This is a genomic window from Acinetobacter sp. RIT698 (assembly GCF_009668065.1).
Taxonomy (GTDB): Bacteria; Pseudomonadota; Gammaproteobacteria; order Pseudomonadales; family Moraxellaceae; genus Acinetobacter; species Acinetobacter guillouiae.
On sequence record NZ_WJYH01000015.1, the window covers coordinates 1 to 57,671 of the forward strand.

General features: G+C 37.6%; 51 protein-coding genes (1 of these 51 running past the window's edge). 23 read left to right on the forward strand and 28 right to left on the reverse strand.

Annotated features, from left to right (window positions below; all coding sequences use genetic code 11):
* Positions 1-844: 844 nt before the first annotated feature.
* The 4 genes from mutS to GJV03_RS08720 all read left to right on the forward strand — a co-directional run bounded on the left by mutS (position 845) and on the right by GJV03_RS08720 (position 5,748).
* Positions 845-3,499: a DNA mismatch repair protein MutS gene (gene mutS, locus GJV03_RS08705; RefSeq protein WP_154129897.1), complete on the forward strand. Its 2,655-nt coding sequence runs from the start codon at positions 845-847 to the stop codon at positions 3,497-3,499.
* A 169-nt stretch (positions 3,500-3,668) separates the two neighbouring features.
* Positions 3,669-4,205 carry a GNAT family N-acetyltransferase gene (locus tag GJV03_RS08710; RefSeq protein ID WP_354666844.1) on the forward strand — a complete coding sequence of 179 codons (537 nt, stop codon included), beginning with the start codon at positions 3,669-3,671 and terminating at the stop codon, positions 4,203-4,205.
* Positions 4,206-4,564: 359 nt separating this feature from the next.
* Positions 4,565-4,888, forward strand: coding sequence for a ferredoxin FdxA (fdxA, locus tag GJV03_RS08715; RefSeq protein WP_004721686.1), 324 nt, complete (start codon positions 4,565-4,567; stop codon positions 4,886-4,888).
* 140 nt (positions 4,889-5,028) lie between these two features.
* Positions 5,029-5,748, forward strand: coding sequence for a D-Ala-D-Ala carboxypeptidase family metallohydrolase (locus GJV03_RS08720; RefSeq protein ID WP_004721687.1), 720 nt, complete (start codon positions 5,029-5,031; stop codon positions 5,746-5,748).
* A 179-nt stretch (positions 5,749-5,927) separates the two neighbouring features.
* Here the strand turns inward: GJV03_RS08720 and GJV03_RS08725 are convergent, their stop codons facing one another.
* Positions 5,928-7,460, reverse strand: coding sequence for an aspartate aminotransferase family protein (locus GJV03_RS08725; protein ID WP_154129899.1), 1,533 nt, complete (start codon positions 7,458-7,460; stop codon positions 5,928-5,930).
* A 3-nt stretch (positions 7,461-7,463) separates the two neighbouring features.
* The gene (locus GJV03_RS08730; RefSeq protein WP_004721690.1) at positions 7,464-8,837 is read right to left on the reverse strand and encodes a diaminobutyrate--2-oxoglutarate transaminase; all 1,374 of its coding nucleotides are present in this window, start codon (positions 8,835-8,837) and stop codon (positions 7,464-7,466) included.
* Positions 8,838-9,337: 500 nt separating this feature from the next.
* On the opposite strand from GJV03_RS08730, the gene GJV03_RS08735 reads away from it, so the two are divergent.
* The 3 genes from GJV03_RS08735 (at position 9,338) to GJV03_RS08745 (ending at position 13,368) form a co-directional block, all read left to right on the forward strand.
* Entirely contained in the window at positions 9,338-10,045 is a 708-nt protein-coding gene (locus GJV03_RS08735) for an SIMPL domain-containing protein (protein WP_004721692.1), read from the forward strand.
* Between the two features lie 206 nt (positions 10,046-10,251).
* Positions 10,252-12,456, forward strand: coding sequence for a TonB-dependent siderophore receptor (locus GJV03_RS08740; RefSeq protein ID WP_154129900.1), 2,205 nt, complete (start codon positions 10,252-10,254; stop codon positions 12,454-12,456).
* A 141-nt stretch (positions 12,457-12,597) separates the two neighbouring features.
* Positions 12,598-13,368, forward strand: coding sequence for a TSUP family transporter (locus tag GJV03_RS08745; protein ID WP_004721696.1), 771 nt, complete (start codon positions 12,598-12,600; stop codon positions 13,366-13,368).
* A 506-nt stretch (positions 13,369-13,874) separates the two neighbouring features.
* Here GJV03_RS08745 and GJV03_RS08750 read toward each other — a convergent pair.
* From GJV03_RS08750 to GJV03_RS08765, 4 genes are all read right to left on the reverse strand, one after another.
* Positions 13,875-14,195 (reverse strand): MazG-like protein, encoded by a 321-nt coding sequence (locus tag GJV03_RS08750; protein WP_154129901.1) that lies wholly within the window; start codon positions 14,193-14,195, stop codon positions 13,875-13,877.
* Between the two features lie 164 nt (positions 14,196-14,359).
* Positions 14,360-14,995: an SMI1/KNR4 family protein gene (locus GJV03_RS08755; RefSeq protein WP_154129902.1), complete on the reverse strand. Its 636-nt coding sequence runs from the start codon at positions 14,993-14,995 to the stop codon at positions 14,360-14,362.
* Between the two features lie 105 nt (positions 14,996-15,100).
* On the reverse strand, positions 15,101-16,195 hold the full coding sequence (locus GJV03_RS08760; RefSeq protein WP_004721703.1) for a fatty acid desaturase: 1,095 nt from the start codon (positions 16,193-16,195) through the stop codon (positions 15,101-15,103).
* 12 nt (positions 16,196-16,207) lie between these two features.
* Positions 16,208-17,275 (reverse strand): ferredoxin reductase, encoded by a 1,068-nt coding sequence (locus tag GJV03_RS08765; protein WP_154129903.1) that lies wholly within the window; start codon positions 17,273-17,275, stop codon positions 16,208-16,210.
* A 142-nt stretch (positions 17,276-17,417) separates the two neighbouring features.
* On the opposite strand from GJV03_RS08765, the gene fabR reads away from it, so the two are divergent.
* From fabR to GJV03_RS08780, 3 genes are all read left to right on the forward strand, one after another.
* On the forward strand, positions 17,418-18,113 hold the full coding sequence (gene fabR / locus GJV03_RS08770) for an HTH-type transcriptional repressor FabR (protein WP_004721706.1): 696 nt from the start codon (positions 17,418-17,420) through the stop codon (positions 18,111-18,113).
* A 44-nt stretch (positions 18,114-18,157) separates the two neighbouring features.
* The gene (dapB, locus tag GJV03_RS08775) at positions 18,158-18,988 is read left to right on the forward strand and encodes a 4-hydroxy-tetrahydrodipicolinate reductase (RefSeq protein WP_004721708.1); all 831 of its coding nucleotides are present in this window, start codon (positions 18,158-18,160) and stop codon (positions 18,986-18,988) included.
* A 249-nt stretch (positions 18,989-19,237) separates the two neighbouring features.
* Positions 19,238-20,254, forward strand: a complete 1,017-nt coding sequence (locus GJV03_RS08780; RefSeq protein ID WP_105714264.1) for an AI-2E family transporter — start codon at positions 19,238-19,240, stop codon at positions 20,252-20,254.
* Positions 20,255-20,417: 163 nt separating this feature from the next.
* Here the strand turns inward: GJV03_RS08780 and GJV03_RS08785 are convergent, their stop codons facing one another.
* From GJV03_RS08785 to GJV03_RS08805, 5 genes are all read right to left on the reverse strand, one after another.
* Positions 20,418-22,112 (reverse strand): AMP-binding protein, encoded by a 1,695-nt coding sequence (locus tag GJV03_RS08785; RefSeq protein WP_154129904.1) that lies wholly within the window; start codon positions 22,110-22,112, stop codon positions 20,418-20,420.
* A gap of 852 nt (positions 22,113-22,964) precedes the next feature.
* Positions 22,965-23,507 carry an RNA polymerase sigma factor gene (locus tag GJV03_RS08790; protein ID WP_154129905.1) on the reverse strand — a complete coding sequence of 181 codons (543 nt, stop codon included), beginning with the start codon at positions 23,505-23,507 and terminating at the stop codon, positions 22,965-22,967.
* Positions 23,508-23,511: 4 nt separating this feature from the next.
* Positions 23,512-23,721: a DUF2892 domain-containing protein gene (locus GJV03_RS08795; RefSeq protein WP_151801963.1), complete on the reverse strand. Its 210-nt coding sequence runs from the start codon at positions 23,719-23,721 to the stop codon at positions 23,512-23,514.
* A 334-nt stretch (positions 23,722-24,055) separates the two neighbouring features.
* Positions 24,056-26,893 (reverse strand): RNA polymerase-associated protein RapA, encoded by a 2,838-nt coding sequence (gene rapA, locus GJV03_RS08800; RefSeq protein ID WP_105714262.1) that lies wholly within the window; start codon positions 26,891-26,893, stop codon positions 24,056-24,058.
* 139 nt (positions 26,894-27,032) lie between these two features.
* Positions 27,033-27,677, reverse strand: a complete 645-nt coding sequence (locus tag GJV03_RS08805; RefSeq protein ID WP_004721716.1) for an RluA family pseudouridine synthase — start codon at positions 27,675-27,677, stop codon at positions 27,033-27,035.
* A gap of 307 nt (positions 27,678-27,984) precedes the next feature.
* On the opposite strand from GJV03_RS08805, the gene GJV03_RS08810 reads away from it, so the two are divergent.
* The gene (locus GJV03_RS08810) at positions 27,985-28,686 is read left to right on the forward strand and encodes a hypothetical protein (RefSeq protein WP_004721717.1); all 702 of its coding nucleotides are present in this window, start codon (positions 27,985-27,987) and stop codon (positions 28,684-28,686) included.
* 357 nt (positions 28,687-29,043) lie between these two features.
* Positions 29,044-29,772 (forward strand): hypothetical protein, encoded by a 729-nt coding sequence (locus GJV03_RS08815; protein WP_227548137.1) that lies wholly within the window; start codon positions 29,044-29,046, stop codon positions 29,770-29,772.
* A gap of 615 nt (positions 29,773-30,387) precedes the next feature.
* Here the strand turns inward: GJV03_RS08815 and GJV03_RS08820 are convergent.
* On the reverse strand, positions 30,388-30,969 hold the full coding sequence (locus GJV03_RS08820; protein ID WP_004721722.1) for a TetR/AcrR family transcriptional regulator: 582 nt from the start codon (positions 30,967-30,969) through the stop codon (positions 30,388-30,390).
* A 261-nt stretch (positions 30,970-31,230) separates the two neighbouring features.
* Here GJV03_RS08820 and GJV03_RS08825 point away from each other — a divergent pair, with 261 nt between their 5' ends.
* Positions 31,231-32,079, forward strand: coding sequence for a hypothetical protein (locus tag GJV03_RS08825; RefSeq protein ID WP_154129906.1), 849 nt, complete (start codon positions 31,231-31,233; stop codon positions 32,077-32,079).
* A gap of 72 nt (positions 32,080-32,151) precedes the next feature.
* Here the strand turns inward: GJV03_RS08825 and GJV03_RS08830 are convergent, their stop codons facing one another.
* Complete coding sequence (locus GJV03_RS08830; RefSeq protein ID WP_154129907.1) at positions 32,152-32,787, reverse strand: cation transporter; 636 nt, start codon at positions 32,785-32,787, stop codon at positions 32,152-32,154.
* Between the two features lie 168 nt (positions 32,788-32,955).
* Between GJV03_RS08830 and GJV03_RS08835 the strand changes: the two genes are divergently transcribed.
* Positions 32,956-33,360 carry a Cd(II)/Pb(II)-responsive transcriptional regulator gene (locus GJV03_RS08835; RefSeq protein ID WP_004721728.1) on the forward strand — a complete coding sequence of 135 codons (405 nt, stop codon included), beginning with the start codon at positions 32,956-32,958 and terminating at the stop codon, positions 33,358-33,360.
* A 28-nt stretch (positions 33,361-33,388) separates the two neighbouring features.
* Here the strand turns inward: GJV03_RS08835 and arsB are convergent, their stop codons facing one another.
* Both arsB and GJV03_RS08845 read right to left on the reverse strand, forming a co-directional pair.
* Positions 33,389-34,465, reverse strand: coding sequence for an ACR3 family arsenite efflux transporter (gene arsB / locus GJV03_RS08840; RefSeq protein WP_154129908.1), 1,077 nt, complete (start codon positions 34,463-34,465; stop codon positions 33,389-33,391).
* Between the two features lie 6 nt (positions 34,466-34,471).
* Positions 34,472-34,795 carry a metalloregulator ArsR/SmtB family transcription factor gene (locus tag GJV03_RS08845; RefSeq protein WP_151956871.1) on the reverse strand — a complete coding sequence of 108 codons (324 nt, stop codon included), beginning with the start codon at positions 34,793-34,795 and terminating at the stop codon, positions 34,472-34,474.
* 98 nt (positions 34,796-34,893) lie between these two features.
* Between GJV03_RS08845 and arsC the strand changes: the two genes are divergently transcribed.
* The 4 genes from arsC to GJV03_RS08865 all read left to right on the forward strand — a co-directional run bounded on the left by arsC (position 34,894) and on the right by GJV03_RS08865 (position 37,340).
* A complete protein-coding gene (gene arsC, locus GJV03_RS08850) occupies positions 34,894-35,322 on the forward strand; it encodes an arsenate reductase (glutaredoxin) (protein ID WP_154129909.1) in 429 nt (142 codons plus the stop codon).
* Between the two features lie 165 nt (positions 35,323-35,487).
* Positions 35,488-36,888, forward strand: a complete 1,401-nt coding sequence (yegQ, locus tag GJV03_RS08855; RefSeq protein WP_035371560.1) for a tRNA 5-hydroxyuridine modification protein YegQ — start codon at positions 35,488-35,490, stop codon at positions 36,886-36,888.
* Positions 36,889-36,897: 9 nt separating this feature from the next.
* Positions 36,898-37,149 (forward strand): YfhL family 4Fe-4S dicluster ferredoxin, encoded by a 252-nt coding sequence (locus tag GJV03_RS08860; RefSeq protein WP_004721738.1) that lies wholly within the window; start codon positions 36,898-36,900, stop codon positions 37,147-37,149.
* Between the two features lie 38 nt (positions 37,150-37,187).
* Positions 37,188-37,340, forward strand: a complete 153-nt coding sequence (locus tag GJV03_RS08865) for a hypothetical protein (protein WP_154129910.1) — start codon at positions 37,188-37,190, stop codon at positions 37,338-37,340.
* Positions 37,341-37,421: 81 nt separating this feature from the next.
* Here GJV03_RS08865 and GJV03_RS08870 read toward each other — a convergent pair whose 3' ends face one another.
* Positions 37,422-38,279: a LysR substrate-binding domain-containing protein gene (locus tag GJV03_RS08870; RefSeq protein ID WP_081409373.1), complete on the reverse strand. Its 858-nt coding sequence runs from the start codon at positions 38,277-38,279 to the stop codon at positions 37,422-37,424.
* Positions 38,280-38,432: 153 nt separating this feature from the next.
* Here GJV03_RS08870 and GJV03_RS08875 point away from each other — a divergent pair, with 153 nt between their 5' ends.
* Entirely contained in the window at positions 38,433-39,089 is a 657-nt protein-coding gene (locus tag GJV03_RS08875) for an NAD(P)H-dependent oxidoreductase (protein WP_056515873.1), read from the forward strand.
* Positions 39,090-39,264: 175 nt separating this feature from the next.
* On the opposite strand, the gene ahpF is transcribed toward GJV03_RS08875, so the two are convergent.
* A complete protein-coding gene (gene ahpF, locus GJV03_RS08880; protein ID WP_154129911.1) occupies positions 39,265-40,830 on the reverse strand; it encodes an alkyl hydroperoxide reductase subunit F in 1,566 nt (521 codons plus the stop codon).
* A 408-nt stretch (positions 40,831-41,238) separates the two neighbouring features.
* Here ahpF and GJV03_RS08885 point away from each other — a divergent pair, with 408 nt between their 5' ends.
* A complete protein-coding gene (locus tag GJV03_RS08885) occupies positions 41,239-41,859 on the forward strand; it encodes a DsbA family protein (protein ID WP_004721747.1) in 621 nt (206 codons plus the stop codon).
* Positions 41,860-41,961: 102 nt separating this feature from the next.
* Here GJV03_RS08885 and GJV03_RS08890 read toward each other — a convergent pair whose 3' ends face one another.
* The 7 genes from GJV03_RS08890 to cxpE form a co-directional block, all read right to left on the reverse strand.
* Positions 41,962-42,879: a hypothetical protein gene (locus GJV03_RS08890; RefSeq protein ID WP_171501846.1), complete on the reverse strand. Its 918-nt coding sequence runs from the start codon at positions 42,877-42,879 to the stop codon at positions 41,962-41,964.
* Positions 42,880-42,924: 45 nt separating this feature from the next.
* Complete coding sequence (locus tag GJV03_RS08895) at positions 42,925-44,049, reverse strand: toxic anion resistance protein (protein ID WP_154129912.1); 1,125 nt, start codon at positions 44,047-44,049, stop codon at positions 42,925-42,927.
* A gap of 9 nt (positions 44,050-44,058) precedes the next feature.
* On the reverse strand, positions 44,059-44,841 hold the full coding sequence (locus GJV03_RS08900) for a tellurium resistance protein (protein ID WP_154129913.1): 783 nt from the start codon (positions 44,839-44,841) through the stop codon (positions 44,059-44,061).
* 208 nt (positions 44,842-45,049) lie between these two features.
* On the reverse strand, positions 45,050-47,512 hold the full coding sequence (locus tag GJV03_RS08905; RefSeq protein ID WP_105714255.1) for a CSLREA domain-containing protein: 2,463 nt from the start codon (positions 47,510-47,512) through the stop codon (positions 45,050-45,052).
* 10 nt (positions 47,513-47,522) lie between these two features.
* Complete coding sequence (rbtA, locus tag GJV03_RS08910; protein WP_105714254.1) at positions 47,523-49,337, reverse strand: rhombotarget A; 1,815 nt, start codon at positions 49,335-49,337, stop codon at positions 47,523-47,525.
* Between the two features lie 171 nt (positions 49,338-49,508).
* Entirely contained in the window at positions 49,509-50,216 is a 708-nt protein-coding gene (gene hda / locus GJV03_RS08915; protein ID WP_004721759.1) for a DnaA regulatory inactivator Hda, read from the reverse strand.
* Positions 50,217-50,231: 15 nt separating this feature from the next.
* Complete coding sequence (cxpE, locus tag GJV03_RS08920; protein ID WP_004721760.1) at positions 50,232-51,434, reverse strand: chloramphenicol efflux transporter CxpE; 1,203 nt, start codon at positions 51,432-51,434, stop codon at positions 50,232-50,234.
* 135 nt (positions 51,435-51,569) lie between these two features.
* Here cxpE and purM point away from each other — a divergent pair, with 135 nt between their 5' ends.
* Positions 51,570-52,640, forward strand: coding sequence for a phosphoribosylformylglycinamidine cyclo-ligase (purM, locus tag GJV03_RS08925; RefSeq protein ID WP_105714253.1), 1,071 nt, complete (start codon positions 51,570-51,572; stop codon positions 52,638-52,640).
* 9 nt (positions 52,641-52,649) lie between these two features.
* Positions 52,650-53,282 (forward strand): phosphoribosylglycinamide formyltransferase, encoded by a 633-nt coding sequence (gene purN / locus GJV03_RS08930; protein WP_004721762.1) that lies wholly within the window; start codon positions 52,650-52,652, stop codon positions 53,280-53,282.
* A gap of 107 nt (positions 53,283-53,389) precedes the next feature.
* Here the strand turns inward: purN and GJV03_RS08935 are convergent, their stop codons facing one another.
* The 3 genes from GJV03_RS08935 to sppA all read right to left on the reverse strand — a co-directional run bounded on the left by GJV03_RS08935 (position 53,390) and on the right by sppA (position 56,258).
* Positions 53,390-53,824: a hypothetical protein gene (locus GJV03_RS08935; protein WP_154129914.1), complete on the reverse strand. Its 435-nt coding sequence runs from the start codon at positions 53,822-53,824 to the stop codon at positions 53,390-53,392.
* A gap of 281 nt (positions 53,825-54,105) precedes the next feature.
* Positions 54,106-54,906, reverse strand: a complete 801-nt coding sequence (locus GJV03_RS08940; protein ID WP_171501847.1) for an alpha/beta hydrolase — start codon at positions 54,904-54,906, stop codon at positions 54,106-54,108.
* A gap of 320 nt (positions 54,907-55,226) precedes the next feature.
* Positions 55,227-56,258: a signal peptide peptidase SppA gene (sppA, locus tag GJV03_RS08945; RefSeq protein WP_105714250.1), complete on the reverse strand. Its 1,032-nt coding sequence runs from the start codon at positions 56,256-56,258 to the stop codon at positions 55,227-55,229.
* Between the two features lie 137 nt (positions 56,259-56,395).
* On the opposite strand from sppA, the gene GJV03_RS08950 reads away from it, so the two are divergent.
* The gene (locus GJV03_RS08950; RefSeq protein WP_004721768.1) at positions 56,396-57,352 is read left to right on the forward strand and encodes a lysophospholipid acyltransferase family protein; all 957 of its coding nucleotides are present in this window, start codon (positions 56,396-56,398) and stop codon (positions 57,350-57,352) included.
* Here GJV03_RS08950 and GJV03_RS08955 read toward each other — a convergent pair.
* Positions 57,311-57,671, reverse strand: the 3' end of a protein-coding gene (locus GJV03_RS08955) for a DNA internalization-related competence protein ComEC/Rec2 (RefSeq protein ID WP_154129916.1). 2,114 nt of this gene lie beyond the right edge of the window; only the last 361 of its 2,475 coding nucleotides appear in the window; its start codon lies beyond the right edge, outside the window — the gene reads right to left on this strand; the stop codon is at positions 57,311-57,313. The two genes, GJV03_RS08950 and GJV03_RS08955, sit on opposite strands and share 42 nt — an antisense overlap.

A 57,671-nucleotide genomic window follows, 5' to 3' on the forward strand; every position in this document is an offset into this window, starting at 1 on the left:
TTAACTTCCAAACATAAATAAATATAGATGCTTCAATTTAGCGTAATTAATTGTTTTTAAAAAATATTGATCATCTAATAATAAAAACGGAGTCCTACTAGATGAGCTTTAAATTCCAGTCCATGATCTCAAAATTCTCAATAGTGGTTTTGGACTTCCGTAGTAAATCTTGCCCCCCTTTCCTTCAAAAATAAGGGAAATAATCTTTTTCGGTATATTATTATTTTCATACTAACCTTTGATTTTAATTCCAATAATTTTCGATTCCATAAAAATGATTTTGACCATTTGCAAAGTGCGTAGAATGATAAATTTTATGATGGCAGAACCCGCTATATCTAGAGAATTTTAACTACGCCATTAATCAGTATAGACGATGCTATCAGGTGTTATTTTATCTGTAATTACATAAGCATATAGTTCGTCTTGCTTCAAGTTGTCCTTTTAAATTTCGCACACCTTGTATATTTTTCTTAACTTCAGAGCGTAAAACAATAATCACTTTAGTTAAATAGAGATAACCCACCTCTTTTACGACATCCCCTATCTTCATCTTATCAATAGCACGAGCAGATCATGCCATTTTCTTTTTGTTGCTAATTTCCGCACTCATCTTCGGATTCCTTTTTGTGAATCAGCCTCAATTTGTTAAGATGGCGACCGAGAGAAACCAATTTGTTTCCTCACACATTGTTGACTCAATTTTGGCACTAATAAAAGTACACTAAAGCGATGCTTTTTCCTTTGCTTAGGTCAGATTTGCGCAGAAGTTGTTAGAATTGGTTAGATAGCCAAACTTTCAAAATAAACTTATTTATTATTTAAATTTAGAGATTTAACATACATGAATAGCATGGAAACAATGGCTGACTTATCCTCCCACACCCCAATGATGCAGCAATATCTAAAAGTAAAAATGCAGCATCCACACTCTTTAATGTTCTATCGCATGGGCGATTTTTACGAACTGTTCTTTGACGATGCTAAAAAAGCCGCAAAACTTTTGGGTATTACCCTCACTCATCGTGGTAAAGCCAATGGTGAACCTATTCCAATGGCAGGTGTTCCATACCATGCTGCGGAAGGCTATTTGGCGCGTTTGGTTAAAAAAGGCGAAGCAGTTGTCATCTGTGAGCAAATTGGTGAAGTCACAGGTAAGGGACCTGTTGAACGCGGTGTAGTGCGAATTATTACCCCTGGAACATTGACCGATGATGCCCTGTTAACCGCAACACAAGCATCGAATCTTGTTGCAATCTGCTTTCAACAAAACCAAATTGGTATGGCACTACTGGATTTAAGTGCGGGTATTTTTAAAGTTCAACAACAAGAATTTAAATCTGAAAGCTTGGCGATTGAATTGGCTCGCTTAATGCCAAGTGAGATATTGGTCGATGAAGACATAGTCGACCCAAATATTATTGAAGATATTAAACGACAAATTGAATGTCCAATTACCAAACGACCTAATGTCGATTTTAATTTAAATAACGCACAAAAAACCTTATGTGACCAATTCGCAGTTTCCACACTTTCTGGTTTTGGTATTGACCATCTACCCTTGGCTAAAGCGGCTGCCGCTGCACTGATTCATTATGCCAAAGAAACTCAAAAAACTGCGTTACCACATATTCGTTCAATTAAATTAGAACAAAGCTCAGATTTTATTGCACTTGATCCTGTTACACGCCGTAATTTAGAAATTATTGATCCATTATTTGAGCACGGTACTTCGCTATTTAGCTTAATCAATGATTGCCAAACTGCAATGGGCGGACGATTACTGGCACGTACCTTGATGCAGCCCATTCGTGATACTCAAATCTTAGATGCACGTTTAGATGCAACGGATACTTTACTCAAAGGCTACCATGAAAGTCCTGTTCGCTTAGTCTTAAAAGAAATTGGCGATATTGAACGGGTTTTAAGTCGTGTTGCACTTGGCAGTGCACGTCCTCGTGATTTGGTGCAGCTTCGTCAAGCATGTGCACAAATCCCATTTTTAAGACATGCAATCCAACCGATTCTTGAGACTCAGCAATCTAAATTGATTGTACAATTGAATGAAGAATTGGGCGATTTTAATGGATTACATCAACGTTTACTGTCTGCGATTGTTGAACATCCTCCTGTACTATTGCGTGATGGCAATGTAATTGCAGAAGGTTTTGATGATGAGCTCGATGAACTGCGTAAAATTCGTGATCACGCAGGCCAATTCCTGATTGATTTAGAAATCAAAGAGCGAGAAAACACGGGCATCAATACCCTGAAGATTGGTTATAACCGTGTCAGTGGTTACTATATCGAACTCACCCGTGCCCAAGCTGAACAAGCGCCTGATCATTACATCCGTCGTCAGACGCTGAAAAATGCCGAGCGTTATATCACCCCAGAATTAAAATCTTTTGAAGATAAAGTACTTTCCAGTGAATCACGTGCACTTGCGCGAGAAAAACTACTCTTTGAAATGTTACTGGAAGAATTAAGAGCGGATATTGCCAATTTACAAATGATGAGTGCATCGATTGCCCATATCGATTTATTGGCAAACTTTGCCCATCAAGCCCGTTTGAATAATTGGAACCGACCTGAATACAGCCCAGAAATCGGGATTAAAATTACCGCTGGTCGACACCCTGTAGTTGAGTCACTCAGTAAAACGCCATTTACCCCCAATGATACCCTACTCGATTTCAATCATCGTATGGCGATCATTACAGGGCCAAACATGGGCGGAAAATCGACCTTTATGCGTCAAACTGCACTGATTAGTTTGCTGGCGTATTGTGGTAGCTTCGTCCCTGCTAAATCTGCGAAGTTAGGACCAATTGACCGCATATTTACTCGAATAGGCTCTGCTGATGATTTATCTACGGGTAAATCTACCTTTATGGTGGAAATGACCGAGACATCTCAGATTTTGCACCATGCAACCAATCAGTCTTTGGTGCTTATGGATGAAGTTGGTCGTGGTACAAGTACTTATGATGGGCTATCCCTAGCTTGGGCATGTGTGCTTGATCTGACCAAACGAATCAAATGTTTATGTCTCTTTGCCACACATTATTTTGAATTAACTGAACTTTCAAAAGAAGTGGCAATTGATAACTACCATGTGACTGCCAAAGAGTTAAATGGTAATTTGATTCTATTGCATAAAGTGCAACAAGGTCCTGCCAGTCAAAGCCATGGCTTACAAGTTGCAAAACTTGCGGGGATCCCTGCGGGGGTGATTAAAGAAGCGCAAAAGCGTTTAAAAATTTTAGAGAAACAACAACAGCAACAATTGCAATCCGTTGTGCAAAATGACTTATTTGCAGAAGTTGAGACCGTTGAACCTGAAAAGCTTGAACACATCATTGAGATTGAAAAAGTTGTTGAAGTTGAAAAATCATCACCTGTACTCGATGCTTTAGCAAATATTGATGTCGATGATTTAACGCCTCGCCAAGCGCTAGATCACCTCTATGCATTAAAAGCAGCACTAAATGCATAAGCAGTAACAGCTATCCAGTCTAAGTAAGTTTGAAACTCTCTACTTAGGCTGGAAATAACTTGCGTCTATTGATCTTTAAATAGCAATCTAGACGATAACTTAAGCCAGTCTAAAGCGTAAAATAGCACTCCATAATGAGTAATTGAATGCTAAGTTTTAGGAGAATAATATCAATATTTTACTCAAGTTCCTGCAGCTTTCCGATATAGATCTCATTTGGCAACATATTGATCGACGTGAATTAATCACCCAAATGTATCTACAACAAAAGCAAAATTTACATTTAGTAGATTGTTTTTATGATGTGCAAAGCTGGGATGAATATCATTTAGAAAATGACCCCCCGCTGTTAAAGCAGCATCTTATTCAAGGTGGACGATGTGTGGGTGCATTTAATCAATTAAATCGATTAATTGGTGTACAACTGGTATCTAATCAAGTCATCACTGATTATCCAGATGCGAAGCTATTACAATATTTTTATGTCGATGCAAATCATCAAGGCCTTGGTCTTGGTACACAACTCATGCACTCAGCGATAAAATCAGCTGAGCAACTTGGTGCTAAACAACTGTATATTTCAGCAACACCAACCCAGCGTACTGTCGACTTTTATCTTAAACAAGGCGCGCTGGTCTTAGAAAAACCTGATCAGCAATTATTGGAATTAGAACCTGAAGATATTCATCTTATCTATACATTGTGATGATCTGACTGATACTGAAAATACAGGTCTAAAGAATTCTAAATAGTTCTGAATATAGCAATTGGCTAAAAAACCAGCACGCGAAGGTAATAACCCCATTTCGCTTCTGTGATTTAGTCTCATATTTATGTTCTTTTTTGAATATGTTTAGCATTTTTTCACCTATGGCAACATCAAAATAACGGCGCATATTTTAAAAAATGCATAATTCATCACAAGTTAGAAGAATTTTCTATAAAAAAAATTGATTTAGCAGGTTCTTCTATATTAAATATCAATAAAAGCAATTGTTAGTTTGCGGCGTTTTCCCTAAAATACAGCATTATTAATTAGAACCATATTTTTAGGTAGCTGACGCCATGACCTTTGTTGTCACTGAAAATTGTATTAAGTGTAAATATCAAGACTGCGTAGAAGTATGTCCAGTAGACTGTTTTTATGAAGGTCCAAATTTCCTAGTCATTAGTCCAGACGAATGTATTGACTGTGCGCTATGTGAACCTGAGTGTCCTGCAAATGCAATTTTCTCTGAAGATGAACTCCCTGAAGGTCAAGAAGTATTTATTGAACTAAATGCTGAACTTGCTCAAAAATGGCCAAACATTACTCAAATCGGTGATCAACCTGAAGATCGTGAAGAGTGGAATGGTAAAGCCGATAAATTACAATACTTAGAAAAATAAGTATTGTATAAAAAAGATCAGCTTAGGCTGATCTTTTTGCATTTTAATATGTAAATTGTACATTTATTTGCAATTTATCCATAATATACGCGCCAAACTAGACTAAAATAGCCCGTTACTTGCTTTAGCTAATATTGAGAATGAAATTTATTTTGAAAGGTTTACTTGCTGTCGGTGTTACTACAATGATTCTGGCTGGATGTACATCTTCCCCTCAAAAGAATCCAACAATTAGCACGTCGCATGGTCAGCGTATTTACATCCCCGAAGAAAAAATTACGATTGAGCGCCCCATTCCTCCTAAAACGATGCCTTCATCTTATCGCCAATGGTTGATCTATGGCGACAATCAGTCACGTGCACGTGATTATGAACGTTTTCTTGAACAAAATAATGCTGGAAATATTATTCCTAGTTTTGAGTTATTTAAAACTGCGCGTGATTGGGACAAGTGTGGTAAGTCTGAATATATGATTCCAAGCCGTGAGCTTTGGAGTAATCAATTACCGACATTAAAAGTATTTAAATACTTGGTTGCCTCTAAAGTTCTGACTGATTTTACCGTAACCTCGGTATATCGAGACTTACCTTTAAACCAATGTGCGGGTGGTGCTGGATCTTCACGTCACTTATTCAATTCAGCCATTGATTTCCGTATTGGGCCAGAAAATCCGCAACCTCAAGACTATGCGTATATTGAACATACCAAATTCAAATTATGCCAGTTCTGGTCGCAGTATGGCCAAAGCTTAAACATGGGCTTAGGATTGTATGCTTCAGGGCAAATCCATATTGATACTCAAGGATATCGTACTTGGGGACCTGATCTCACCCGTAATAGCTCAATGTGTAATTTTTAATACCCAATATTCAATTTAAAAGAGATCAATAAGATCTCTTTTTTTATGAACAAGCATTTGATCACTGATCATATTTTAGATCGAAACGCCCTTAAATAAAAAACGCCCAATGAAATTCATCGGGCGTTTTTTTGAAATAAAATTAATCTATTTCGAACGTCAATCAACTGGATATCAATCTAGTCAATTGCAGGCGTATAGGTACCATCAGCAATTGCATCTTTAATACGGTCAGCTTCTTCTAACACCAAAGCAAGAAGATTCTTGACGTTTTCTAAAGTTGCAACTGGACTTAAAGTGGTCATTTTCAAAGATTGAACCTGTCCAACTTTAGTTACACCAATATTAGCTTCACCACGCGCAAATAATTCATCTGCAACGTTTTGGTTCAAAGTATCAAGCAATTCAACTGGATAATTATCAGGTATTACACGGAATAATACCGATGCAAATTGTGGATCAACCAGCATTTCCAAACCAGCAGTAGCATTGATGTAATCTGCCACTTCACGAGTTAGCTTAACGCCATGGTCAATCATTGAACCATAAAGCTCTTCACCTAGGTTTTCAATCGTCATCCACAATTTCAACGCATCAAAACGGCGTGTAGTTTGTAGAGATTTAGACACTAGGTTCGGTACACCATGTTCTTCATCATAAGCAGAATTTAAATATTCAGCTTCATAATGCATAAAACGATAGTTCGCTTCATCTTTCAACAAGAACGCACCACATGAAATACTTTGGAAATAATGCTTATGGAAATCCAATGTAATCGAATCAGACAATTCAATACCATCAAGCATTGAACGGTAGTCATTCGATAAGATCAGTGCACCACCCCATGCTGCGTCGATATGCATCCACGCACCATATTTATTGGTGATTTCACGCACTTTCTTCAATGGATCAATCGCACCTGCATCGGTTGTCCCTGCAGTCGCAACGACACAAGCAACAATTTTACCTTCAGCCTGTAAATGCGTCATGGTTTTTTCTAACGCATCAACATCCATCTGCGCATTTTCATTGACTGGAACAGTCACCACAGATTGGAAGCCCATGCCCATCATCGCCATGTTCTTTTGCACAGAAAAATGTGCATTTTCAGAACAGATCACTTTGACATTACGCATGGCATCACTTGGAACGCCATCACGTTGCACAGACCAAGGCAGACCATTTTCGTCTTTCCAGTTCTTGGCAATACACCAGTCACGCGCTAACAATACGCCCATCAAGTTAGATTGAGTGCCGCCAGAGGTGAACACACCTGCCTGACCTGCACCATAACCTACTTTTTGACGCAGCCAGTCGATCAATTGAACTTCCATCAAAGAACCTGCTGGGCTTTGATCCCATGAGTCCATTGATTGGTTGGTCGCATTAATCAAGACTTCAGCAATTTGACTTGTCACCATAGTTGGGCAATGCAAATGTGCTAAAGAGTGTGGATGATGTACTTTCAAACTTTTGTTCAGGAAAAGCTCAACCATACGCTCAAGCGATTGGTGTAAACCTAGACCTTGTTTAGACGGTGCAAAAGAAATCGCTTCACGAAGTTCTTTAATGCTCCCACCTGTATACATTTTGTCATTTTGCAACCATGCTGCGACCGCTTTAGTCGCCTCACCCATTGCTGACTCATAGTCAGCAATAGATTGAGCATCATTGCAGAGTAACGCTTTACGATGTTCTGCAAAATCTACCATGAATTAAGCGCCTCGAACTGCAATAAGAGCCTCTGCAACCGCTTTCTTAAAGCGCGCAATAGCTTCTTCACATTCTTCTTGAGTAATGATCAATGGGCAAAGTAAACGAATCACTGTACCGCTACGGCCGCCTTTTTCTAACAATAATTTATTGTTAAAACATGCCGTTTGAATTGCAGCAGCCAACTGTGAATCCGCAGGAAGAGAACCCATATGATCCGCTTGCTTACGCTCATCCACAATTTCGATACCGATCATTAAACCGCGACCACGAACATTACCAATACATGGGAATTCTTGCGCTAATTTTTTCAATTCAGCTTGTAAGAAATCACCACGTTGTTGCGCATTTTGTGCAAGGTTTTGCTCTTTAATGGTATTGATCGTTGCAAGACCAGTACCCATTGCAAGTTGGTTACCACGGAAAGTACCTGTGTGACCTGCAGGTTGCCAAGCATCAAACTTACGTTTAATACCCAAAACAGCCAATGGTAAGCTACCACCCACTGCTTTTGACATCACCACAACATCAGGTTCAATACCAGCATGTTCAAAAGCAAACATTTTGCCTGAACGTGCAAAGCCCGCTTGAACTTCGTCCAAAATCAACACAATGTTATGACGCTCAGTCACTTCACGGATTTTTTGCAACCATTTCGCAGGTGCTGTAACCACACCGCCTTCACCTTGAATTGCTTCAAGAATCACAGCTGCAGGCTTAGTTACACCGCTTTCGACATCTTCAATGAAGTTTTCGAAATAATAAGTTAAGGCATCAACACCTGCTTCACCGCCAACACCCAACGGGCAACGGTATTCATGCGGGTATGGCATAAATTGTACGCCTGGCATTAAGCCATTTACCGCATTTTTAGCAGATAAGTTACCTGTCATCGCTAACGCGCCATGAGTCATCCCATGGTAACCGCCAGAGAAACTGATAACTGTATTGCGACCTGTATAGGTTTTCGCCAATTTAATCGCTGCTTCTGTACCATCTGCACCAGATGGGCCACAGAACTGTAAGCAATACTCTTCTTGCCCACCCGGAAGTTGTGCAAGCAGTGCTTCAGTGAAAGCATCTTTTAAAGGCGTTGTTAAATCTAAAGTATGTAAAGGGAGACCACTCGCTAAAGTGTCTTGAATACTTTTAATCACCGCAGGATGGTTATGGCCTAATGCCAATGTTCCTGCCCCAGCTAAACAATCGAGGTACTTTGTACCTTCAACATCGGTAACCCAACAACCATGTGCTTCCGCTATCGCTAACGGTAATTTACGTGGATAACTACGAACATTCGATTCCATCTGACTTTGGCGAGTCAAGTAGTATTCGTTTGTGGAAGTGGCAGCAGGATTTACAGAAGTAACGCTCATATCGAATTACCATCTCTGATATGGGTTGAAAGAAATAAGTCGGGTGACTTGTGGTCCTTTGACTCGGTGCTTTATAGAAATCTAGTTAGAGTGCTTTTAATCTTCATAACTAGGAGCGCGATAATACAGTTTTTTACAAGAAAATAAATATCTTTTATGTACTTATCCACACTCCATTTATCGAAAAAAACATTTAGCTAAATCTAATTGGTTATTATCATCATACTATGTGACAAAGCAAAGAAAAGCCGATAATTAAAATCACTTTATAAATCTCAACCACTCTGATCATTTTTTACCACAATCAAACTTGATAAGCTTTTAATTTTTAAAAAAATTTTACTAAAAATAAAATTGCAATTCATATGCAAATTATTACAAATGCACCACAAAATCTGCCATAGTTTTCCGCAAACCAGATTTATGATTAAAAACAGATTCAATTTATACAATATATCTTTCGGTCATAAAATTTAGTCAAACAATTTTAAGGATTCATTATGCGTTATTTAGCTTTAACTACTTTACTCTTGGGAACCACACTGAGCACAATGACGATGGCAGCAGAAAATGACCCGTTAAACTACAATATTGTCAACGTTCAAGCAGATGCGACACGTCAGGTGTCTAATGATGAAATGCATGCTGTACTTTTTATTGAGAAAAACAACAAGCAACCTGCTGAGTTATCTTCTCAAATCACCCAGTTAATGAATCAAGCCATTAGCATTTCCAAAAAGTATCCACAAGTTAAAGTCGAAACAGGCTCACAAACCACTTACCCTGTTTATGACAATGACAACCAAAAATTGAAAGAATGGCGTGGTCGTGCAGAAATTCAAATTGAAAGTAAAGATTTTAAAGCGGCAAGCCAATTAATCAACGAATTGCAAACTAGCTTCCAAACACAATCGATTAATTTCACAGTGTCTGATGAACAACGTAAAAAAGTTGAAAATGAGTTGATGGTTGAAGCTTCAAAGAACTTTCAGCAACGTGCGCAAATTTTAACGCAAGCGTGGAATAAATCGTCTTATAACTTGGTCAATATCAACATCAACACCAGTAACTCTTATCCGCAACCAGTATATGCAGCGCGTGCATCTATGGCTAAGTTCGAAGCTGCCGATGCCGTTGGTGGTCAAAATATGGCAGCGGGAGAATCAAAAATCACAGTCAATGCCAATGGTTCGATCCAGTTTAAATAAGTTTTTGATTATTATATAAACCGTGCTTATGCACGGTTTTTTGCTATTGCGCTATATAAATTTGCGATTGCAATATAAAAAAGTGAATCTTTGATTAAAAAATCTATTAATTTGAATTAAACAATAGTTTTAAATGATAATCATCCTGATTTAAAAATATGCTTGAAGAGATTAAGATACGCACAATTTCAAATGCCTATCTCTTTATGAAAATTTTAAGCCATAGAACACCTGACTTCGCCCTGTTTAAACCCTCACATCTCAGCCTTGCAATTGCTGTTTCACTTAGCTTTATATCCAATGCTGCTTTTGCCGAGGACAATCAAGAAACTTCAACGCAAACACTTAAAACAATCACCGTACAAGCTGAAGGAAACTGGCTTGAAGCAGCCAATGCTGAAAAAGTTCATAAACATGCAGGCGCACGTACCATTATCGATCGTAAAAAAATGGACGAATCTGCGGTGACCTCTATCCGTGATGCGTTAAAACAAGTGCCAGGGGTTCAGGTTCAGGACAGCAATGGAACAGGTGGTAGTGATGTTTCACTCAATCTGGGTGTACGTGGCTTAACCTCTCGCCTCTCACCTCGCTCCACGGTCTTGATGGATGGTGTTCCATTATCCTTCGCGCCTTATGGTCAACCACAATTGTCTATGGCACCTGTTTCAATGGGCAATATTGAATCTGTGGACGTTGTTCGTGGCGCAGGTTCAGTCCGCTTTGGGCCTCAAAACGTGGGGGGAATCATCAACTTTAATACCCGTGCAATCCCTGAAAAACTATCAGGCTCTGTTGGTTTAACCACTGAATTCGCCACAGGTACCGACCAACTCAAGTACAGTCCAAACCTCTTTATCGGCGGTACGATGGATAATGGTTTAGGTCTTGCGCTACTTTATTCAGGAACCAAAGGAAATGGCTATCGCGAAGCCAATAACGACATAGATATCGATGACATCATGTTAAAGTCGTCATATCAGTTTACAAATGCAGATTCGATTGCACTTAATCTGCATCATTATGAAGGCCGTGGCGAAATGCCAGAGGGCTTAACGACTGCAGATTATGCCAAAAACCCATACCAGTCGAACCAATACCGTAACTATTTTGCAGGTCGTCGTTCAGATGTTTCTGTGAAATATAGCCATAAAGATGAACTCAATAACTTTGAAATCTTAGGCTATTATGTCGATTCATTCCGTACCAGTGATCTAGAGTCAGCTGTAGAAGGTACTGCAAATAGTCGAATTAGTAACTCTCCACGTGATTATAAATATTTTGGCATTGAACCACGTTATTCACGCGCCTACTCTTTGGGCAATATGAATAATGAAGTCACTGTCGGTTATCGCTATTTACAAGAAGACAGTTCAGAGTTTTCGGGTCGTACAGCACCATATAATACTGCAACAGGTACACCGGGTGAACGTCTTGCCAACACCACTAGTGAAGGTGGAACCAAAGCGCATGCCGTGTATATTGATAACCGTTTTGGTCTAGGTGCACTAACCATCACTCCGGGTGTACGTTTTGAGTCTATTAAAACCCATAATGATTATACCGCTTATCAAAATGGTAAATTTATCAATACGGTGCATCCAAAAATTAATTCTGATGAGTTTTTACCAAGCCTTGCAGTGCAATACAATTTCAATGAACAATGGAATGTTTTTGCCAATGCAGCGGTTTCTTTTGGCCCTCAACAATATAACCAGTTGGCTAAAGTCGAAAGCAATAAAGCTGTAACCACTTTAGATGGTCTCCATCCTGAAAAATCCAACAACTATGAAATCGGCACAAAATACCTCGGCAATGGTTTAAATGCTGAATTTACAGTGTTCTATTTAGACTTTGATAAAGAATTATTACTTGAACGCCCTGATAATATTGGTACAGGTATTTGGACCAATCTAGGTGCAACCAGTCATAAAGGTGTAGAGCTTGGCCTAAGTTATGACTTTGGTAATCTTTATGACACACTTGAAGGTCTTAAAGTCTATAGTAATTATACCTTTACCAAAGCAATGTCTGAAGCAGGTAAATTTGCTGGTAAGGACTTACCTTATTATTCACGACATGTTGGAAATTTAGGGCTTGGTTATAGCTTTGACCAATGGTCTGTCAATGCAGATATGTTTGCTCAATCTAAACAACATGCGCCGGGTTCAGGCAATGTTTACCAAACTGTTGAAACGGCAGATGGTCGTACTGGTGATATCCCAGGTTACTCAACTTTTGCTGTGCGTACAGCTTATGATTTTGGGCAAGATTTTTACGGCTTAAAAGTTGCAGGTGGGATTAAAAACCTATTTGATCAAGAATATTTTACTCGTTCATCTGACTCTACAGGTGGTAAATACGTAGGACAGCCACGTACTTTCTATCTACAAACTTCTGTTGATTTCTAATTTTTTGAAAAACTTGTAGATTTACAAAGCATTTAAAACTAAAGCGCTAATCTCATGGATTGAGATTAGCACTTTTTAATTACTTTTATTTGAATATATTCTATGATTATTCTCTTAAAATAGCAGTTAGAACAATCTGTAATGGAATACGAGACAATACTTCTGAGTTTAGGCTTCTTCGCTTTTTGTGCGGGTTTAATTGATGCTGCGGTCGGTGGAGGTGGATTAGTTCTACTCCCAGCACTAATGCATGCCTTTCCCAATCAAAGTCTCGCCACAGTTTTTGGAACCAATAAAATCATTGCCATGGCAGGGACTGTATCTTCTGCATTTGCTTACTTTAAGAAAGTTACAATCAATTGGAAACTTATACTACCCACAATGTTGGCAGCATTTATATTTTCTTTTTTAGGTGCAATGTCAGTTTCATTGATACCTAAAGAGTTGATGCGTTATATTGTATTCTTTTTACTGATCTTGATTGCGATCTACACCTTTGCCAAAAAAGACTTAGGTAAAATCCATACTGTGTTACAGACGGGTAAAAAAGAAATTGCGTTAGGTTTATTTTTTGGCGCCTTAATTGGATTTTATGATGGAATTTTTGGCCCAGGGACAGGTAGTTTTTTACTCTTTCTGTTTGTGAAAGTATTTGCTTTTGATTTTTTAAATGCTTCTGCATCTGCCAAATTGGTCAATGTCGCTACCAATATTGCTGCCATGTTTTTCTTTATCCCTTCTGGGCATATTTTATGGATGGCTGGCATCATTTTAGCAGTTTGCAATGTTTTAGGCTCACTTGCGGGTACCGCTTTAGCATTTAAATATGGAAGTGGTTTTATTCGTATTTTCTTTTTAATTTTACTGGTATTTTTAATTGGCCGAATGGGCTATGACTTATTTATCGGTTAGTCATTCATACTAAATATACAAATTGAAACAAGCCCGTCAAAATTCTATAGTTAAACCACCTAATTATTCATAGAATTAATTTTCATCAAGTCATTGATCACAAATTGAGCTTATGTTTTTATATGAACTTTTAGAAACTGTTGGTTATTAATTCATTTTTTGTAATTTTAAGTCCTAGATGGTGATCCTACTGTGGGGCGACAGGGATGTCGCCGTTGGGCGGGGGTACAGGACGTACCCCTCGCCCAGCAAAAGATTTTTGTCATCTTTTCATCTCTGAAAAGTGAGGCATCGCCTACGCAATGGTATTTAAACTTTGAATGTAAGGTGTGGCATTGCAAGCTTTTTATAATCAAACAATTTATTTTTCCATGCAATTGATTTAATTTAAGATATTAATTAAGAAGAATTATATTCTTGTGTCTGAGTTTTTGACAGGTTGACTATATAATTAATGATCAAATGCTTGGTCATAAAAAATGTTCAATAAACATTTTTCCAAAAATTTAAATCTTTTCAGCTTTATCTAAAAAGTATTGTGTGGCTGCAGTTAAATCCATATCTAATTCATTGGCAATAATGGCTAACCACCAGACACATTCACCTAACTTATGCTGCAACTCTTGTTGAGCATCGCCTTTGTGTAACCACTTCCCTGTCTGCGCCATGACTAATCTCCCAACCAATCCAGCATCAGATAAAAATGCCAACGCATCCTCTTGCACTGTCCATTCAGCATGATGATTTATTCGCTCTAGCTCATGATAACGTTCTCTGATTTTTACTGAACGTGCTACAACCTCATCAACCGTTATTTTATGATCCATCATTTTGCTCGTTTAAAAATTAGAGCTTACTTGATTTTGTAAAATTGATTCGATTAGAAATGTAATACGTTCAAAATTGAGTGTGTAGCAATAATCGCTATTGATACACTTTTATGAGTGAAGCGTTCAAACATAATTTTATAAAATGATTTTTCTAAAAAAATCTAAGTAAAATCAGGACGCGCCCAGCGTTCACTCATATGCCAATTGACCAGATCAATAGCTGTATCACTTTCTAAAAATTCATTTTCATCTTCTAAAGCATCTTCATTCAGCTGATATAAGTCATTGTCTAAATCATCTGAAAATTGTTGAAGTAAATCGGTAATCGAGTTAGCGACCAAAATCCCAACATCATATTCATGATCAATAAAGATCACTTGCCCAATTTGACCTACGGCGGTGGGTGCTAAATCCACATACAAACCTGTTCGCCCACCATCGTGCGCAAACTGAACCCAATCTCGATGGTGGGCATTGGTTGGATTGATTTGTGGGTCAGCATGTTGAAGTACAAACAACTCATCAACGAGATCTGCAAGATCGGCACGTTTATTTTCAATATTGGTCAGCGATAAAAATTCCATACCATAAAATAAACTGCCTAAATTTTCCTCTTCATTCATCCCATTATGCCAACAGTACAACTGTTTAAAATCATCAGGTAAATGCTTAGAAAGCCTTTGTTCAAATTGTTCTATATCAGCAATACTTGCCGCAGGATTGAGTGATTGATTTGCGATCTTTGCAGCATGTTGCACTAACCAATTTTGTATATTTTCTAATTGTTTTTGAATCATATTCTTCTCATTAACCCTAATAACAGTCAAATAAACTTTACTGAAAAACCCAATCATTGACAATAAAAAAGCCACTTAAAAGTGGCTTTGGCTTTAGAAAATCAACTACTTTTTAAATGGAAATGCATATTTCACAATACGTCCAAGGACTTGACCATACTGTTTAAACAAACTTGCATTGTTGTAGTTTAAACCATACTTTTTACATACCGCTTCAACTTTGGGCGCCATTTTACGATAGCGACGAGCAGGTACTTCAGGGAATAAATGATGCTCGATTTGATGGCTCAAATGACCTGTCAAAATATGAAATGCTTCTGAACCAGTTAAATTCGAAGAACCACGAATCTGGCGCATATACCAATGTCCACGACTTTCATCCTGTAAAACAGTTTTAGGGAACACTTCGACATCTTTGGTAAAGTGACCACAGAAAATGATACTAAATGTCCAAATATTACGAATACCATTGGCGACTAAATTACCTGTAAATACAGGTAAAGCTGCTGGACCAGCAATCACGGGGAAGAAAAGATAATCTTTAAAAAACTGTTTACCAATTTTCTTCTGGGTCGGCTTCCACTCTTCTTTAAACTGCGCCCAAGTTTTACGTTTATAAACCAATTTACCAATTTCAAGGTTTTGGATTGCAACGCCCCATTGGAACAATAGACAGAACGGAATTGCATATAAAGGCTGCAATAAAAAACCCGGTTTCCAACGTTGCTCAGGAAATAAACGCAATAAACCATAGCCGATATCATCATCCATACCTTTGATATTGGTATAGGTATGATGCTTATAATTATGGGTCTGGCGCCAATTGTCAGAGGTTCCAACAATATCCCATTCGTAAGTTGTACCTTTAAAGCGTGGATCATTCATCCAGTCATATTGTCCGTGCATGACATTATGACCGAGTTCCATGTTTTCCATGATCTTAGCAAAGCTCAGTAAACCTGTACCCAGTAACCATGCTGGTGGAAACCAACCCGCAAATAAGCATGCTCGGCCTAAAATACTGCTATAACGAATAGCGGCATATACTTTTTTGATATATTTGGCATCTTTTTCGCCAATATCATCTAAGACTTCTTGCTTAATCGCATCTAGCTCGCGCGCTAAAGCATCTAGCTCAGTCTGGGTCAGTTCACGGTTTTTGGTGTTTTTAAAATATTGAATTTTAACTGGCATATTCATGATAAAACTCGCTTAAAGATCAATAACTAAATCAGTTTTGGCAGTATTTACACAAATTCTCAGCAAATTATTTGGTTCAAAATTTTCTTGACCATTGACTAAGTTTTTTGTGGCACCCTGTGCTTTATTACACGCGCATTTATTGCAAATACCCATTCTGCAACCATGTTCTGGTTTGATATTTTGTTGTTCTAAACCAACTAAAATGGCTTGACCTTTGGGGATTGCAACCACTTTATTGGATTTGGTTAATGTGACATTGATAAATCCGGTGTCATCAGAAATCACTGGGCTTAGGCTAAATGCTTCGCTTTTGAGTACTTTGGCCTGTTCAAATAATTGCCCAGCTGTTGCGACAAAACCTGAAGGACCACATACATACACCGTACTTTGCTCAAGATTTTTAATGATATGTAAGTATTCATTATTTAAACGTGCGTCTGCGGGTACTTCTTGGGTATAGAACACATCAAATTTAAAATCAGGATACTGTTGGGCTAATTGCTCAAACTGTTGTTTAAAGGCAACGTCTGCATTTTTTTTAACCCAATACATTAAATGTACTGGCTGACGATCAAGCTGCTGGTTCGCTGCCAATGCCTGAATCAAGCTATACATCGGCGTAATACCACTGCCTGCAGCGACCAGAATCAATGGACTGGCAACTTGAGGCAATAACATATCACCATAAGGTCGACCAAATTCAATCACCTCACCCACTTGGGCATATTCAAACAACCAGTTACTCACAATGCCTTTTTCTACTTTTTTTGCCGTGAGTAATACATGTTGCGTATCTAATTGAGTCAGACTATAGGTACGTTCATAACGACGACCATTGATTTCGACAGTGATCGGATGATGCTGCCCTGCTAACCCCATTTTAAACAAACGGTTAATTTTGATGGTTAAGCTGATCGTATCTGCGGCGGATTGTTCTTTTTCAACAATTTTCCCCAAAGCTTGTTGAACTGACCACAATGGATTAATTTTCTGTAGCCAAAAATTAGTCGTATGAGTACCTAACACCATATCAAATATAGCGTTTACGGGAGATTTTTGCTTTTCAATAGCGTGCATACTAGGCTCACCATCTGAGTGATTTTTAATTATTATACACATGTATATATATTTGTATATACGCGTGTATTGTATCTAGACATTTCATTTATGTAATGACAAAGGCTATAATGAAAAAAATATTTTAACTATTTGATACTTTATGAATCCAACGTCCGTATTACCTCAGAACCCAGCTACCCTTCAAGATCAAATTCATGAGCTTGAAAAAGTTTCTGTACGTACTGTTGGACGCAAAGCGACAATTACCAAAGAAGAATTATTCCAAGCCGCCTTAAATTTGATTGGACCGCAAAAAAGTATTTCATCTTTAAGTTTAAGAGAAGTTGCTCGTGAAGCTGGGATTGCGCCAAATAGTTTTTATCGTCACTTTAAAGATATTGATGAGTTGGCGATTGAACTGATTGATCGTTCAGGCGTGGTGCTCCGTCAAATTTTGCATGAAGCTCGAATCAAGGCAATTAGACAAAGCAGTATTATTCGCAGTTCAGTTGAAGTATTTATTGAACAACTAGATGCCGATGAAGGTAATCTAAGTTTACTACTGCGTGAAGGTTATACAGGATCAAAGCAATATAAACTTGCTGTAGACAAACAACTTAATTATTTCCAACAAGAACTCCAAGAGGATTTGATTCGAATAGAACGCATCAATCACAGTAAATTAACCCATCCTGATTTAGTCGCCAAAGCCATTACTCAGCTGGTATTTAATATGGGTGCCAAGGTGATTGATTTGCCGATTGCTGAACGTAAAGAAGTCGCTGAACAAACCATGGTGATGATTCGCATGTTACTCGAAGGTTCGCGTCATTTAGACGAAGCGCAAATTAAATAATACCTATTCTTTCATAGCCTATTAAATATAAGTATCAAGACCCAATGATCAGTCACAATCAACAAAATATTCGTGTAGGCATACTTGGTGTGACTGGCCGCATGGGACAAATGCTAGTTCAGGCCTGTCTCAATGTGGGACTAAACATTACTGTTGCTACAGCAAGAGTTGCAAGTGCAGCGATTGGTCATGAACTAGGACAGTATCTCAATCTAGCACCGTTAAATGTGCTTATTTCAGATCGTTTGGAAGACGTCATTCAGCATTGTGATGTGGTAATTGATTTCACTACAGCAGAAGCATTATCGCAACATTTAAAAATTTGTCAGCACGCTAAAAAGCCAATGATTATTGGTATCACTGGTTTATCTGAGCAATTAAATCAACACATTGCTCAAGCCACGCAAGATATTGCTATCGTGCATTCAGGCAATTACTCCATTGGTGTCAATCTTAGTGTTGATTTGGTTCGAGTTGCTGCCCAATTATTAGGTACAGGATTTGAAGCTGAAATCATCGAAGCACACCACCGACAAAAAATAGACGCACCATCAGGTACTGCATTGATGTATGCAGAAGCAATTGCTCAAGTCAGAACGAAATTGCTCAGTGATTTAGCGGTCTATCAACGCCATGCTCAGGTTGCTGAGCGAGCACCCCAACAGATCAGCTTACAAGCCATACGTGGTGGAGACATTGTTGGTGAACATAACACAATATTTTATGGTCATGGGGAACAGGTCGAAATCAAACATATTGCAAGCAATCGGATGAACTTTGCGACTGGTGCAATTCGTGCCGCAATGTGGTGTATTTCTCAACCCGCTGGCTTATATAACATGCATGACGTAATTCATTTGAATCACTCGCTTTAATAGCGCTCTATGTACTATTAAATGTACGCAGCATTAAAGTTTTTCTGATCAATCCCACGATAGTGATCTTTTATCTTTCTATAACGTTTTTTAAAGACTTTTCACCCAGTATTGAGGTCAAATATTTTCACATTGAATTAAGCTTTGTATTTAAAAATAGCTATCTCGCCGCGAGTTAGAGTGATATAAATCTAACTTGGTATTTTTATATTCCCCTATACATCAATTGTATAATTGAGCTCTATTCACATGAAACTGTTAAATGATCGTCAAAGTATTATTGCAAGTTACGTACTCATGCTGATCTTTTTGTCTTTACTGATTCCCTTGCATCTTTTAGCATCATTTTTTGCAGGTTTTGTTGTTTTTGAAATCATCAATAGTTTAGGTAGCATTACGGAGAGATATATTGATGGTCAAAGAGCTCGCCTGACCATTAGCATTATTCTAGCCATCTTTATTATTTCTTTGATTGTGCTCAGCATCACAGGGTTAATCAGCTTTGTTCAACATGATTTGCAAGGTGCGGGAATCAATGCCATCAGTGACCAAGTCGATAAAACCTTACAAAAGCTACAACTTGAAGTGGCACAATATATTCCCGGATTTATTCCTTATTCACTCACTGAATTAAAAGATCAAACCTTTGATTTAATCAAAGATAATTTATCAACCTTAAAAAGTACGGGAACAGGCTTTTTACATAATTTAGCCACCATGCTGATTGGTATGATTGTGGGGATCCTTGTCTCATTAAACCAACTGCGTCCACAGCCGGATCAGCCAGAATTTAAGCGTGCCATGATCACACGTATTGAGAATCTTTCGTCATCTTTTAAAAATGTGGTGTTTGCGCAGTTTAAAATTTCGTTAATCAATACCTTTTTATTTTTGATTTTCTCTCACCTGATCCTCCCAGTTTTTGATATACATTTACCTTTTGCCAACACCTTAGTGATCCTGACTTTTATTTTTGGATTAATTCCAATTGTCGGAAACTTACTCTCCAATACCATTATTGTGATGGCAGGTTTAACCATTTCAGTATCTACCGCAGGTATCGCATTACTTTATCTGATTTTTATCCATAAGCTGGAATACTTTATTAACGCCAAAATTATTGGCACAAAAATCCATGCAGCGTCATGGGAAGTGTTATTGGCAATGTTAGTCTTTGAGTCGTTCTTTGGCTTAGCGGGTCTAATTGTTGCCCCCATCTTCTATGCCTATATCAAGTTAGAACTTAAACAAGCCGAAATGATTTAAAGCTGAAATGATCTAAAACATAAATCATTTGAGTCATCAAGAAACCCTTCTTTTTAAAGGTAAGAAGTATTACTTTGTAAAAGAAGATAATTAAAAAAGCCTGAACTGAACAATATTACAATTCAGGCTTTTTTCCTAATAATGCGAATGTAGTTAAAAACTTTTATTCCCAGACCACTTCTTTTTTCTGTTGTGCCCAAGCGTCTAAAAATGGCTCATAGTGACTTTCAATTTTATTACGCTTAATTTTCATCGTTGGAGTGAGTAAATCATTTTCCATGGTCCATGGTTCATTGACTACAACAAAGAAGCTGATTTTTGCATGGGTCTCCAGTTCTTCATTGATCTTCAGCCTTAATGCTTTTAAGGTGTTTTCAATTTCATCTCGCTTAGGGTTCTGCTTCAGACTGTTACGGATATCTTCAGCCAACATAATAAAGGCAACTGGTTGTGGTTGGCTTGAACCACCAATACATACAGATTCTATTAAGGCCTGATTTCCGATTTTTTGCTCAGTCGGAACTGGCATGATGTATTTGCCTTTACTTGTTTTAAAAATATCTTTAATTCGACCAGTAATTTTTAACCGCCCTTCTGCATCGATCTCGCCCAAATCCCCAGTACGTAAAAATCCATCTTCGGTCATATCTTCTGCAGTTTTTTCAGGATTTTTATAATAGCCCAACATAGTTCCAGGGCTTTTTACCAGAATTTCACCATTTTCATCAATTTTACACTCCACTTTAGGTTGGGCATGCCCCACATAACCACTGGCAAACTGCCCCACACGTGTCACATGCGAATAACCACAATTTTCAGTCATACCATAGACTTCAAGTAACTCTAAACCTAAATTTCGATACCATAAAATAATATCTGTAGGTAATGGTGCAGCAGCAGTAAATGCATAACGGACATGATTTAGCCCGAGCTTGGTGAGTAATTTCTTTTTAACCAATTTACCCAACACAGGTATTTTGAATAAAATCTTTTGTATATGGAGCGGTATTTTTTCATTAACCCCCAAATAAAACTTGGTCCATAAGCGTGGTACCGAAAAGAATAGTGTGGGTTTGGCACGATTCAAATCTTCGACAAAGGTTTCAATTGAATTTGCAAAATACACGGTAAAACCGCAAACCATCAATGAAGATTGAATAAAAATACGCTCAGCAACATGTGCAAGTGGTAAATAAGATAAGGCCCGATCAGATGTTGTCACTTGATAAGTCAATCTGAGTTCACGAGCGCCAGATAAAAGCGTCGCAAAACTTTGCATAACCCCTTTAGGCACACCCGTACTGCCAGACGTATAAACGATGGTCGCTAAATCATTTTTATTGGGTAATACCGGGTTTTCTAGTGGCGCAACAGATTGCACAATATCATTCCATTGCGGTGCGTCGAATTCAGGTGATAATGCCAAACGCACACAAGCTAAATCTTGTGGAATGATTGTTTTTACCTCATTCCAGCTATCCGCTTTACCGTCCAATTTTCCAATAAATAAGAGTTTTGCTTCACTGTGGTTGAGTACATAAGCTGCACCTTCCGCATTGAGTGTTGGATAGAGTGGGACTGAGATATGACCTGACATCCAGATCGCTAAATCTGCCATAAGCCAATGCGCACTATTTTTACCATAAATTGCGATCGCACTCTTTTCAGGCAAGTTTAAAGACTGTAAATAACTCGCCATACTGCGAACTTGTTGTGCAACTTCCGACCATGTGTAATGCACCACATTGCCATTGGCCAATGGTTGTACAAACACATCTTTTTGCGGTAATTGCTTTTCCCAATGAAGTAGATAGTGCACATGGGTATCATGAAACTCAACAAAATCCTTGTTTTCCATATCATTTCTTCCATTATTTTAAGTTTTTATCTTGGCTATAGACGGTTGCTTTAGAACTTGTCTATTTGGATACACAATACTGAATGATCAAATTACATGGGTGAGTAAACTTTATCTCTAAGGAACAAATCGAGATCAAAGTACACTATTTTAATAGCATAAAAATATAAGAGCTGTATATAAGAATTCTATGTTTTAAAAATTTGTAAATTGGCTTTTTAAATACTTTCTATATTTTTAATAAAATTAAATTTTTATAAAAAACAATTTTTTAAATATCCAATAAAATCAGATAAAAACATAAAATTCAATCTAATCAATATATTCACGTCATTTGTTTTCGCTTTTACTCAAAATGTATAATAAAGATTATAATAAAAAATTTAGTACTGCTTAAACTAGACCCTACCATTCTATTTTTAAATATTTATATCATTCTAAAATATTGATTTGTGAACACAATAAGCTGTTATTTTCAATATACGGTAAAAAACAAGGAATAACGAATCCATAGAACTCGCTATTTGCCATGTTTTATTCTAGCAAGGTTCCTATAGACATCAATGCAATATACATACTCTTGGGTGTAAGCCATAACTAGTATAATAATTACTCTAATTTTTAATTCAACTTCATGGTTTTTTGGAATATTTATAGCTAAGTTTATCTGTGAGACTAACAAACCAACATACTGGGCAACCACGCAATAATAGCATTGCACCTATCAATAAGATTATACCAATCACAGGATGCGGCTGAATAAAGAATAGAATTACAATCAATAGTATAGCGCCGATTCCTCTGGCTAAATGTAAGATTACTGAAGTACTGTCAAACATATTTCTCACCTTCTTAATGGGATTTGTTATCTCTGTGGCTTTGAGTATTCAACTCTTCCCTAACCATTGCTCTTGCTCGATGAAGTCTACTCTTCACAGCCTCTATCGTTATACCTAACCTTTCAGCGACTTCTGGTGCTGTAAACTCTTCAACATCACGCATGATGAAAACCTCACGATATGTAAGGGGAAGTGAAATAATCAAATTTGTTAAATCAATACGAAGGTCAAGATCAGTGGATGAAGCTACAGTATGCTCAAGATTGGACTCATCATATGACTGCACAGGCTGATTTTTTCTAAACAATCGATAACATTCACGCTCTACAATACGAAACAACCAACTTGAAAAAGTGGCGATTGTTTTTAATGTGCCAATTTTACTGTGTAGCTGCCACAGTGCAATCTGTACAGCATCTTCAACATCTTCACTGGTTGAGCATGTTCGTCTTGCAAACCGCTTAATATCTGGTTGGCATACTGTTAATAACTTTGATAATGCCTCTTTATCACCAGCACAGGCGGCTTGGATGAGTTGTTCTGTTTCTTGCCTCATATGCTTATTCACCTATAGATTTTCGTCCAAACATGGCACATGCAGGGCAAAAGCCAAAAAAAGCTGTGATAGCAAGTATCGCCGCAGTGCTAAATCCTAAAATTTGCAAAATTCTTATATCAAGAAAATAACTTGTAGCACCTCCAACAAAAACAGCTAAACATAAGCGAACTATACGCTCCCAGACAGGTAAGTTTCTTTTAAGATAAAGCATAAATATCACCTCTTTTGAATGAATTGATGTTGATATTTATAAAGAGGGATGAAAATCGCAAAAGGATTCACTTATTTTATCTAATCAAATCACATCATTTGGAGGATTATTTATAAAGTAGGATGATCAAATTTAACTGTTCTATCAATTCTTAATGGAAACAACTTTTTATTAAAAAATTGATGTACTTAAAAATAATGAGTCAAGTACAATCACTGTAGAACATCATGAAGAATCTATCCTAAATAAATAGAAACTTTAAAATCCAATTTATATATATCAATGTAAAAAGCTCCCGAAGGAGCTTTTAGAATCTAGATAAAATTACACTAAATTAAGGTTTAACCACAACCAATACCTGAATCGCTTCTGGCGTCACAGAAATACCTTCCAATAGACTTAAACCTTCTTTCTGGAATTTCTGTAAACGTTCAATTTCATCTGCACGAATACTTGGATTAAATTGCTTTAAGTAGCTTAAACGATCAATTTCATATTGCCATTTGCTACCATAAATTTCTTTAGCTTGCTCTTTTAACTGCGGTAAAACACCTTTAGCAATATCTAAAGCTTGTGCATAGCGTTCTTCAATCACTTCACGACGTGCTTTCACCACTTGACGACAGCTATTGCTATCTAAATGATGTAAATACGGCTTAATAATTTCTGGATCAAGCTTGGCAGTAATATCTTGGCCCGTTTCAGTCAATAACACTCGAATCAATTGTGTCGGTAAGCTAGAAGGTAAATTTAATGCTTTAGGCGCAACCACATCCACTTTAAACCAAACTTCCAACAAAATCGTGCCTTGTTTAAGTGCATTGGTTTTTAGAATCGCAACATTGGTACTACCAAAAGATTGGGTACGGATAATTTCCATCACACTTTCAGTAAACGGATGTTCAAGTGTTAAATATTGCGCGTCTTCACGGATCTGTGCCTGATCACGATAGAAGGTTGCAGTCATACCCTCTTCGTCAATATCCAAGCCTTGCACTTGCATTTGATCGGTTGGTTTAATAATCACCGTACCATTGCTTTGCTCATCAAAGTCAATGTTGGTTGATGCCATAAACCGCTTCATAAACATTGGCAACAAAGTATTGTCATCATAGTCTTCAAGCGCAGTAACAATTTCTTGTGCCACGATCGGACGACATGAGTTGTATTCCAATAAACGGTCACGACCATCTTGCAATTCAACTTCAAGTGCTTGACGCTGTACATTGACCGCTTCAAGAAGCTCTTCAAAGGCTTGGCCTTTATCATCCAATAAGCAATCTTTTAAATCGACAATAAAGTTTTCTTGTAAGGTTTGTGCTGTAGGCGAAATATTACTGAAAATATTCAGCGCTTCATTATACCAACGGAACATACGCTCTTGCGCTGTACCTACAAGATAAGGCACATGAATCTGAATACGGTTTTCCTGACCAATACGGTCTAAACGACCAATACGCTGTTCAAGTACATCTGGATTTGCTGGCAAATCAAACAACACAAGATCAGAAGCAAACTGGAAATTACGCCCTTCTGAACCAATTTCAGAACACAGTAAAATCTGTGCACCATAAGAATCTTCAGCAAAATAAGCCGCTGCTTGGTCACGTTCCAATAAGCTCATGCCTTCATGGAACATTGCGGTGCGGATACCCGCATGGATGCGTAAAGCATTTTCAAGTGCTTCAACAACTGGACCACTACGTGCAATCAGCAATACTTTTTTATGTTTTAAATCAGAACGTAATCGTTCCATCAACCACATAACACGTGGGTCTGTTTCCATCCATGCGCCATCAAGTTGCAGCTCTTCTGGCCACATTTGTTCGCGTAATTTTCCATCTTTAGACCAGTTTTCTGGTGCTGGCAATGGTGCAGGTTGGCAATCACGTCCAGGGAAACCTTGAATTGCTTCACGGGTATTACGGAACAAGATACGACCTGTACCATGACGGTCTAAAAGCTCATGAATTGCACGGAAACGATGTTCAGGCTGATCTTCAATCGGATGACCTAATAATTTTTCAACTGCTGCCAAATGTTCCGCTTCAAGTGGCAAATCTGACATCAACACTTCAGCAATTTTAGCAGTGTGATGATATTGCTCTTCTTCATCAAGGAAACGATCAAGCGAACTAAAACGTTGTGGATCAAGTAAACGTAAACGGGCAAAATGGCTTTCTACACCTAACTGTTCAGGTGTTGCAGTTAAAAGCAGCACACCTTCAGTTTTTTCAGCAAGCTCTTCAACAAGGTCATAACGGTCATTACCGCCTTCCTCTTCACTCCACATCAAATGATGCGCTTCATCGACCACCAACAGATCAAAACCAGCTTCAATGGCTTGCTCACGCAAATCATCATGATCAATCATCAAATCTACTGAAGCAATGATACATTGTTCAGTCAGGAATGGATTGAGTTCAGGATCATGCTCTTTGATTGAAGCTGTACGAGTAAGATCAAACAATGAGAAATTCAAATTGAAACGACGACGCATTTCAATCATCCATTGATATTGTAATGAATCTGGCACAAGAATCAGAATTCGCTCAGAACGACCCGTTTTGAGTTGTTGATGGATGATGAGTCCCGCTTCGATTGTTTTACCTAAACCGACTTCATCTGCAAGTAATACACGAGGTGCAAATCGCTTACCCACTTCATGTGCAATATACAGCTGGTGTGGAATCAAGCCTACACGCGCACCAACCAAACCACGTAATGGTGACGTTTGCATATTGGCTTGCATTTGCATCGCTTCAATACGTAAGTCATACCATTCTTTATAGTCAATTTGGCTTGCCAATAAACGTTCTAAAGGCTTTGACAATTGAATTTGTGCGCCTATACGCGTTTCGTTTAACGCTTTTTTCTCTTGTTCACCATTATCTAATGTACGAATAACATTGTAACGAATCACACCACTGCGATCGTCTAAAGACTCGACAATCCACTTGATGCCTTCTTGGTCTTGAACTTCATCATTGATATTAAAAACAATACGAGATAATGGGGCATTATTACGTGCATAGACACGAGTTTCGTCACTTTTTGGAAAAAGAATACTGATTGAACGTTCATCGACGTCAATCAATACACCTAAACCTAACTCAGTTTCTGTGTCCGATAACCAACGTTGACCTATAGCAAATTGTTGCAATTTTTCCACCTTTATCTCATGTTAGGGCTAAAACACGGTTGCTCAAATCAGGAGAATATTTGAACAAAGTTTATACCCATTACGCAATACTTTTTGACATAAAGCTCATTAAATTTTGAGCGACTTAATTTCAACTTAAAAATCTAAACTAAAACGGAACTGGACAATCAAATTGTACAAGCTCCTCTGTTTTAGGATGATGAAAACTCAGTTGTTGTGCATGTAGACAAAGTCGTGGCATAAGCTGCTGTTGTTCTACAGTTGCATATAAAGTATCACCAATAATAGGATGTCCTAAATATTGCATATGCACGCGTAACTGATGTGACCGTCCTGTAATTGGTGTTAACTCAACACGGGTTACAGCCTGTCCTTGAATTTGAAAATGTTGGGTTGCTTTCCAATGTGTTAATGCAGGCTTGTTATGTTCTGGATCTGCAATATGTAAGGGTGGATGTTCTGGATCATAAATCACAGGAACATCAACTGTGCCTTCACCATGTAAAGTGCCAGCAACAACAGCTTGATAGGTTTTAGAGGTTTGACGTTCTTGAAACTGTCTAGAAATACTTTTTTGTCCCCATTTACTCAGTCCAAATACCAAAATCCCAGAGGTATCGCGGTCTAAACGATGAATGAGTAAAGTCTTAGGCTCGATTTTTAATAATCTGTTGATAACACAATCTTGTAAATCTGCTGTTTTTCCTGGAACTGTGAGTATACCTGCTGGCTTATGGATCACCATAAAATCATCATCACGATGGATCAGGTGTTCGGTTAGAAAATTACTCAAAGTTCAGTTCCAATGATCACGCAAACAAGCAGGCAATTCTAAGAATCTTGGAATGAAATTACAATCAAAATTATCTGATTTATTCGATTATTCTAAAGAAAGAATAATAAATCGTACAATTGCTTTAAATTCATTGGCAATTTACAAGACAATCAAAAACTTTAGATACATTTTGCCAATCAATTGTGGGGAAAGTGGATTAATTCATTGAAAAAATAAATTATTGTCTATTTTTTGGTAAGTTAAAAACTTAACACCCTATTTTTTTAATGGTATAAACAATACCTTAAGATTAAATGAGCAAAATATGAATAAATTAAATTATAAATCTACATTGTCCATTTGTATTATTTCCGCATTTGCCATGACCGGCTGTGCAACTTCAACCCTTTTAAAGAAAGACAATGGTGTTCGTACCCGTAATGTTCAAACCGTATTGGTCAATGATACGGTTTTAGCATTTGGCAAACCATCACAAGCAATTTCGGCCCTACCTTCTGACAGCATTGTCATTGCAGGGCAAAAAAATAGTTATGTCATCACCAGTGGTGGTGCTCGATTTGTCAAAGTGATCACAGGACTTGATCCAAAATTTATTCAAATTGATAAAGCGCTGACCTTCAATTCAGAAAAAAATGATGGGCATTTTTCAGGAACCCTACCACTCAAATATGTCAAACTTTCTGAAGATGTCACTAAACAAGATCGTGCATTCTTTATTGAAAATGGTGCAGAAGAATGTACCACCTCAAGTGATCAACGTCTAAAAGCGCAACGTTTCTGTTTTAACATTACCTTATCTGGTCTGGTTTACCCTTCTGCTTCTAATATTTCATCACTAAAAGCACTGAGTAAACCCTATCAAGTCAGTATCTATACCACTCAAGAGGTAAAAGATTACTCAAAGGCTGGCAGTAAAACTGCAGATAAACTGGTGTTATTCCCTTTTGCTGTCGCTTTTGATGTAGTGACGTTACCGTTCCAAGCGCTTCATAAGATTTTTGATTGATTGAAAATAATTCAGGATATTGCATACAATATCCTGAATCTTAGCAAATATAAAAATACGATTCTCAATAGCATGATTCCACTTTCTTTTAACTATCTTTGGATTTTCTTTGTCGTTGGCTTTGGGACCATTATTTTTAGTCTATTTGCGATTGGATTAATATTTAGCTCAAAATTCAGAAATACCCTTAGGCATGGCAATATTTTTATTCAGTCTCTATTTGTCTGTAGTGTACTCTGCGTTTTTTTGAGCTTGATACTTTATTTCCTTGTTCTATATACAAAAAATGAGATTGAAAAAGAGCATCATTCCATACATAAAACATTAAGTTCGCCTGAGAAAATTTTAGGCATTCAAATGCCACAAGGGACTGAACTTGAATTATTTGCACCCGATCAATTGACCTCATTGAGACAAGCCAAATTTCCCCAACCCGTATTATTTGGAAAGCTGCAAATTAACAGCATGAAAATTCCTCGTGGTATTGATTTGGAACTTTTTGATGATCGTTCAACCACATTAATGGGTACAGGTAAGGATACGATCGAAGGTTGGAATTGTCAGCTGATGAGCTATATTCAAGTCTATTTAGATGATGCTGGCAACATCATTGGTTTAGAGCACTGTAATCTTGCTCAAGATACGCAGCTAGAAAATATTATACTTGTGGCACAGGCAGATATTGAACGTTCTAAATATCAAAAATATCCAGACAACTTTGTTTCTACAGATTACTGGCGGATTCACAATCCTCTCACCCAATACAAAGCTGTTTCCCTACAATGGGCAAATGTCTATTTGGATCAAAATAAACAACTCATCGGAATTGAAAATGGCACACTGACAGAAAAATTAACCTTAGGCGATATTCAATATCCAGCAAATACTGAATTCAATTTATTGGTTCATCCTTTAACACAAAATGAAACTTGGTTATTTACCCCGCCCAGTGATCAAAATGCGGTTGCTCGCAATGGCAAAGTCTATACGCATGATCAAACGATTTTTCAGCGCCCTAATGGCAAAATTGAACAAATCCTCAATAGCAATGATCCTAGAATTTTAGCCCGAAGAATGAATCACTAATGCTTAAATATTGATATTCCCAACAGTATAGGCATTTTTCAAGGTCTTTTATTTTTATCTCTAATATTTATTTACAATTATTCATTTCAATTTTCAAATTCTTGACCACATGCTTCGTGTATAACAATTTGCTGCCATGTAAAGATAAATAGAATTCTGCTAGCCTAATCAACAAGGTCAAGAACTGGCTTTTAAACTCGATCAGCACTCATAAAATTAAACGCAAAGTACCAAAAATTAGATATTTTTTTTAACTTTTAAGCTGTTTGATAAAAAAACAAACAAATTCACAAAGATTCTGTTGTAAAAAACAACAAAATCTTTATAATCCAACTAAACAGACAAGTCTGTATAATTTGCTGAAAAAAACGAATGACCAGTGCATTCAGAGGGTATAAGAATAAATATAAGAAGATGCTTCAAGCATCTCTTTACCTAACAATTTATTGTTATGACAATAAATTGTTAGGTATATAAAAAACTTATCAGCAAAGCGCGATTCACTTCAAGTGATCGCGCTTTTTTATTTTCAAGTTTTAAGGAAAAATTAAACAGATCAACAAGCGCAAATATTGATTACGGTTGCAATCTGCGATTATTCAACAAACTTAAAGGTTAAACTGAACTTGGTTGGGCTAGAGCCAATTCCATCTGAATCAGGGTCTCTACCCGTCTCCAATAATCATCCAAACACACTTGCTGAGGATCTATTTGCGCCTGAATCGTCATTCCGTCAAGAAGACTCGACAAGAAAGAAGCAAGTTGAATATCTTGCTTGACACCTAAATGACGCAATGCATTACTCAAATGCCCTTTTAACCATTCTTTATAGTCAGTCGCAGGTTGGAGTGATGATGGATAAACTTTTGAAATTTCTTCTACGGCTTTTTGGAACATACAACCATTAAAATCTTCGCTATGAAACCATGCGTTATACCAAGTGAAGATGGCTTTAATATGAGATAAATAATCTTGTGGATCACATTTAGCGATTGCAGCATCTAATGATTCTTGCAAATTGAGATTTCTCGTGACCAAACATTCTTCAATCAATTTGGCTTTAGATGGAAAATATTTATAAAAAGTCATTTTTGCAACGCCAGACTCACTAATAATTCGGTCTATACCGATAGAATTATAACTATATGTATTAAAGAGATTCAACGCTGTATTAATGATGTCCTCTTTTTTTGACATTTGTTTTTACCTGATGTACAAAAATTTAAGATTAAAATTAAAGCATTAGCTTATAAGAACAGCACATAAATACGAATTACTTCAAGTGTATGCTAAGAATTATATCTTAAATTCATATGAATACTGAGTTTTTATAAAAAAACATCAAGACTACAAAGGCAAGTATATGAAATATAAAATATTAAACCTGTATAAATACTAGCAAAACAAATTGTTTTTTACTATTATAAAAACGGCAAAATTAAAATTTTAATGCAGCATATGAGCATATTATCTTTCACGCAATCTGAACATACTCGTTTCGAGTTGCTGCATTTCATTCAAAATTCCTTGCAACCTGAATTATGGCAGCAAAATACTCAAGCTATCGCAAACTTAAAACGGCAAACACACTGTCATATTTTATTTAAGCATCCCATATTAGTCCAGTTGAATCAAAGCCAGCTGACGCTTGAACAGCTTAAATTCATTCATATTAATTATTTTACGGCGATTGTTAAAAATTTTACAGATGCACTTAGCATGGTAATTTATCAAGCCGTTAGCCTCGAAAAAAACCATAATATTCATCCAGAAAATAGGATTGCAGCTAAAATATATGCACGCTACTTACTGTCGCTAAACTTAATTGATGAACTGGGTTTCAATACACACCAACTCGAAAAAAGCGCTGCATCCAAATCACATCTGGTTTATTTTTTAAAATTGATGCAGCAGTTGGAATTAGATCCATTAGATCAGCAACAGACTGAAATAGAAGCTTTCGCATTGGCTCAATTTATTCACCAACATATCAATTCTTATACAGAATTATTGCTCATTTTGGCTTGTACAGAATTGCAAGTCATAAAGTTTAGTGAAGCACTCCGCAACAACATGTCGATTTACAACAGTAAATTTATTGAAGGTTATTATGCTTGTCATGGGCTGGCTGATCAAAATGACGCGACCCTTGCCAATGATGACAACCATCAAGATGACATTTGGACCCTACTGATACAATGCTATGATCAAAACAACCAACAGTATTTGGACCAAGTCCAGTCTGAGTATTTAGAACTCTGGAATAATTTTTGGAGCAAAATGGCAACCCGTATAGTTGAAATTTAAGTGCTTGCTTCATGATGGTTTTTTGATCCCATTGCTGAGATCAAAAATACCTTATTGTGGTTTAGATGAGCGTCATTGTAGTATTTGTTGAATCGGCATATTTTGTTTACGTTCTTGTAATGCTTTCTTCATCACCTGATAACCGCCTGTTAAGCCTAAAGTCGCCATAATCACAGCCACAATAATATCTGGCAACATGCTTCCTGTACCAAACACCCCAATTGCTGCAAAGATTACTGCGACATTTCCAATCGCATCATTACGACTACACAGCCAAACAGACTGCATATTGGAATCCCCATCTCTAAAAGCGTAAAGCACAAGGGCTGAAATCACATTGGCGATTAAAGCCAATACACCAATCGCTCCCATGGTAATCGCTTCTGGAGGGATCCCTTTCGTATAAGCATAAATCGTTTTCCCAATCACGACAAAACCAAAAATTGCCATGATTGCCCCTTTAAATAAGGCAACGGTCGCTCGCCAGTACAGACTTGCGCCTAACACCGCTAAAGAGACGGCATAATTGACCGAGTCACCAAAAAAATCCAGAGAATCCGCCCAAAGTGCAGAAGAATGTGCATACGCCCCACCAATCAATTCAACAAAAAACATGGCAAGGTTAATAAACAGTGCAATCCATAAAGCCGTTCTAAACTTGCTATTCGGTTTCTGTGGTGCAGGTTCATGACTACATGTACACGTCATGACACTTCTCCTTGATTCAATATAAATGGACTTATCTGCTTATTTTCAGTCAAGTTGGCGCTTTAAAGAAAATCAGCACATGCGTCAACAATGATGAAAAAATCAGCTATACTGCTATTTAAAACTATGGAGTTAGTCCAAGGTCAAGTTGATTCAGGAAAATAAGCCATGCAGCAATACTTAATTAGTGACCTCGCTAAAAAAACTCAGCTGTCGACGGATACTGTGCGTTTTTATGAGAAAAAAAATTTGATCAGATCCAGTTATCGTGCAGATAATAATTATAAATATTATGATGATGAAACATTAAAGCGGCTTATTTTTATTAAACGTTGCCGCGCATTAGATATGACCTTACATGAAATTACTCAACTTTTAGAGCATCTACAACATCCTGAACAAGGCTGTAAAATCATTGACCAATTGATTGAAGAACATATTCGACATGTAGAAACTCGAATATATGAATTACAACATTTTAAATCGCAACTGCATGAATTACGTCAATCCTGCTCCTCGAACACCACCATTGATCATTGTCAGATTGTCAAAAAACTTGAAGCATCGGAATAATTTATATTGTGTTGAATGGGTCTTTCGGCTATTCCCTCTGCTGATTGAGCCCATGTGCCGATTTAAAAACAGTTTTGCGCAGCCATAGCGAAACACTGACCAACGCAATCAATACAGGGACTTCAACCAAAGGACCAATAATCGTGGTAAATGCGACAGGTGAAGCCAATCCAAATGTTGCAATCGCGACAGCAAGTGCCAACTCAAAGTTATTTCCTGCTGCGGTAAAAGAAATCGCCGTAGTTTTAGGATAATCATTGCCCATCCATTTGCTCATAAAAAAGCTCAGGAAAAACATCACCACAAAATACAGGGTTAATGGGATGGCAATTCGCAGTACATCGAATGGTAAGCTAACTACATCCGCCCCTTTTAAACTAAACATCGCCACAATGGTAAATAACAATGCCAATAAACTCAGCGGACTGACTTTAGCGATAAACGTTTGTTGATACCAGTCTAATCCTTTGCGTTTAACTAGAATGATCCGGCTTAGAAAGCCCAATAAAAATGGGATACCTAAATAGATTAAAACCGCATGTGTAATCGTCCAGAAGCTAACATCAATAACTTTTCCTGCTACACCAAAATACGGTGGTAGAACAGTTAAAAACAACCAAGCATAAGTACTAAAAAAGACGATTTGGAAAATACTATTAAAAGCAACCAAAGCTGCGACATATTGATTATCACCACCTGCTAAGTTATTCCATACCAATACCATTGCGATACAACGTGCTAAACCAATAAGAATTAAACCCGTCATATATTCAGGATAAGCATGTAAAAACACAATCGCTAAGGCAAACATCAGGCACGGCGCGATTAACCAGTTTTGTAGCAAAGACAAAGTCAGCGTTCGTTTATCTTTGAAGACTTGCGCTAAGGTCGCATAATCCACTTTGGCAAGTGGCGGATACATCATCAAAATTAAACCTATTGCAATAGGAATATTGACTGAATCTAGGCTTAAACGATTTAAAGCCACCGAAGCCTGCGGGAAATATACGCTGATGCAGATCCCCAATCCCATCGCAATAAAGATCCATAAAGTTAAATTTCGATCTAAGAAAGAAAGCCGCGAAGTTGACTGATTTGAGTTCATAACAGCTTACTCACAACAACTGTTGATCTGGATCAAGTCTGAACGACCCACAACTGAATTCGCAGTTTGCGCTGCAATTATTTTTAATACAGCATTGGCCCATTCTGGTAATTCAGGATTTAAACGGTAATACACCCATTGGCCTTTGCGTTGATCAAGTAAAATGGACAAATTCCTCAACAAGGCCAAGTGTCTTGAAATTTTTGGCTGGCTTAAATTTAAGGCTTCCGTGATTTCACAAACACAAACATTCCCCTGTGCCAACACAAGTTTTAAAATATCCAAACGAGTTGGGTCAGATAAGCACTTAAAGAAATCAGGTTGATCCATCGCAATTACTCAATTTTATGGTTTATCATATTCACTATTGCGAATATACGCATATCCATATATATATGCAATATTGCTTTTTAACAAAGAGTCGATCGATGTCATCTCAAATTAAGATTTATCATAATCCTGCCTGTGGGACTTCACGCAATACCCTTGCACTCATTCGAAATACTGGTATCGAACCAGAAGTGATCGAATATTTACAGTATCCGCCAAGCAAAGCACAACTCATCGATTTGATTCAGCAATCTGCTTTGTCGGTACGAGATGCAATACGTAAAAATGTTGATGTTTATAAAACCTTAAAACTAGATCAAACAGAATGGACTGACGATCAACTGCTTAATTTCATGTTGCAATACCCGATTTTAATCAATCGCCCCTTTGTGGTGACTGAATTGGGTGTTCGTTTATGTCGACCATCTGAATTGGTTTTAGATCTCTTATCTGTGCCACAGCGTGCTGCTTTTAGTAAAGAAGATGGTGAAATTATTATCGATCAGCAATTAAAAAGGCTTAAATAATTTTTTAGGGTTTTTCAAAAAACCCAATTAATTAAACATAAAATATTGAATATTAAGTGTTTTAATGAAAATTCACCCAGTTAATCCTGAGTGTTTTACTAGGTTGAATCTTATTTTCAAACCCTTACAATAAAACCATATTTTTAGTATGCCTTTTAAATTTATATGAGCATCTCACACATTACTGAACTCCTATCACCAGCTGGATCATTGAAGAATATGCGTTATGCATTTGCTTACGGTGCCGATGCGGTATATGCAGGTCAACCTCGCTATAGCTTGCGAGTTCGTAATAATGAGTTTGATCATGATCATTTAAAAATAGGGATTGCTGAAGCGCATGCCTTAGGCAAAAAATTTTATGTGGTGGTGAATATTCAACCACACAATGCTAAATTAAAAAATTTTATTCGTGATCTTGAACCTGTGGTCGCCATGCAACCTGATGCACTGATCATGTCAGATCCTGGCTTGATCATGCTGGTTCGAGAAAATTTCCCACAAATATCCATCCATCTGTCTGTACAGGCAAATGCGGTCAATTGGGCAACCGTAAAATTTTGGAAAAATATGGGACTCACCCGTGTCATTTTGTCACGTGAGTTATCTATCGAGGAAATTGAAGAAATTAAACAGAATGTACCCGATATGGAAATCGAAGTGTTCGTACACGGTGCACTCTGTATGGCTTATTCCGGTCGTTGCTTACTTTCAGGCTATATGAATAAACGTGATGCAAATCAAGGCGCTTGCACCAATGCATGTCGCTGGGAATACAATATTCACGAAGCAACAGAAGATGCATCTGGGGATGTCATTCCAGTCCAACAACTGGAGACAGCATCAGACTGTTGCAACAATAAAGATGCCGACGAGCAACACGCTATACAACAACATCAATTTGGCGAACCGGTTTTATTACAACGTCATAAAGAAGACATGTTTGCTGCTGAAGAAGACCAACATGGCACTTACTTTATGAACTCTAAAGACTTACGTGCAGTTCAACATGTAGATCGTTTAACCAAGATGGGCATTCATTCCTTAAAAATCGAAGGACGCACCAAATCTTACTTTTATTGCGCCAGAACAGCACAAATTTATCGCAAAGCGATTGATGATGCGCTACAAGGAAAACCTTTTGATCGGGCGTTAATGTCACAACTCGAAGGTTTAGCCAATCGAGGTTATACCGAAGGTTTCTTACGCCGCCATGTCCATGCCGAATATCAAAACTATGCAACGGGATCTTCTCAATTTGATCATCAACAATTTGTTGGTGAAGTGCTTGAACGCAACGATGATTACATCAAGATTGAGGTAAAGAATCGTTTTGTTGTGGGTGACTCCATGGAACTCATGACCACATCTGGCAACATCACATTTATTCTTTATGAAATTTTAGATAAAAACAGACAACCGATCATAGATGCAAAAGGCTCAGGATATATTGTAGAAATTCCAATTCCTGCCGATATTGATATGCAATATGCCTTATTAATTAGAAACTTACCAAATTCGACTGCTGATATTTCAGCATCATCATTGGCTTACCAAGCAGTTTAGGATATCGAAATGGCTTTAATGATTACAGACCAATGCATCAATTGTGATATGTGTGTACCAGAATGCCCCAATCAGGCAATTTTTGAGGGCGAAAAGTTCTATGAAATTGATACACAGCGTTGTACTGAATGTGTCGGATTTTATGAACATCAAACCTGTGTGGATGTCTGTCCGATTGAATGTATTGTTCAAAATCCACAACATATAGAAAGCAAAGCGCAATTATTAAATCGCTTTCATTATCTAAGTTTGTTTGGTTAAGACAAAATGCGACACCAATTCTAATCTTGGAACGTATTTTGCTTAGTGAACGCATAGGTTCAGATAATAATAACAATAAAGAAAATGGAGCTGAGCTGTATGGCAACACAGCTCATAAAAAGGGGAAAACAATAACATTAGGGAAAAGCCAAGGTGTATTTGGGGAACACTTTGGCTTTTTTCTTATTTAAAAAATCACGTTTGATTTAAATTTTAATTTCAAGATAGGTAATTTAAGCAAAAAGCTAAGCGACGAAAAAATTCATAGATCTTTATTCATGGGCAAAATTTTGTGAAAACTTCTCCTTACACCACTGTTTGACTTCATTCACAATAAAATCAGCATCTGGCAAAGTTAAAAAATAGTAATTCCATGCCGTTTCAACACACGGCGATACAATTTTCAGCCGTCCTTGTTGTAAATCATTGGCAATCGAAATGCGGCTTAATAATGCAACCCCCTGTCCAGACAATACAGCCTGAATTGCATGACTTTCTTGCGTATAAAAGACCTGCGCTTGCCCTGCTTGAATATGTAAGCCTTGTTTTTCAAACCATTTCTGCCAATTGACTCGATTTGGACAGTATTCGTCCCCCCAAGTAAAGTGAATCAATGGTGCAGTCGTCCAGTTCATAGTTGCAATATCCAAAGAGGGATGCCCGACAGCTACATATTCATCAACTGCTAATAATTCTGTATCAACATCTTGATAGCCCCCTGAACCATACCGAATCGCTAAATCATAGAGACCGGAAGTCATATTAACGAGGTCATAACTTGCATGTACCCGAAACATAATATTGGGAAAGCGACTTTGTAACTCTGGCAAATAGGGAATAATCCACTCACTTGCAAACGATGGTGTTGTGGTAATGGTCAATAATCTTTGTTTATTTTGCTCTAGTTGAAACAAAGCCGTTTGAATCTGCCCAAAACCTGATTGCACATGCTTAAGTAAATACTCTCCTTCTGGCGTCAGGCTGATCGAGCGTGTACGCCGCTCGAATAATTGAATATTCAATTGCTGTTCCAGCTTCTTGATACGATGGCTTAAGGCGGTAGGTGTTAAAAACAATTGGTCTGCTGCTTTTTTAAAGCTGAGTTGTTCAGCAACATACTGAAAGGCCAACAACTGCTCCAAGGAATTATGCAAAACCACCAAAGATCACCGTATAAAATATAAATGAATTATATTCAGTTATAACATGTATTTTTATCGTTTGTTGTTTTTTCCATATTCTATAAAAATCAATTTGAACAAACAACAAATTGAGTAATGATCATGGCAAATATACTTAAAATAGATACTAGTTTAAGAACAGGTATTTCAGGTACACACCCACATGGTTCTTTAAGCCGACGCTTAACCGCATTATTTATTGATCAATGGAATGAAATTGATTCATCTGTACAAGTTAAACATCGTGATTTAGGTCAAAACCCACCGCCTTATATTGATGAAGAGTGGATCATTTCTGAATTTGGCTATGCAGAATCTGAAGAAAAGGCGCAACAACGCTTACAACTGAGTAATGAATTTATCGAGGAATTGCACTGGGCAGATATTATTGTGCTTGGTGTGCCAATGTATAACTTTGGCCCACCTGCACATTTAAAGGCCTATATTGATCACATCGTGAGAATGAATAAAACCTACACATTTGATCTCAGCAAAGAACAACCTTACTCAGGGCTGTTAGATCATCAAAAAACCATGATTATCCTTTCTGCCCGTGGTGGGCATGACTTTGATGCAGTTGATGCGCCATTTCCCAATCATGCTGAACCCGCAATAAAAACAGCATTCAATTTTATTGGTATCGAAAAATTTCATGAAATTGCGATTGAGTATCAGGAATTTGGTGGCGAGTTGTTAGCACAATCGATCCAAGCAGCAGAACAGAAAACCATTGCACTTGTTCAAGAGCTGCAACATTAACAAAGCTTATTTTCGCAAGCTCTATTCAATAGCATTCAATCTCCAACAAAAAAAGGAATTGAGCTGTTAGCAACTCAATTCCTATCAAGGGTAAAACATGAGATAAATGTTAAGACAAGCCAAAGTGCTCATCGGGACACTTTGGCTTGCTTTTCAACGTGCAATCATCGAAAGATTATTGACCTGAACGAATGATGTAATCGAATGCAGATAAAGACGCTTTTGCACCCTCACCAGCTGCAATAATGATTTGTTTATAAGGCACTGTTGTACAGTCACCCGCAGCAAATACACCTTTTACATTGGTTTCATTACGATCATTCACCACAATTTCATTACGGTTTGAGAGCTCTACAGCAGTTGCTTTTAAGAAATCTGTGTTTGGTAATAAACCAATTTGTACAAAGATTCCCGCAAGTTCAATGGTATGCAATTCGTCTGTTGCACGGTCTTTATACTTCAACCCTGTCACAATCGAACCATCACCAATCACTTCTGTAGATAGTGCATTCAAAATCACCGTGGTATTTGGCAAACTATTCAATTTATCTTGAAGCACTTGGTCAGCACGAAGTTGAGTATCAAACTCGATCAATGTGACATGTTCAACAATACCTGCAAGATCAATTGCGGCCTCTACACCTGAGTTACCCCCACCAATCACGGCAACCTTCTTACCTTTAAATAATGGGCCATCACAGTGTGGGCAATACGCAACACCACGTGTTTTATACTCTTTCTCACCCGGTACATTCATCTCTCTCCAACGCGCACCTGTAGATAAGATGACCGTTTTTGATTCAAGTTTTGCACCATTTTCCAGTTCAATTTCAACTAAACCGTTGGCTGTTTGATCTGCACCGACAATGTTTTTCACTTTTTGTAAGTTCATAATGTCCACACCGTACTCACGTACATGCGCTTCCATATCTGAACCAAACTTAGGACCTTGTGTTTTCTGTACTGAGATAAAGTTTTCAATATCCATGGTGTCCATGACTTGACCACCAAAGCGCTCAGAAACAATACCTGTGCGAATCCCTTTACGTGCAGCATAAACCGCAGATGTTGCACCAGCAGGCCCACCACCAATCACCAATACATCAAACGCTTCTTTAGCATTCAGCTTTTCAGCATCTTTAGCTGCAGCACCACTGTCCAATTTCGCAACAATTTCTTCCAAAGTCATACGACCTTGACCAATATGTTCGCCATTTTGGAAAACCATAGGTACAGCCAAAATTTTGCGTTCTTCAACTTCATCTTGGAAGAATGCACCATCGATCATGGTTGCTGTAGTGCCTGGATTATTAATTGCAATCAAGTTAAGTGCTTGAACAACATCTGGGCAGTTATGGCAGCTTAAAGAAACAAATACATCAAAATTTGCAGTCAGGTTTAAACCTTTAACTTGAGCCAAGATTTCATCAGAAACTTTTGGCGCATAACCTGATACTTGTAATAAAGCTAAAATTAACGAGGTAAACTCATGCCCCATCGGTAAACCAGCAAAGAATACACGAGGTTGTTCACCTACTTTTGCAATACCAAAGCTCGGTTTACGATCATTCTGACCATCGAAACGTGCAGTCACTTGATCTGACAGTGCAGCAATTTCAGTCACCAATTCTTTAATTTTGTCTGACTTATCAGAACCATTTAAAGAAGCAACAATTTCAATTGGGCTCTCAAGACGCTCTAACAATGTTTTTAATTGAGCAGAAGTATTTGTATCTAACATGCTAACAATCTCCAAGGGAGTAAATTTCTTTCGTTGAATGTATATTACGTCTATTTAAAAAATAGATAAAACAGTTTGTTTTTATTAAATCAATCGGTTTTTTAGTTTAACAAAAATCAACGACTTTCTCATCAGCATATCCCCCTATTCTCAAATTTAAATTCTTTAATGCTGGTATATATATGGGCATTGACTAGAAAATCAATAGACACCCCCCGACTTCCTCGAAACTTAAAATTAGATTAATTTTCAACAAAAATAATATTTCTTCGACCATCTCTCTACAAAAATTCATGCGCAGCCAAGCCACAAAGTTTTAAGCTAAATTTATGTTGTGGTTTCTCCAATTAAGTACAACAAGGTGTACTTATTCACAATTCCTGAATAAATAAGTGAAGAGGTAAAACAATGAAAATAGAGTTCGTATTCGATATCGTCTATCCAATGAGTTATGTGGCGTTTGAAAAACTCAAACAACATTGGAATCAACCCATGGCGAAAAAAATCGAATTATTACCTGTGCAAGTTTTACCAGAAATTCCAGAACAAGGCTTAGATGTTTATCAATACCTAACTGAAAGATATGGAACCAAAGAAGCCAATCGTAAACTTGATATGGCAAAATTTGCTGCCTATAGTCAAGATTTAACCGTGGATATTGAGCATATGAAGCGTATGCCCAATAGCCGCTTAGCCCATCAGGCGATATTGGCTTTAGATAATATCTTTGACCAATTCGCATTAACGCAGGCTTTATTCCATGCCATATTCGCCCATGGTAAAGACATTGCCAACCCTGAAGTGCTGAAACAAATCATTGAAGGTATGGGCTTGGATGGTACGAAAGTTCTACGTTCTATTCAACATAAGGAAATCGCAGACAAACAAACTGAGATTACTCATTATGTACAAGGTTTCGGTAAACACCCTACCCCCTACTATATTGTGGATGGTGAAATTTGGGATAAAACCTTTGATACCTTAGAACTGAAAGATCTGATTACCAACCGAGCGAAAGATGTCGCTTAGGACAACGAGATTTAATTTTACAGCAATAAAAAAGCACTTTTGTGATTAGCAAAAGTGCTTTTTACCAGGATTTTTACAAAGTATAAGCTTTGTAGCGTTGCACTAACCGATACGATGACCAATTCGGTGTAAACGTTTGGCAATTCGACTTGCCACCCAATAAATCATCAAGCTAAAAAATAAACTGAGTGCTGAAATTCCCCATAAAACCTTTTCAACAATGTTCGACCAAAAGCTTGCACGACTCACTTGCGCTTCAACACCTTGCGCAATCGGGGAAAGCGCTCGATTAAATACCTGATGTTGAATTGTCCATAATTGCTCAGGTTTAAAGCCATATTCTAAAAAGCGGGAATCAGATTGCTCCGCTTTAATCAATTTTTCTGTGTAAACCGTAGCCACAACCTTATCAACAGGTTTATGCATCAACGCAGTTTGTGCCAATAAATAGCTTTGTACTGTTTCAGGCGCATCAGATCTTTGCAGATATTGATAAATATCGCTTTGCTGAATGTTTTGATCATACTTTATAAATGATTTTAACTCTTTGTCTTCATCATCTTTAAGATCATATTGCACATAAGTCAAACCAGACCATAGCACAATCAAGGATAACAGCCATGCAACAAATTTAAGGATAAATGATTGAAAGCGGACTTTAAAAAAGCGAATTTTTTTTAATACAGCAACAATAATAAATGCGCCAATAAAAGACACAATTAATTTTAAGATCAACCAGCCAAACCATGATAATGCATTCATCAGGTAGTCTGGTTGATGGATATATTCTCTTAACTGCTGATCTAGAATATATGGCAAGTGCAATTGATGAACCTGTTGTGCTACACCAAACAAGTTAAAAACCAATTCCTGTTGAAAAAAAACAGAAACTAAACTTGCGATACCTACAGAGGATAAAACCACAGCCGAAACCATCAAATTCCGTTTTCGATGCTGAAGTATTTTTAATCCATGTTCGATCTGTTGAATATCTACAGGATATTGAGTTTTTTCAGTCAACCTTTACACCTTTAGATGAGATTGTGCCAAGATTTAAGATTTGGCTTAGGATTGATGCGTACTGGTATCTAATACCAACTGTTGTAAATTCGATTGAAGCGCTTTAATCCGAGTCGAAGCCTCTTCACGTTTTTGCATGCCCTCTTTCTGAATTTGAATGACATCATTTACAGTTTTAATCAGGGTATTTTGAACATGTTCAAGCGTTTCAATATCAATCACTGAACGTTGATTGGCTTTGGCAGTATCCACAGAATTTTGATGAAGTAAATCTGCATTGCGTTTTAATAGCTCATTGGTTGCATCATCAATCGTGTTGGCAAGTTGTACACTATTACGTTGCTCATTTAGAGAAATCGCCAAGCTGATCTGGTTTTTCCATGCGGGTAAAGTAATATTTTTAATCGCATAAAATTTATCGACCAACATCATATTATTGGATTGAATAATACGAATCATCGGTAAGGTTTGCATTGCAGATTGTTGCAAGACTTGTAAATCACTGACCCGCTTTTCTAAATTGTTGGCTAAATGGTTAAGGTCATAAACACGCTGATTGATTTTAGGATCTTGCTCTTGCTGAGATAAAGTCGCAATTTCTTGCTGTACTTCGACTTGCTTAATTCGACCTGCGGCAATATAAATACCCAACTGTCGATATTCCTCTTGCACCCCATTAAACATACGATCTAATGTATCTACCCGTGCTTTTAAACCTGTTTGCGATGTTTCAATTTCTTTGACCAATGAATCTATTTGCTCTTTGGTGGTATTAAAATGTTGATCGAAACTTTGCTTAGCACCTTTAAACTTACTGAGTATACTACCAATAAATCCTGAGTTTTTTGATTGATTCAAAATGCTGGATGTATTCAATTGCTGAGCAACTTGCACAACTTCATTTAATTTTTGCCCAGTCACATCTAAGTCTTTATTTTTGACCAAGTTGAGTAATTCATCTGTATATGAGGATGTTTTGGTCGCAATATTTTTACCATATTCAGCAACAGATGCATGATTAATATTGGCCAAGTCTTTATGCGCATTTACAACTTCATTAAAATCTTCAGTATTTAAACCTATTTCTTTCAAATTCAATTGTTCAAACTTTTGCAATTCCAACGGCGTATTGGATTGTTCAGTTAATGCTTGATGATTCGAATCGCTCATACTTGTATCCTATTTATTTTCTAATGATTTCTTTAATGATTGAATTAATTTATCACGACTTTTATCCAGTTCTTCAGTCGTTGTAAAAGAATTCTGCGCACTACTCTGTTTGACATGATATTGCCATGCAGGAATCAGAACATGCTGAGCTTCATTAAAGCGATCAAGTAAGCTCAATGAAAGTTGTTGTGTTAACTGCATTTGTGCTAACGCAATATCATTACTGGCTTGTAACGTTTGTAGCGTATTGACTTTCTTAGACAACCGCTCTGCAAAGTTATCCAAGGGATGACGATGTTGTACAAAAGCAGGATATTCATGTAAAAATTCCTGCGCTGCACGAATATATTTCGCCATTTGCTCTCTTAAACCATTGGCTTGTTGGAATCTTGCTTCCGACTTTTGAATTTCGATTTGTAATCTTTGACTCAAATGTTTGGCTTCATCAATTAAACTTTCTAAATCATTTAAATATTTGACTTGCCCGACACCAAACTCCAAATCCAAGCCTAACCATTTTTGTATCGCATTGAATTTACGTTGATTTAGCTTTTTCTTGGATGCAGATAATTGCTGAATAATTTGTGCAATAATTTGACTCAGCTTTTGCGTCAAACTTGGATCAATGGCTTTTAGCAGTACCGATTGTGCTTGAATCAACTGATCGGCATATAAATTCAGTCGTGTTTGATTGTCGAGTAATGGAACCAAATCATTTCTTTTAATCGAAAGTAATTCATCAGAACTACATGAGATCTGTTCAAGCGGTGTAAGTACAGTAAATTGCTTCATATCAGTTCAAAATGAATAACTTTTCAATGATTTAAGGGAAATCAATCAACAAACCCTTTCTATTTAAAACTTATAATACAAATTAGGAAGAAAGCCCATACAAATAGCAAAAAACATACAGATAGCAAAAAGCCAGTTTTTATAAACTGGCTTTTTGCTATAACACAATGTGTTAAAAACGATCATTTTATCTGTATTGATTTGACTGTTACGGCTTTGGTTGTCTATTCGCTTGATAACGACGATAACCTGTCAGCCCTAATAACCCAAGAAGACTCAACCAACCCAATGAACCACCACCGCTTACACGAGGGCTTCCCGGCGCTGTACCTGAGTTTTTTAAAGTAACTGTAGCCGCATCAAACTCTGTATTTTCAGGAGTAGAAATTTTTCCATCCGCATCATACACATAATAGGTAAATTTATAACTAAATGGATCAAGTGTATTTCTGAGTTGAATATGGATTTTGCCACCATAGCAGGTATATTTATTGTCGCTACCAGGACAAGGCCCACTACGATCCGCCGTTATTATAACAGGATCGATGTTTTTACCAATTCGGATTGGTAATTCAACCCCATCTGCATTGACATAAAATTTTGGTTTATTGGGTTTAGCTGTTAACGCAGCAGCATTACCATCACCATCATCATTGGCATATTGCAGTAAATCTACATCAATCGCTTTGGTTGAGCCATGTTCAATATTAAATGTTGCATCTTTAGCAATAGGTGCAATATTGGTAAAGCTTCCAATTATATAGGCTGAAGATGTAATGTTTTTATTTGTCTTTAACTCAAGTTTATAGCTACAGAATTCATTATCACCCGATGGTGTAACATTGTCATCTATACGCCATAACATGATTCTCTTTAAGTCTTTATTCCATACACAGTCAAATTTTGGCTCTTTTTTACCTACAAATTGTTTCTTATCATTTAATACACCGACACCAAGTGGTTCTACAATCACATTATAATTGTCTGCAGTTAAATGTTTTACCACTCGCACATCATTACCAATAGCGTCTTTGGTTATAATTTCTGCAGGTAGATTGGCTGCAAAAGGATCGACAAAGATCGTGCGATATTTCTGGTCTGATTTGGTGTATTTGATTAAATTACTATACAGCTCTGATTGGATTTTATAAAAAGGAATATACTCCTGTTTGGTCGCTGGATCTGCAATCAACTTATTATAATTATCCAATATATTTTGATAAGAATTAAGTGCGGCAACCACCGAAGTATTACTTGCCTTCAGATTATTTGCAGTAAGACGTAAAACCTCTGTAGAGCCAATATCACATGAGTTTGCCACATCATTTAGACCATTGGAGTTTTCTGCAATCACTCGCGTGACACCACGCTGATCAGTTCCACTACAGCCTGTATAACCAATATCAACCAGGTCTTTGTCTGTGCCTAAGTTTATAGGGAAATACATTGGCATAAAGCCTGTAGACTCACTTGGCGGTTCTATCTTATTTAAAATAGTCGTGAATGCAATATTACTCACATCAAACGTATGATCTTTATCCTCTTTCCTTACTTCCTCTGCAACCTCACATTGATCATCACCAGCAGTCAATTTTAAAGCATTATATCCAAGCACTACACGCGAACCTTCAACTTTGCTTACATCACCATTTGCATAACGGCAAGATTTTCCAGTATTGTAAGCCAAGATATTATTACTTAATGCTTTTATCCCATTGTATCCATACAATAATGTTGCCCAAGCATTATTATTGACAATGGTATTGCTGATCAGTGATAAAGAAGAATTATTACTAAAATTAACCTTTCCTTGTGGTGTCAATTGGCTAAATTGAATGATACGCCCTTGACTCGCACTTGCAGTATTCTGAGTTATGGTATTTGCAGTAAAGGTCACTGCAGGTTGCCCACAAAAACTAAACATACTGAGGCTATCTGCAGAACCATTGTCAATAAATGTTACCCCACTCACTGCAATATTACGTTTGGTAAACTCTAAATTATCAGCACAGGTCATCCCAAGTACACTGCCCTGTTCAGCTTTATTGGTCTGAAATACACCATAATTTATGGTCAGAGAACTTGAGACATCATTTAAATAAATTGCCCCACCTGCTTTCGCACTGGACCCCATAATATTTACATTATTTAAGGTTAACGCACCGCCAGCATAAATTGCTCCACCCACATTATTATTGCTGTCATTTAAACTCGATCCATTTTTTAAAATTACATCATTCAGTGTTAGACTCGGCTTATTTTCATAAATGGTATTGAAAATACGTGAGCTCCCTTGTCCTGAAATTATGGTTCTTATTGGAATTGCAGCAGGGAAACTATTGGTCAATACATCTGGGCGACTATAATCACCAGGTTCTTTACCAATAATGGAAACATCTGAGTTCGGTCTTAACTCTTTAGTCAGCTTATATTCACCTGCTTCCAACTGAATCACATTGGGTACTGTTGAATAAACCTGTCCTGCGCTACAGCCACCATAAGCTTTATGTGTTGCGGCAGCGTGTAACGCTTCTCTTAATGAACACTTGTCAGGATTTGTCCCATCCTCATCATCAAAGGTGGTTACATAAATCGTTTTATCTTCTGCCGCCATCAAAGACATGGTCGACAATATAACAAGTGTCAGAAATCCTTTTTTATAATTTTTCATGTGCAATCCTTTACTTATACTTGATCCGTCGATAGCCAGCTAAACCAATCAGTCCAATGATTGAAAGAAATCCTAGACTTCCACCAGAGGTCTTTACTTTATAGTTTTTAAAATCATCTGGCTTTCTTTGTACAATTCGTGCAGGAATCGTAATATAAGGATTATCCGATTTATTAAAACTTGTGGTCGATGTCACCACATTAATTTTAAATTCATCTGAACCTTGCCATTGACCATTCGGTGTATACACAATATCACCTGCCTGATTTATCGTCATGGTGCCTTTCGATGGGGTATTAGTTTGAATAATCTTTAAACAACCTATTTGCCAAGGCTTACCATTGTCATCCAATTCGCGATTAAAAATTTGTTTACACTTTTCAGCACTAACAAGTTCACCATCTTGTAATTGATCAGAGATTGAAAACTTAGCTATTTCACCATATAAAATATCTTGCCCTACGGTCGAAATATTTGCGAGGTCAATTACCAGTTCAATTGCACCACGATCACATAATTCTGAATTGGAATTTCTCTGTTTACTCCGCTGATCAACAGTTGAACAAGCTGCTATTTTATTTTGAGGTTCTGGACCATGGTTAATAATCAGAGAATCTTCAGCCGAGTTATAACTTGGTAAAATTCTTGGTAAAAAATAACCTAAGGCTACACTCGGTGCCTCAGCAAACGGACATAAAATCCCATTGGTACTAAAGTCACATTTTCCTTCTGTGGTACTTCCAGCAATCAGTTGCGCATTACCCAATGCTGTTGCTTTAAAACCATTACATCCTGAAGAATAAAGATTATTACTGATCTGTTCTGCCTCACCACCAGCCACAATCGTACAATCTTGTGTACCATTTTTGGCAATAATACTATTTGCGACAAAACCTTTCTTTTGAGGCGCATCTACAATAAGGCCCATACTATTGAGAATCATAGTGATATTGTTGAGCTGCATAGCATCGTAGACTTTAACCACATAGCCTTTATTGTTAAAAATCGTACTATTTTCAATTCCATAGAACGTAGAAGAACCTACTAAGGCTTTTAGTGCATCTTCAGAAAATTGATTTTTTGTTTCAAAGTTTGAACTTGTAGCATCGGTAACTTCATTATCTCGAATCAAGGATTGTGTGATAACAAATGCAGGTAATTCAGTATAAATTACACCACCTTTTTCTGCTTTATTGCCTTTGATTAAGGTCTTGTTAATAGCAACGATACTTAATGCTGTATTCGCGGCATAAATACCTGCATTATAGATTGCCCCACCTTCCTTTGCATGACCATCTAAAAGTTGGCTATTACTTATCCCCAATGCTTCTTTGTTATAGATCAGACCACCTTGCTCAGCGCATACATCTTGGCCACAGCCTTTCAGGGTAATTTCATCAAATGAAACTTTCAGCATTGCAGGTGGTGTCTCTGCTTTCTGATCTATATCTTTTTCAATCTTAAATAAACGTTCTTTTCCAACCATTTTAATAATGGCATTGTTTTTACCTACAAGCGTTTGTGTATTATTTACGTTACTTTCATAAGTCGAACCAAATGCGACATCTTTTAATATTCGGATTTGCTTATTCAGTGAATACTCTTTATTGCCTTGTAATATAATTTTTGCAGTCACCTCTTTGCCGCCGCCACAACCATTATAGCCAGCTTCAGGCATTCCCTGATTGACATATTCAACTGCTTCTCTTAATGAACACTGATTATCAGCTTTTACAATATCGTCTGTGGTAGTCACAGTAATATTTGCACTAAATGCCTGACCAGTAATACATAATAATCCTAAGCCTATGCCCCGTTTGAGCATTATAGTCTCCTTGATTTCTTTTAATTATTTCTTATTAGCCAGCATTACGCTTTGCTATCAGTCCTTTTTGCGTACTTTGTCACACACAATAAAAATTCTCAAGAATTTTCATCGGCCGATCTATTGACTTCACCTCTTGTGTTACGCGCACTCAACAATAGTAAAAATCAACTATTGTCGATATTCATCAATCAATGCATAGAGCTGTCTTAAAGTTGCATGAGATAATTTAGTTTTCTCACCCTTTAATAACTTTTCTAGCTGTTCAACAGACTGAAGTAGTGTACTCGTTTGATGTGGCCCATGTAATAGCAAATATTCCGTTATTTGTGGGTCAAAATGTACACCCCGACGTTCCAACACAGAATGCAATAAAGCATGTCGATCTGCATAGGACTGTCCACTCGGTACTTTTACACTGACTGCCTGAGTAAGGCGAGATTGTAGGTCTGGTAATTCTAGCTTTAATTCTATCGGCGCAAATCGTGATGAAAACACCAACTGTCCGCCATCTTCGTTATTGTTATTAATCAGATGAAATACCGCTTTTTGCCAATGTGGTACGCCACTAATGGCCTCGATATCATCCAAGGCAACCAAATCATAGCTTTCTAATGAGGTAATTGCTTCTATAGGTGCATCAAGTAGTTCTAAGAGCGAAACTTTAATCGCAGATTTGCCAATCTCTAAATAAGAATCACAAATCGCCGTGAGTAAATGACTTTTTCCAGTTCCAGCACCACCATAGATGTAGAAACGATTCATCAGCCCTGCATGAAGCTGACGCACAGCATCAATTACAGGTCCCCAGCCTGGCCCAGAAAAATCACTAATTCTGGCATCCAGTTGTGGTTCTATATCCAACTGTAATTGACGCATATATTCAAATCATTCCTAAAGTGGATTTTGATCATTTTTAATCGATTGATCAGTATCTTGCGTGTTTTTAACTTCAATATCAAGATCAACTTTGTCGCTTTCGACTGAAATTGTTTCAGTAGTGCCATTATTTTGTATAGTCACTAAAGTATCCTCTGCTTTAAAGAACTGACTTTCTTGATATAAATCTTTGAGATGCTTGAGTAAAACCACGATAACAGCTGCAACTGGCAGTGCGATCAACATCCCCACAAAGCCACCCAACTGAGCCCCCGCAAGTACTGCAAATACCACAGCTACAGGAGATAAACCAATTTTATCACCCAATAAGAACGGTTGAAGAATATATCCTTCGATGAGCTGCCCTACACCAAATACGGCCAGAACCATCAATAAATGTTTTGGATCTAGACCAAACTGGAAAAAACAAGCAATCACTGCCGCAATAATTCCGACACCAAATCCAAGATATGGAATGATACTGCACAGCCCCGCAATCATTCCAATGATTAATCCGACCTCTAAACCCACCAGCTGCAAGCCTACGGCATAGACGATTCCCAATAAAATCATCACAAGGAACTGTCCTTTGACAAAAGCCCCCAAAACGCTATGACATTCACCAACAATTTTAAGTACATTGCTTTCATATTGACGGGGAATAAAACTTTTTAAGTGTTCCAACATCCGCTTCCAATCAAGCAAGAAATAGAATGCAATAATTGGAATTAAAACAATTGTTCCGCCGATCGAAATAAAACTCAGTCCAGATTGGGCAATTTTTAAAGCCATCGCTTGAATACTGTCCGCACTATAGTTGGTCTGAACATACTCCATCACCACTTTAGAAATTTGGTCTGTATCCAATTCCATATGTTCAACATTGAAATTGTTGGACAACCACGGTAAGAAAGTTGAATTCACCCAATGGATTCCCGCAGGAATACTGTCACGGGCATAAATTAATTGTTTCCAAACCAAGGGCACAACAAACCATATTGCCCAAGTCAGTAACACGCCTATTCCAATAAAAACCACCGAAATAGAGAGCCACCTTGGTAAAACTTTTGACAGCTTATCCACCACTGGACTAAATAAATAGGCAACCAGAAAAGCCGCAACAAAAGGAATCACTACAGGTTTTAATAAATATAAAATCCATAAAACTAAAGCAATTCCAGCAAGGATAAAAATTCGTTTTAAAGTCCGATCGTGCATCGAATCACGCCTTTTTCAAATTTATTCGTTATGGAGGGGAAAATATTTTCATAAAGATAGCATTTTAGTGCAGAAATAACATAAGAGTTTCGTATATTCGGGTATAATCCCCGCGCGAATGCGGAGACTTCAATTATGAGCAACTCAACTTCTACCCCAAACACTGGTTTAAGCTATAAAGACGCTGGTGTCGATATTGAAGCGGGCGACGCACTTGTCGATCGAATCAAATCTGTCGCTAAACGTACAACACGCCCTGAAGTAATGGGTGGTTTAGGCGGCTTCGGCGCACTTTGCAGAATCCCTAAAGGTTATGAAGAACCTGTTCTTGTATCTGGTACAGATGGTGTCGGTACAAAATTACGTTTAGCATTGAACTTAAATCGTCATGACACGATTGGTCAAGACTTGGTTGCAATGTGTGTAAACGATCTTCTTGTATGTGGTGCTGAACCTCTATTCTTCCTCGATTATTACGCAACTGGACATTTAAATGTTGATGTTGCTGCAAATGTTGTGACGGGTATTGGTAAAGGTTGTGAGCTTGCAGGCTGCGCATTGGTCGGTGGTGAAACTGCTGAAATGCCAGGAATGTATGAAGGTGAAGACTATGACCTCGCAGGTTTTTCTGTGGGTGTAGTTGAAGCAAGCAAAATCATTGATGGTACGAAAGTAAAAGCAGGTGATGTTCTTATCGGCTTAGCCTCTTCTGGTGCACACTCAAACGGTTATTCTTTACTTCGTAAAATCTTAGACGTGAAAAACGTCGATTTAACTCAAATTGTAGATGGTCGTCCGCTTGCTGATGTTGCAATGGAACCAACACGTATTTATGTAAAATCAGTACTTGAGCTGTGCAAACAAGTTGATGTCCATGCAATGGCACACATCACAGGCGGCGGTTTACCTGGTAATTTACCTCGCGTACTTCCAAATGGCGCTCAAGCGGTGATTAATGAATCGTCTTGGCAATGGCCTGAATTGTTCAAACTTTTACAACGTGAAGGTGCTGTAGAACAATTTGAAATGTACCGCACATTTAACTGTGGTGTGGGTATGGTCATTGCAGTTGATGCTGCAGATGCTGACAAAACTATTGAAGTTTTGACTGCTCAAGGCGAAAAAGCATGGACAATTGGTCATATCCAAGAAAATGCAGCTTCTATTGAAGGCGCAGATGAAAAAATTCGTGTGATTTTTGCATAAGTCTCTCACATGATTAAAATTGCTGTACTTGTCTCAGGCAGTGGAAGTAACCTTCAAGCCTTGATTGATGCCAATCTTTCAGGGCAAATCGTGGGGGTCATTTCCAATAAACCTGAAGCATTTGCCTTAGAACGCGCTGCAAAAGCAGGCATTGCAACCACGGTGATTGAGCATAAACACTATCCTGATCGTGAAACTTTTGATGCTGTCATGCATCAACAATTACTGGATTGGGATGTTGATTTAGTCATTCTCGCTGGTTTTATGCGTATTCTCAGTGCCAAATTTGTCCAAGCATGGGAAGGGAAAATGGTCAACATCCACCCTTCACTATTGCCCTATTACAAAGGCATGCATACACATCAACGTGTTTTAAATACAGGTGATGTTTTACACGGGTGTACTGTACATTATGTCACTGCTGAGTTAGATGCTGGACAAGCGTTGACTCAGGGTGTTTTAACAGTCGATCTACATGATAATGTGCAATCCCTTGCAGCACGTGTACATGTACTTGAACATTTAATTTATCCTCAAGCAGTTGAATGGATCTGTAATGGCACCATTCAACACTTGGAAAATGGTCAGGTTTTATATAAGGGGCAAGCACTTAAACAGCCAATTCAATTTTGCCAGCTTTAAGTATTGCTTGATTTAAAATACTGTCGAAAAAATGCATCCTCGGATGCATTTTTTATGGCTAAAAAAATTTTATAATCTGCTATCTAAACAAAAAGTTGAACGATAATTTAACGCGCTTCAGAAACCTCTATATCTTCAATTTCATATGCTGAATTGATTTGACAATAAATCCACAAGCCAGGATAGTCCATTTGCGCAATAAAAATTAAACTCGTTACGCCTTCGATAAAAAAGCAAATTTTGTATAAACATAACTGCGCTTTTAAGGCTTGTTGCCGCTGATGCCTAATCTCGGCTTCCATGTCAATATAAGCAGCGTCAGTAAGTTCTTTAGCAATCTGAGATTGAAGTTCACTTAATTTCTGCTGGGTCAGTTTGCCCATCACATTTACAGCGGATTGAAGCAACGTCACAAAATCATGAAATTTAGGCTTTTCAACTTCTAAATCAAATTCAACATCAATGATCTGTGTTGGTCCGAATTGGTAAGATCCCAATAGAACATCACTACTTATTCTCAAATCATCAGGGTCTGTAGACAATTCGTCTACGTTTGCGACTACGAGTGTTTTTTAGGCGATACTAGGCGCGGAGTATGAAATTTAGTTATTCTAAATGAGTAGTTCGTAACGACGTAGCGGCAAAAAACACTCTAGTCCCGAAGGGTTGTGACTAAAATTATCTCAGACTACGTTATGAAACTCGAAAATAGTCTCGCTATTCTCTTCGTTTCATGCCTTGCCTGCTCAATTTTAACCTACAACGCAAGCCATTTATGAAATGTCTACACACCCTAAATATTTGCATAAAAAATTACCTAAAATCATCGATTCTGTTGAATCAGCCTTTTAATTAATTCAACAGTTTCAACTGGATGTTCCAAAGGAAACATATGTCCTCCAGCCGTCAGGGTAAAAGGAATATTAAATTTCTTTTTGGTAATTTGTGGAAATTTACGTTTTAAAAAAGGACTCTCTGAACCAATGACCAAATCTACAGGAATTTGCGGTTGTGGATGAGGTAACCACCAATAAGAAGGACCTGTTCTAAAAATTGCAACTTCAACATCTTTAGGAATGGTCAAAGTCACCCCACCGCGCACATGATCTTCTGTCAACGCATAATCAATATAAGCCTGAAAACAATCTGCATCAAAATGCTGATAAAACCCCTTTGGACGTAACAACTCTGCAGCTTGTTGACGTGAATCCCAATGATCTCGACGGCGTATGCTGAGATGCGCTGGTGTCATTACATCGATTTTTTGAGGATAAAATTTCTTTGCAAGATTAAAAATAAAGGAGGCTGTCCCCATAATCAAAGGAGGATCCAATAAAATTGCTTGTTCAAATAAATCTGGACGCTTAAATGAGGCTAAAAAGGTTGCAACGGCGCCTAATGAATGACCTAAACCAATCACTTTACGTCCATTAGACTGTTGCACAATACTATCAATCACTTGATCTGCAAAATTCGACCAATTGTTATCAATAGGATAACGTTGATCTGTGCCTAATAAAGAAACATAAATCACATCATATTGATCTTTCAGTAAATCAAATAGCTTGGTATAGACTTGAGATGGCACACCATTGGCATGGGCAAAATGAATAACAGGTTTCATGTGAGATAGGCTAACCATGTCTTGCTTTACACTCTAAATATGATGAATTGAAAATACTGTAGCTGATAAATCAGATTCAGTTAAACATTTTAAGTGAACCCCGTGCTCTTGTTTTGTACTCAGTGATGCCATTCAAATGAGTTAAACAGGTCTAAAGCAGTTATAAAGGCTTAAGATAACAAGAAAATAGCGCTTTAAAATTGTGTTTGGCTTAATTTTTCATTTTCTTTTTTTCAACTTTGTTTTTATTTCATACAGGATGGATCAGTAAACAGCAATGCTACTGCTCTATTACTTTTTACTGATCCATAAGATCTGAACTATTGCATTTTCACATCTTGGTTCATACCCAGTTTTTGGCTTACAGCTTCACCTAAGCCATTTCCCATTTCTGAACCTAAACGGCCTAGAACTGAATCAAATGGACTACGCTCAACCGTATAATTGACTGCCTTTTTCACTTTTAATTCGCGTTTCAATGTTTCAATATTCCCAGCTTTATCTGCAATACCCAATTTAATGGCTTGGTCACCTGTCCAGAATAAGCCAGAGAAAATCGCTGGATCTTTCGATTTCAGCTTTTCACCACGGCCTTTTTTCACAGCATCGATAAAGTGATCATGGACATTGTCCAGTAAAGCTTGAATATGCGCACGTTGTTCTGGATTAATCGGCTTGGTCATACTAAGTATGTCTTTATTGCTTCCCGACGTCATGGTACGGTCTTCAACACCTAATTTTTGGGTTAAACCATTTACACCATAGTTCGGCATAATCACACCGATTGACCCCACCAAACTCGAAGGATTCACCCAAATTTCGTCTGCTGCTGATGCAATATAGTAAGCACCTGAAGCGCCCATATCACCAATCACAGCATAGACTTTTTTCTCTGGATTTTGTTTTTTAAGATATTGAATCTCTTGCCAAATATCATCAGACTGAACCGGTGACCCACCTGGTGAATTCACATTCAGTACAACAGCTTTCGCAGATTTTGCTTCAAAGGCTTTCTTTAATGATTTAATTGTATCGGTACTATTTACACCTTGACTACTTGAATCAATCGTACCAACGATATTGACAACCCCTAAATGATTCTCTGAGGTTATTGTTCCATCATCTGCCCCAGATAATGAACAACTCTTACCTAGTGCAACTAAGACAAACAGAATATAAAGAAAAGTGAGTATTTTAAAGAAGATCCCCCAACGACGAGTACGACGTTGCTCTTCAACTGAAGCAAGAACTGCTTTCTCTAAGATCTTCCATTCCTGTCCTGTAGGCTGTTGGCCTGCAGAGGAATTCAAATTTGTATTGTCATTTTGAGGTTTCGGCGGCCAATCTGACATTTATACCATCCAAATTAATTTTTCATGCTTCATTATATACACGGAATCCGTATAATCTATTTAATCATTACGATTTAACTTATAATAATTCGCTAAATCTCACTATTACTTAACCTTTGCTTTAATTTTAGATCCGGATGACTGATAAACATAAGACCACTACTTCGCGACTTCTCAATTTTTTCAGTCGACTGCCGATCCCAATCGCGCGTTTTATTGCGCGCATTTTGGCAGGACTGGTCAATTTATTACATATCACAAAAACATCTGAAACCATTCGTCTAAATATTGAAATTTGCTTTCCAGATCTTGATAAACCTAAACGCGAGAAAATTACAGAACAGGCGATCCGTAACGAACTACAATCCTATATGGAGTTTTTTACGGTTTGGGGCAGTTCCAATCAAAAAAATATCGATCGTATTCATCATATTGAAGGTGAACATTATTTCCATGAGGCCATTGCTGAAAAAAAAGGCCTCGTACTAATCGTGCCTCATTTTGGTACTTGGGAAATTATGAATGCATGGTTTGCCCAATATACCCAAATGACCATTATGTATGAACCGATTAAGGATGAGAGTGCGGATCGTTTTGTACGTGCAGCGCGAAGTCGTGAAAATGCCAGCTTAGTTCCAACAGATGAATCTGGTGTACGACAAATATTTAGGGCGTTAAAACAAGGTGGTACAACTGTGATTTTGCCTGATCATTCACCCCACCAAGGTGGAGAACTGATTGAATATTTCGGGATTCCACTCTCTTCGAGTAATTTAAGTGCCAAACTGATCCAAAAAACCAAATCCAAAGCACTTTTCTTATATGCAATCCGAAATGACAATCAGGGTTTTGATATGGTGGTTCAGCCGATTGATGAAAAGATCTATCAGGTGGATGCCAATCAAGGTACGCATATCATTTACACTGCGCTGGAAAAATTAATTTGCCAATATCCAGAACATTATCACTGGAGTTATAAACGCTTTAAAGCTCATCCAAAACTCAAACAGATTTATAATGTACCCAATAAAGAAGCGATGGAAATGGTCACTTCAGTCCGCAATGATGCGATCACGGAAAGCGAGCCACTTTAAAGTTTGGCGATAACCAGTCACCTCCATCTGCCCTTGTGGATTTAGCTTAAATTGGATAGAGCCTTGCTCAATCGTGGTTTTAGCTGGAATATTCAACACCTCTAGCCGTCTTAATACAATCGGATGTGGATGACCATAACGGTTGGCATATCCAGCCGATACAATCGCAAGTTTAGGCTGTAACTGCTTTAAAAAGGCATAAGAAGAGCTATTTTTACTGCCATGATGACCCAGTACTAAGACATCCACCTTTAAATCGGGATATTGTCTTAACAGATTAAATTCCGTTTCCCATCCCGCATCCCCCATCAATAAAAAG

What these genes read in the sequence shown, in the direction of transcription:
- GJV03_RS08780 (WP_105714264.1), top strand. Translation starts at nt 19,238, where the DNA reads ATGAAACTGTTAAATGATCGTCAAAGTATTATTGCAAGTTACGTACTC.
- GJV03_RS08835 (WP_004721728.1), top strand. Translation starts at nt 32,956, where the DNA reads ATGCAGCAATACTTAATTAGTGACCTCGCTAAAAAAACTCAGCTGTCG.
- GJV03_RS08720 (WP_004721687.1), top strand. Translation starts at nt 5,029, where the DNA reads ATGAAATTTATTTTGAAAGGTTTACTTGCTGTCGGTGTTACTACAATG.
- GJV03_RS08745 (WP_004721696.1), top strand. Translation starts at nt 12,598, where the DNA reads ATGGAATACGAGACAATACTTCTGAGTTTAGGCTTCTTCGCTTTTTGT.
- sppA (WP_105714250.1), bottom strand. Translation starts at nt 56,258, where the DNA reads ATGTCAGATTGGCCGCCGAAACCTCAAAATGACAATACAAATTTGAAT.
- GJV03_RS08790 (WP_154129905.1), bottom strand. Translation starts at nt 23,507, where the DNA reads ATGAGGCAAGAAACAGAACAACTCATCCAAGCCGCCTGTGCTGGTGAT.
- GJV03_RS08875 (WP_056515873.1), top strand. Translation starts at nt 38,433, where the DNA reads ATGGCAAATATACTTAAAATAGATACTAGTTTAAGAACAGGTATTTCA.
- GJV03_RS08940 (WP_171501847.1), bottom strand. Translation starts at nt 54,906, where the DNA reads ATGAAACCTGTTATTCATTTTGCCCATGCCAATGGTGTGCCATCTCAA.
- yegQ (WP_035371560.1), top strand. Translation starts at nt 35,488, where the DNA reads ATGAGCATCTCACACATTACTGAACTCCTATCACCAGCTGGATCATTG.
- GJV03_RS08830 (WP_154129907.1), bottom strand. Translation starts at nt 32,787, where the DNA reads ATGACGTGTACATGTAGTCATGAACCTGCACCACAGAAACCGAATAGC.
- GJV03_RS08885 (WP_004721747.1), top strand. Translation starts at nt 41,239, where the DNA reads ATGAAAATAGAGTTCGTATTCGATATCGTCTATCCAATGAGTTATGTG.
- mutS (WP_154129897.1), top strand. Translation starts at nt 845, where the DNA reads ATGAATAGCATGGAAACAATGGCTGACTTATCCTCCCACACCCCAATG.
- arsB (WP_154129908.1), bottom strand. Translation starts at nt 34,465, where the DNA reads ATGAACTCAAATCAGTCAACTTCGCGGCTTTCTTTCTTAGATCGAAAT.
- fdxA (WP_004721686.1), top strand. Translation starts at nt 4,565, where the DNA reads ATGACCTTTGTTGTCACTGAAAATTGTATTAAGTGTAAATATCAAGAC.
- purM (WP_105714253.1), top strand. Translation starts at nt 51,570, where the DNA reads ATGAGCAACTCAACTTCTACCCCAAACACTGGTTTAAGCTATAAAGAC.
- GJV03_RS08740 (WP_154129900.1), top strand. Translation starts at nt 10,252, where the DNA reads ATGAAAATTTTAAGCCATAGAACACCTGACTTCGCCCTGTTTAAACCC.
- fabR (WP_004721706.1), top strand. Translation starts at nt 17,418, where the DNA reads ATGAATCCAACGTCCGTATTACCTCAGAACCCAGCTACCCTTCAAGAT.
- GJV03_RS08950 (WP_004721768.1), top strand. Translation starts at nt 56,396, where the DNA reads ATGACTGATAAACATAAGACCACTACTTCGCGACTTCTCAATTTTTTC.
- GJV03_RS08785 (WP_154129904.1), bottom strand. Translation starts at nt 22,112, where the DNA reads ATGGAAAACAAGGATTTTGTTGAGTTTCATGATACCCATGTGCACTAT.
- GJV03_RS08750 (WP_154129901.1), bottom strand. Translation starts at nt 14,195, where the DNA reads ATGGATCATAAAATAACGGTTGATGAGGTTGTAGCACGTTCAGTAAAA.
- GJV03_RS08730 (WP_004721690.1), bottom strand. Translation starts at nt 8,837, where the DNA reads ATGAGCGTTACTTCTGTAAATCCTGCTGCCACTTCCACAAACGAATAC.
- GJV03_RS08755 (WP_154129902.1), bottom strand. Translation starts at nt 14,995, where the DNA reads ATGATTCAAAAACAATTAGAAAATATACAAAATTGGTTAGTGCAACAT.
- hda (WP_004721759.1), bottom strand. Translation starts at nt 50,216, where the DNA reads ATGCGTCAATTACAGTTGGATATAGAACCACAACTGGATGCCAGAATT.
- GJV03_RS08795 (WP_151801963.1), bottom strand. Translation starts at nt 23,721, where the DNA reads ATGCTTTATCTTAAAAGAAACTTACCTGTCTGGGAGCGTATAGTTCGC.
- GJV03_RS08735 (WP_004721692.1), top strand. Translation starts at nt 9,338, where the DNA reads ATGCGTTATTTAGCTTTAACTACTTTACTCTTGGGAACCACACTGAGC.
- purN (WP_004721762.1), top strand. Translation starts at nt 52,650, where the DNA reads ATGATTAAAATTGCTGTACTTGTCTCAGGCAGTGGAAGTAACCTTCAA.
- ahpF (WP_154129911.1), bottom strand. Translation starts at nt 40,830, where the DNA reads ATGTTAGATACAAATACTTCTGCTCAATTAAAAACATTGTTAGAGCGT.
- GJV03_RS08905 (WP_105714255.1), bottom strand. Translation starts at nt 47,512, where the DNA reads ATGAAAAATTATAAAAAAGGATTTCTGACACTTGTTATATTGTCGACC.
- GJV03_RS08725 (WP_154129899.1), bottom strand. Translation starts at nt 7,460, where the DNA reads ATGGTAGATTTTGCAGAACATCGTAAAGCGTTACTCTGCAATGATGCT.
- GJV03_RS08810 (WP_004721717.1), top strand. Translation starts at nt 27,985, where the DNA reads ATGAATAAATTAAATTATAAATCTACATTGTCCATTTGTATTATTTCC.
- GJV03_RS08765 (WP_154129903.1), bottom strand. Translation starts at nt 17,275, where the DNA reads ATGCACGCTATTGAAAAGCAAAAATCTCCCGTAAACGCTATATTTGAT.
- rbtA (WP_105714254.1), bottom strand. Translation starts at nt 49,337, where the DNA reads ATGCTCAAACGGGGCATAGGCTTAGGATTATTATGTATTACTGGTCAG.
- GJV03_RS08825 (WP_154129906.1), top strand. Translation starts at nt 31,231, where the DNA reads ATGAGCATATTATCTTTCACGCAATCTGAACATACTCGTTTCGAGTTG.
- dapB (WP_004721708.1), top strand. Translation starts at nt 18,158, where the DNA reads ATGATCAGTCACAATCAACAAAATATTCGTGTAGGCATACTTGGTGTG.
- GJV03_RS08760 (WP_004721703.1), bottom strand. Translation starts at nt 16,195, where the DNA reads ATGAATATGCCAGTTAAAATTCAATATTTTAAAAACACCAAAAACCGT.
- GJV03_RS08895 (WP_154129912.1), bottom strand. Translation starts at nt 44,049, where the DNA reads ATGAGCGATTCGAATCATCAAGCATTAACTGAACAATCCAATACGCCG.
- arsC (WP_154129909.1), top strand. Translation starts at nt 34,894, where the DNA reads ATGTCATCTCAAATTAAGATTTATCATAATCCTGCCTGTGGGACTTCA.
- GJV03_RS08860 (WP_004721738.1), top strand. Translation starts at nt 36,898, where the DNA reads ATGGCTTTAATGATTACAGACCAATGCATCAATTGTGATATGTGTGTA.
- GJV03_RS08845 (WP_151956871.1), bottom strand. Translation starts at nt 34,795, where the DNA reads ATGGATCAACCTGATTTCTTTAAGTGCTTATCTGACCCAACTCGTTTG.
- GJV03_RS08820 (WP_004721722.1), bottom strand. Translation starts at nt 30,969, where the DNA reads ATGTCAAAAAAAGAGGACATCATTAATACAGCGTTGAATCTCTTTAAT.
- GJV03_RS08815 (WP_227548137.1), top strand. Translation starts at nt 29,044, where the DNA reads ATGCCACAAGGGACTGAACTTGAATTATTTGCACCCGATCAATTGACC.
- cxpE (WP_004721760.1), bottom strand. Translation starts at nt 51,434, where the DNA reads ATGCACGATCGGACTTTAAAACGAATTTTTATCCTTGCTGGAATTGCT.
- GJV03_RS08900 (WP_154129913.1), bottom strand. Translation starts at nt 44,841, where the DNA reads ATGAAGCAATTTACTGTACTTACACCGCTTGAACAGATCTCATGTAGT.